The sequence below is a fragment of the Pseudomonas sp. GW458-11-26-14-LB4 genome, from assembly GCF_059423925.1.
In genome coordinates, this window is sequence record NZ_JBWKYU010000033.1 from 1 (window position 1) to 47,670 (window position 47,670).

The following is a 47,670-nucleotide window of genomic DNA, read 5'->3' on the forward strand; positions in this document are numbered from 1 at the left end:
GTGTAGCTCGGAAAACCAACTCGGTCAGTCCCCTCTCCCTCCGGGAGAGGGTTAGGGTGAGGGGGGCTCTTGAAGGCTACCGCCGAGGCAACTGAATCTCCACCTTCAACCCACCCCACTCGCTTTCGCCCAACACCAAAACCCCACCCCACGTCTCGACAATATCCCGCACAATCCCCAGCCCCAACCCATGCCCATGGGTCTGCTCATCCAGCCGCGTCCCACGGCTGAACACCTGAGCCCGCTGCGCCTCGGGAATCCCCGGCCCGTCATCCTCCACGCTCAGCACAAAACCTTCAGCCGTCTCGACCACGCTCAGCCGCACCTCGGCATCCGCCCACTTGCAGGCGTTGTCCAGCAGGTTGCCGAGCAGTTCCAGCAGATCCTCACGATCCCACGGCAATTGCAGGCCCCGCGGGGCCACATAACTCAGCTCCAGGTGCTCGCCATGGATCATATTCAACGTCGACAGCAGCCCCGGTAGCTCGGCGTCGCAATCGAACAGCGCTCCCGGCAACGCATCGCCAGAGAGCCGCGCACGGTTGAGCTCGCGGTTCAGCCGTTGCTGAACCTGCTCCAGTTGTTCCTTGAGAATCTTGCGCAGTTCCGGATGCGCGTCGAGCCTTTCACTCGACGCCAGACTGAGCAGCACCGCCAACGGGGTTTTCAGCGCGTGCCCGAGATTGCCCAGGGCATTGCGCGAGCGCTTGAGGCTGTCTTCGGTGTGCGCCAGCAAATGGTTGATCTGCGCCACCAGCGGCTCCAGTTCCGCCGGTACTTGTTCATCGAGTTGTGAACGCTGGCCCTGCTGCAACTGGGCGATCTGTTCACGAGCCTTTTCCAGCGGACGCAACGCGCGGCGCACGGTCAGGCGTTGCAGCAACAGAATCAGCAGCAACCCGGCCAGCCCGAGGCCGAGACCGATCTGGCGCATGCGCTGGAAGCTCTCGCGCACCGGCGTGTAATCCTGGGCCACGCTGATGGAAATCGACTGGCCGAGCCGTCGATAGTCCGAACGCAGCACCAGCAATTGCTGGCCGTCCGGCCCCAGTTGCAGGTTGCTGTGCAGGCCGGAGCGTTCGAGCAGCGGCAGATCCTGATCCCACAACGAGCGGGAGCGCCAATGGCTGTCGGCGAAATCGATGCGGAAGTAATGCCCGGAAAACGGTCGCTGGTAGGCCGGCGACAAGTGCCGCTCATCCAGCTGCAAGCCTTGCGGGCCGCGAACCAGCGCCACCAGCAGGCTCTCGCTGTCGTTACGCAAGCCGGCTTCGAGATAGCGCTGCAATCCGACTTCGAACAACCACAGACTGGTTTGCGCCAGCAGCACGCCGACGACCACCAGCACACTGATCAACCCCAGGCTCAAGCGGCGCTGGATCGATCTCACGAAGCCTGTCCGCCAAACAGATAACCCTGACCGCGGCGGGTTTCGATCACACTTTTGCCGAGCTTGCGCCGCAGGTGATTGACGTGAACTTCAAGCACGTTGGAATCGCGCTCGGTCTCGCCGTCATAGAGGTGTTCAGCGAGGTGGCTCTTGGAGAGGATCTGCTCCGGGTGCAGCATGAAGTAGCGCAACAGACGGAATTCGGCGGCGGTCAGCTGAATGTCGGCACCGTCGCGCACGACACACTGACGGCCCTCGTCCAGGTGCAGACCGGCGGCCTTGAGCGTCGGCTGGTTGGCCTGGCCCTTGGAACGGCGCAGCAGCGACTGGATGCGCAAATACAGTTCTTCCGGGTGGAAAGGTTTGGTCAGGTAATCGTCGGCACCGGCCTTCAGGCCTTCGATGCGCTCGGCCCAGGAATCACGGGCGGTAAGGATCAGCACCGGAATCGTCAGACCGCCGGCGCGCCATTGCGCCAGCACCTCAAGCCCCGGCACGCCGGGCAGACCGAGGTCGAGGACGATCAGGTCGTAGGGCTCGCTGCTGCCCTGATAGACCGCATCGCGCCCGTCCGCCAGCCAGTCCACCGCGTAGCCCTGACGTTGCAGGCCGGCGAGCAGTTCGTCAGCCAGCGGTACGTGGTCTTCCACCAGAAGCAAGCGCATCGGTCAATCTTCCTTGTCTTTCACGAGTTCACCGGTGTCGGCCTTCAGGTGCAGCTCGCGGGCCACACCTTCGACGGTCAGCAACTCGACTTCATAAATGTAGACGTCGTGTTTTTCTTCCAGCTCGACTTCCAGCAGTTTCGCGCCGGGATAACGATCCATCGCCTGCTGCAGCACTTGCTCCAGCGGCAGGATCACGCCCTGCTTGCGCAGATTGAGGGCTTCGTCGGGCCCCAGGTCGCGGGCCATCGCCGTCGAGCAAAACATCACCAGCGCCAATGCCGTACGGCGGGTGGCGCGAACATTAACCTTCATTACGTATCCTGATGATCCTTGAGCACTTGCCCGCTCACCGCATCCAGTTCCAGATCCCATTCCAGCCCCTGCGGATCACGCAGTTCGATCTGGTAGATGTACTTGCCGTACTGTTCTTCCAGCTCGGTGTCGGTGATCGTCGAACCCGGGTGTTTGGCCAGCGCGGTGGCGTTGAGCTTCTCGAAGGAGACGATAGTACCAGCGTCGCGCAGGCGCAGGGCTTCATCCGGGCCGAGATCGCGGGCGTGAACGGTGCTGGCGGCGAGGCCGATGATCGAGGCGAGGGTCAGGGCAGTCAGGGTTTTCATGGTGTCTCCGTATTTTTATGTGTCGCTACGGTCGGCACCTTAACGGTGCGAACTTAACTGAAACTGAATGGCCATCATTGGGCCTGCTCCTGCAGCCACGGCAACATGTGCTTATAATCTTTCGCTTGCTAACGATCGAGACCGGTATGACCGCCATTCACATCAAGTTCCCTGCCCTCACCCTCAAGGCCGGCCCCAGGGCCATGGCGCGTATTCGTGCCCAAGGCCTGAGCGCCGCCGACGTCGGCACCCTGCCCGGTGCTGCCGGCGGGCCAAAGGCGCTGGGGATTCAAGGGCTGGATCTGGCGTTGTTCGGCGAGTGGCTGCCGGCGGCGCCGCGCGAGCGTTCGCTGATCGGTGCGTCGGTGGGTTCCTGGCGCTTCGCCAGCGCTTGTCTGCCGGACGCCGCCGAAGGCATCCGCCGCCTCGGTCATCTGTACACCGAGCAGAACTTCAACAAAGGCGTGACCATCGGCGACGTCAGCCGCAGTTCGCAGCGAATGCTCGATGACCTGCTCGACGGCCGCGACACCAGCCTTCTGACCAACGCCCATTACCGCTTGAACATCATGGTGGTCAAAAGCCACGGCGGGCTGGCGGACGACCATCGCGGCCGGCTCGGGCTGGCGCTGGGCTCGGTGATCGCCGACAACCTGCGGGGTCGTGCGCGGCTGTCGCGGCACTTCGAACGGCTGATCATCCACGACCCGCGCCAGGCGCCGCCGGTGCATGCGCTGAATGACTTCCCGTCACGTTTCGTCGCCCTCGATGCCGGCAACCTGCGTCAGGCGCTGCTGGCGTCCGGTTCGATCCCGATGGTCATGGAAGGCGTGCGCGACCTGCCGGGCGCCGGTGCCGGCACGTTCCGCGACGGCGGTCTGCTGGACTATCACCTCGACCTGCCCTACAGCGGCGACGGCATCGTGCTGTATCCGCACTTCACCGACCGGGTGATTCCGGGCTGGTTCGACAAGACCCTGCCGTGGCGCAAAGCTTCGGTCGAGCGTTTGCAGGACGTGCTGTTGCTGGCGCCATCGAAGGAATACCTGGCGCGCCTGCCCTACGGCAAACTCCCCGACCGTAACGACTTCAAACGCTTCATGGGCGATGCGCCGAGCCGGCAGAAATACTGGCGCGCGGCGATGGACGAAAGTCGCCGATTGGGTGATGAGTTCCTTGAACTGACTGCCAATGGTCGCCTCGCCGAGCGCTTGCTGACCCTTTAGTCAGCACAGCCGGGAACAAGCTGATAAACTCGCCGCCTGCCCGAATTCGCTGCGGCGAACGCCATCTGAACAGAGCTGAAATCACTGTGGAAATCTTCAAGGAATTTACGTTCGAATCCGCCCACCGCCTGCCCCACGTACCGGACGGCCACAAGTGCGGACGCCTGCACGGTCACTCGTTCAAAGTGGCGATTCACCTGAGCGGCGACCTCGATCCGCACACCGGCTGGATCCGTGATTTCTCCGAGATCAAAGCGATTTTCAAGCCGTTGTACGAGCGTCTGGACCACAACTACCTCAACGACATTCCGGGCCTCGAGAACCCGACCAGCGAAGTGCTGGCCAAATTCATCTGGAATGAATTGAAGCCCCTGCTGCCGGAACTCAGTGCGATCCGCATCCACGAGACCTGCACCAGCGGTTGCATCTATCGCGGCGAGTAATTCCCGCGACACAAAAAAACCACCGAGACCGGTGGTTTTTTTACGCCTATGCTTTTTGGCTCGAACCCGCCAAGAGGACAGGCCCATGAGGGACTGGCTGCTGGATCAGATCTTTGATTTCAACGGGCGACAGATTCGCCACGGGGTGCGCGGCGACGGCCCGCCGCTGGTGTTCGTGCACGGCACGCCCTTCTCGTCTTACGTGTGGCACCGCATCGCGCCGCACTTTTTCGCCACGCATCGGGTGCATTACTTCGATCTGCTGGGCTACGGCCAATCCGAGCAACCGGACGCCGATGTCTCCCTCGGCGTGCAGAACGAATTGCTTGCGCAGTTGCTCGATCACTGGAATCTGCAACGCCCGGACGTGGTCGCCCACGACTTCGGCGGCGCCACCGTGCTGCGCGCGCACCTGCTCAACGGCAAGGATTACCGCAGCCTGACCCTGATCGACCCAGTCGCGCTGACACCCTGGGGTTCGCCGTTCGTGCAGCACGTGCGCCAGCATGAAGCGGCGTTCGGCGGCCTGCCGGATTACATCCAGCGCGCCATTGTGCCGACCTATATTCGCGGGGCGATCCAGCGGGATATTCCCGACGATGAACTGGCGCCCTACGTCCAGCCGTGGCTGGGCGATCCGGGGCAAGCGGCGTTCTACCGGCAGATCGCGCAGATGGATCAGCGCTACACGCTGGAGGCGCAGCCGCTTTACCCGACGATCCGTTGCCCGGTGCAGATTCTCTGGGGCGAAGAGGATCAGTGGATCCCCATCGAACGCGGGCGTGAGTTGCACAAGATGATTCCGGGATCGCAGTTTCATCCGGTCCCGAATGCCGGGCATCTGGTGCAGGAAGATGCGCCTGAAGCCATAGTCGCCGCGCTGCTGCGGTTCCTCTGATCCAATCCCGTGACCCTGTGGGAACAGCTGCTCCCACATGGTTCGGTGCGGCGCCCGATGCACTGCTTTCGCGCCGATCATCCGTACCTCGTCTATAAATACCCGCAACATTGCGTTTGGCACGACCGCTGCAACCACTTCGCGTCCTCCCCTTTCCAGCAAGGAACGCCCCATGACGCAAAACGATCCCGGCAACGATTACCCCCTCAGTGAAGTGCCGATGCACGCGCGCAAAGGCCTGGCCTCCACGGCGATGGTGCTGCTGGGCTTCACCTTCTTCACCGCAACCATGTTTGCCGGCGGCAAGCTCGGCGTGGCGTTCAACTTCGGCGAAATGCTCGCCGTCATCATCATCGGCAACCTGCTGCTCGGCGTGTACGCCGCAGGCCTGGGTTACATCGCCTTCAAAAGCGGGCTGAATTCGGTGCTGATGGGGCGCTTCTGTTTTGGCGAAGTCGGCAGCAAGCTCAGCGACCTGATCCTCGGGTTCACCCAGATCGGCTGGTACGCCTGGGGCACCGCGACGGCGGCGGTGGTGCTCGGCAAGTATTTCGATTTGAACGAAGCCACGGTGCTGGGGCTGATGGTGCTGTTCGGCCTGGTGTTCTGCGCCACGGCGTATGTCGGTTATCGCGGGCTGGAGATTCTGTCGTACATCGCGGTGCCGGCGATGATGTTGCTGCTGATGCTGTCGATGTGGGTCGCGACCGTGAAAGTCGGCGGCCTCGACGGTTTGCTCAGCGTCGTGCCCAGCGGTTCGCTGGACTGGTCGACCGCCATCACGCTGGTATTCGGTACCTTCGTCAGCGGCGCGACCCAGGCCACCAACTGGACGCGTTTTTCCCGTTCGGCACGGGTCGCGGTGCTGGCCAGTCTGATCGGTTTTTTCATCGGCAACGGCCTGATGGTGCTGATCGGTGCCTATGGTGCGATCGTCTATCAACAGCCCGACGTGGTCGAAGTGCTGCTGTTGCAGGGCTTCGCCATGGCGGCGATGGCGATGCTGTTGCTGAACATCTGGAGTACCCAGGACAACACCATCTACAACTTCGCCGTCGCCGGCTGCAACCTGCTGCGCACCGGTCGCCGCAAGACCGTGACCCTGGCCGGCGCCGTGATCGGCACCGCGCTCGCGTTGCTGGGCATGTACGACATGCTGGTGCCTTATCTGATCCTGCTCGGCACGGTGATCCCGCCGATTGGCGGCGTGATCATGGCGGACTTTTTCTACCGCTGGCGCGGGCGTTATCCGCGTCTGGCCGACGCACGGTTACCGGCGTTCAACTGGCCGGGGCTCGCGGCTTACGCGGCCGGTACCGTCGCGGCGTTCGGCTCGCCGTGGGTCGCGCCGCTGGTCGGCATCGCCGTTGCCGCGTTAACGTATATCGCAGTGACCGGCCTGCTCGGCGCCCGCAACGCGGCCGCCCCTCTACAAGATCTATAAAAGGATTCGCCCGATGCACATCATCAACGCCCGACTGCGCAACCAGGAAGGTCTGCACGAATTGCACCTCGAAGACGGCCTGATCCGCAGCATCGCGCGCCAGACCGAAGCGCCGACCCTGGGCCCCGACGACCTCGACGCCGGCGGCAACCTGGTGGTGCCGCCCTTCGTCGAGCCGCACATTCACCTCGACGCCACCCTGACCGCCGGCGAGCCGCGCTGGAACATGAGCGGTACGCTGTTCGAAGGCATCGAGTGCTGGGGCGAGCGCAAGGTCACCATCACCCAGGAAGACACCAAGACCCGGGCGAAGAAAACCATTCAGACCCTCGCCGCCCACGGCATTCAGCACGTGCGCACCCACGTCGACGTCACCGACCCGCAACTCACCGCGCTCAAGGCGATGCTCGAAGTGCGCGAGGAAAGCCGTCACCTGATCGACCTGCAGATCGTCGCGTTCCCCCAGGAAGGCATCGAATCGTTCCGCAATGGGCGCGAGCTGATGGAAGAAGCGATCCGTATGGGCGCTGACGTGGTCGGCGGGATCCCGCATTTCGAGTACACCCGCGACCAAGGTGTCAGCTCGGTGAAATTCCTGATGGACCTGGCCGAGCGCACCGGTTGTCTGGTGGATGTGCACTGCGACGAAACCGACGATCCGCATTCGCGCTTCCTCGAAGTGCTGGCCGAAGAGGCCCGCAGCCGCGACATGGGCGCCCTCGTGACCGCCAGCCACACCACGGCGATGGGCTCCTACGACAACGCCTACTGCGCCAAACTGTTCCGCCTGCTCGGGCATTCGGGGATCAGTTTTGTCTCCTGCCCGACCGAAAGCATTCACCTGCAAGGGCGCTTCGACAACTTCCCGAAACGCCGGGGCGTGACCCGCGTCAACGAGCTGCTCGAAGCCGGGATGAACGTCTGTTTCGGTCAGGATTCGATCGTCGATCCGTGGTATCCGCTGGGCAACGGCAACATCCTGCGGGTACTCGAAGCCGGCCTGCACATCTGCCACATGCTCGGTTATCGCAACCTGCAGAGCGCGCTGGATCTGGTCACCGACAACAGCGCCAAGGCCATGCACCTTGGCGAACGCTACGGTCTGGAACAGGGCCGCCCGGCCAACCTGCTGATCCTGTCGGCGGACAGCGACTACGAAGTGATCCGCAGCCAGGGCCTGCCGCTGTACTCGATCCGCAATGGCGAGGTGCTGATGAAGCGGCAGATGCCGGTGGTGGAGTTCGTGGAGGGTTGAGTGGCGGTTATTGCTCGCGCCGGTTTTATCGCGAATCGAAAGAGCCAGCCTGTCAGATCTGACAGGCGACAACCGCCTCGAACCGGCTCACAGTAAAGCCCAAGGGATCCATCGTTCCCGGGGGGACGATCATGAAAGGGACTTCACTTTTCTGTCGTGTGCGCCGTGCCGAACAGGCGCACTCGCAGCAGTTCTCCGTCGCGCTCCTCCAGCAGGATCGGCGCGGTTCCGCCGGGCATCACCACCTGCACTTCTCCCGCAGACACCCAGCCCACCCGCCACGCCGCGCTTGCCACTGCACTGGCGCTGGTGCCGGATGAGGCGGTCGGGCCTTCGCCCCGTTCGAATACCCGCGCCACAATGCGTTGATCGCCAGCACGTATCGCCCATTGCAGGTTTACCCCGGCCGGGCACGGCTGGCCGGCGCCGGTGGGCACGGCGAAGGCGATGGCGGTCAGACTGTCCGCCAGCGGCGACTCAAGCATCTGTTCGTTGCTCGGCAATGCCGCCTCGTCCTCCAGCAGCGTCACGCAGTGCGGATTGCCGATTCTCACGAACTGACTGTGTGCCCAGCCGGGATCGAGTTGCGCCAACGGTCGAACACGGCTGATTTCCACACCATTGAACGGCACCGGTTCAACGCCGAGCGCACTGACGGCTGCCGGGCCGAATCCGGGTTGCCCGAGATCCAGCCAGAAGCCCTGCACGCCCGCGACCTCAGCCGGCTTGACCGAGATCGGCACGGGCGACTGCGCATCCTGTTTGTCGTGATGCACCTGCAACGATGCGCCCTGCTCTGGCATCAGCCCCTGCTCAAGCAGTGCCTGAGAAAAAATCGTCAGACCGTTGCCGCTGCGTTCAGCCAGCGTGCCGTCGGTGTTGACGATCAGCAGATCAAAGGGTGCCAAGGACTGAAAAGGGCCGATCAGCAAGCCATCGCTGCGATGATGCCTGGCTCCGGCGGGCCGGATTGAATCAGGCCATTGGCAGAATGTCGCGATGGTCTGCTCGCTCCAGATGGCTCTGGATGACGCCGCCTCTTGTGCGTTGGCCGGCAGGTCGATGCCCGCCTCACGTACCTGTAGGGGTGAAACCACGCCGTAGATATTGCCGCGCGCATCGTAAAACGTTGCCATCTCGTTTCCTGCGTTCAGGTTGCTGTCTGCGCTCCACTGTATCGCCTGACGGTATCGACAATCACGTGGAAATATCAGCCAAAGTGATATCACTTTGCCAAGAAACATCTCGTAGCAACTTCGAACAGGCCTTATGAACCGCGGCTTTCAGGGCATGTGCGCAACTTTTTGCGCAACTTTAAGCCTTTATGATCCGACTCGGTTCTGGATCAGGCTTTCGCCGAGGTTAGAACTTTCAGGAGATTCAGTTTCACCTCAAGGAGCGTCAAATGTTCAGTCCAGCCAACGAAACGCACTTCAGCCTGACCGTTGAAGACTACGTGGGCGACCTGCAAGTCCTGTCGTTCACCGGCACCGAAGGCATCAGCCAGCCGTTTCGTTTCGACCTGGAACTGGTCAGCGAAAACCCGGATCTGGACCTGGAAAAACTCCTGCACAAACAGGCGTTCCTCGCCCTCGATCCACAAGGCTCCGGTATCCACGGCCAGATCTACCGCGTCGCCCAAGGTGATGCCGGCAAGCGCCTGACCCGCTACAAAGTCTCGCTGGTGCCGCAGCTGCAATACCTGCATCACCGCACCAACCAGCGCATCTACCAGCAGATGTCGGCGCCGAAAATCATCGCGCTGATCCTCGACGAGCACGGCATCAAGGGCAACGCCTACAGCTTCCAGCTCAGCCAGCCGTGCCCGGATCGCGACTACTGCGTGCAGTACGACGAAACCGACCTGCATTTCGTCCAGCGCCTGTGCGAAGAAGAAGGCATTCACTACCACTTCCAGCACAGCCAGAAAGGTCATCTGCTGGTGTTCGGCGATGACCAGACCGTGTTCCCGAATCTCGGCCAGCCGACGGCGTATGTGCAGGGCAGCGGCATGGTCGCCGAAGAACCGGTGATCAAAGGCTTCAAGCTGCGCCTGGAAACCCGCACCAGCCGCACCACCCGCCGCGACTACGACTTCGAAAAACCGCGCCTGCAAATGGAAGCGGCTTTTAAACCAGAGAGTAAGCCGGATGGCGAGAGCGCCGAACCGGATCTGGAAGACTACGACTACCCGGGCCGCTTCATCGACCGCGCGCGCGGCAAGTTCCTCAGCCAGCGCGCCCTCGAACGCCACCGCGCCGATTACCGTCAGGCCGAAGGTCGCGGCGATCAGACCAAACTCGTAAGCGGCCACTTCATGGAAATGTCCGATCACCCGCGCAGCGAGTGGAACGACCTGTGGCTGCTCACCGAAATCTTCCACGAAGGCAAACAGCCGCAAGTCCTCGAAGAATCGGTGACCAGCGACACCACCGACAACAAGGACGACTTCCACCAGGGCTACCGCAACACCTTCCTCGCCACCCCGTGGGACGTGTTCTACCGCCCCGCGCTGGAGCACCCGAAACCGCGCGTGCTCGGCAGCCAGACCGCCATGGTCACCGGTCCCAAAGGCGAAGAAATCCACTGCGACCAGTACGGCCGCATCAAGGTGCAATTCCACTGGGACCGCGAAGGCCTGGCCGACGACAAAACCAGCTGCTGGCTGCGCGTCTCCAGCTCCTGGGCCGGCGACCGCTACGGTGCCATCTCCATCCCGCGCATCGGCATGGAAGTCCTCGTCACCTTCCTCGAAGGCGACCCCGACCAACCCCTGGTGACCGGCTGCCTGTACCACAAGGAAAACCCGGTGCCGTACGCCCTGCCGGCGAACAAAACCCGCAGCGTCTTCAAAACCCTCAGCTCCCCGGGCGGCGGTGGCTACAACGAACTGCGCATCGAAGACAAAAAAGGCGCCGAACAAATCTTCATCCACGCCCAGCGCGACTGGGATGAAAACGTCGAACACGACCAGAAGATTCGGGTCGGGAATGAACGTCACGACACGGTGGTGAAGAACAGCTACGCCGAGCTGAAGGCTGAAGAACACCGCACCACGATTTCCGATCGCAAAGTGGAAGTGAAAGCCAGCGATCACCTGACCGTTAACCAGGACCAGCACATAAAACTCGGCACCGCTCAGTTGACCAGTGCAGGCAAGGAAATCCACCTCAAGGCCGGGGACAAAATGGTCATCGAGGCCGGCAGCGAACTGACCCTCCAGGCGGGTGGCAGCTTCATCAAACTCGATGGCGGCGGCATCACGGTGGTCGGGCCGGTGGTGAAGATCAACGCCGGGGGCTCGGCGGGAACAGGTTCCGGGATTGCGATCCTGATGCCGCTGCTGCCGATCCCTGCGCCGTCGGCCAAGGCCGGCAATCTCATGGCGCCCGCGCAACCGGGCGTATTGCCGACCAAGCCCGAGTCACGGGAATACTTCTTCGACATTACCCTGACCGATGTGCCCGGCGATGAAGGTTTCCCGCTGGCCCACACCCTCTGGCAGATCGTCCAGGACGGCGTGGATCAACCGTTGCTCGAAGGTCAGACCGACGAGAACGGACGCGTCAATATCGACGAACCGCAACGCCTGAAACTCTCCAAAGCTTATGCCGAAGCCGGCCCGTTGTGGCTGTGCTATCCGGGGCAACGCGTGCCCGTGGCCCTGCATGACGAACCGGCGGATGCGGACAAGGAGCGCTTCGCTCTCGCTGCCCTCGACTTTCATGACAGCACCCACCACCGCACCATCAACACCGCCAGCAACGAACGCAGCAAGCAGGACTTGCTCACCGACGGCGACTTGTACAGCCGCCTGCACAGCACGGACGAATGACCATGACGGATTCCGCTACCCCCTACAACGGCGTTCGCCACAAGGAAGTCAGCCAGATCAACACGGCCGCCGGCAAAGCGCTGCCCGCCGTCAACGCGCCGGACTTTTTCATACAGGACAAGTCCGCCTTCGCGCCGAAGCGCAGTGGCAACCAGGTACGTTTTTTCACCACTGGCGAGGATTACTACAAGGATCTGGCCAAGAAAATCGCCAAGGCCGAAACCTCGATTTTCATCACTGGCTGGCAGGTCAACTACGATGTGACCCTGGACGGCAAGCAGACCTTGTGGGAGTGCTTGTACAACTCCCTCCAGGCGCACCCGACACTGAAAGTCTTTGTCATGCCGTGGCTGAGCCCGGCGGCAAGTGTCGGCACTCATGACTTCGAAACCATGCTGGCGGTTTTCCAGCTCAACGCCGGACTGAAGGTGCCGCGTGCCTTCTGCACCCCGGCCATCCAGCAAAGCGACATGAAGGGTCTGGGCTCGACATTTTCCCATCACCAAAAGTGCGTGGTGATCGACAACAAGATCGGCTATGTCGGCGGTATCGACCTGGCCTACGGTCGTCGAGATGACAACAACTTCAGCCTCAGCGCCGTCGACCGTCAGGGTAACGATGCGTATAACCCGGGGATTCCGCACCTGGGCTGGATGGACATGAACAAGCACGTCAGTCGAGCGGGCCTGCTGCTGGGCACGCTGTTCGACCTGTCCAAACCGCTGGCCGAAACGACCATCGGCACAGAAAACACCAACATCAAACTGGCGTTGCCCCGTCGCGCCAGCGTGATCAACGCCATCGCGGCGATTCAGAACTTCTTCGCAAGTCCCCCACTGCCCGTTCTGGACCGGGCAATGAAGGCTGGCAAAAGTCTGAAGGAGTCCGTGTCCTCCATCGATCCTTTGGCCAGGCCCAGGGAATATCTGACCGACGCGGCCATCCGCAATATCACCGCGCTGATCAAACACAACTGGACGCGCCTGCCGCTGGCCGAACCGCTCAAAGGCCAGGCTCAAGTGTGGATTCGCGAAGTCGAAACCAGCGCCGGCAATTTGCAGGCTTCCGTGCGTCTGAAGAGTTACGAGCTGATCAACAACTGGACGAACTCGACCGATCTCGGCCGCCTTGTCGCGATGTTCTGCGACAAGGGTTACGACGCGATGCCCGCAGAGAAAATGGGTTGGCTGAACAACATCGGCCAATTGACAACTTCATTGCTCGGGCACTTTTACGCGTTGCTGCAAGACCGCGTGGCCAATCACCGGGAGCCCTTTGAATATCTCAAACACCAACCGCAGCCGCTGGCTTCGGCAGATTACAGCCGGCTGGACAAGGATCAGCCGCGCATGCCGTGGCAGGACGTTCATAGCCGCATCGAAGGGCCGTCGGTGTACGACCTGTCGCGCAACTTCATCGACCGCTGGAACGGCCAACAGGCTTACATCGCCGAGATCAAGAGCCTGGAAAAAACCACCGTCATCGTCGCCCTGATGGAGTGGGTCAACACGCTGGTCAGGGACGCCGGCCTGCCCCATCACCTGGATCTCAACAATCAGATCAACCTGAAGCTGCCCATGCCCAAACCGGTCTGGATCGATCAGGCCCCGACCCTGCCGACGCCACCGCAGACAGCGCAAGGCGGAGTCAGCGTGCAAGTGCTGCGCAGCGCTTCAGCCGCGATGACCACTCAGGAAGCCAAGGGTCGAGACATGGCCAGGGTCAACCTGCCGCTGCCCGAGGGTTTCAACGTGGGCGGGGTCCAGGACAACTGCCTGCGCGCCATGCTGCAGACCATTTCCAGTGCCCAGCACTTCATCTACATCGAGAACCAGTTCTTCCAGACCGACTTCGGTGACGAGGGCGAGCTGGCGGAAGGCCGGCCGCTGTCCGGCCCGATGGCCAGCCTGCGCGACCCGTCCACCTTGAACGAGAATTTCGTCGCCCGGATCAAACTGCGTGAAGCGATGGAAGACCAGGACTTCACCCAGATCGACTGGAAAGAAGTCAACGCCATCAGCAAGGAGCCCGGCGAAGAGGCCCGCACCTTTCTCAAAAGTTTTCTGACGATCTGGCAGACCAACGCACAGGGCTGGCTGACGCAGAAACTGGGGAAAGAACAGAAGCTCACCAACACGATTGGCAAGGCGCTGGCCGACCGCATCGGTCGGGCGATTGCCGAAAACCGTCCTTTTCACGTGTACCTGATTTTGCCGGTGCATCCGGAAGGTGCGCTGAACGTGCTGAACCTCATGCACCAGGTTCACCTGACCATGCAAAGTCTGGTGTTTGGCGAGCAGAGTCTGGTCAAACGCATTCAACGGCACATGGCGATGAAGGACATGATGGATCGCGGGGCGAGCAAGGAAGAGGCCGGGAAGATTATTGAGCGGGTGGATACCAACAAAAAGCCCGTCTACGCCCAACAGGACTGGTCAAAATATTTGACCCTGCTCAACCTGCGCACTTGGGATACGCTTGGCGATCGCGTGGTCACTGAACAGATCTACGTGCACAGCAAGTTGTTGATCGCGGATGATCGTGTAGCGATTCTCGGCAGCGCCAACATCAATGACCGCAGTCAATGCGGGACACGTGACTCTGAGCTGGCAGTCATTGTGCGCGATAGCGAATCGACTGACGCCAAGCTGGACGGCAAACACAACCAGAAGGTAGGGAAGACAATCAATAAATTGCGCAAGGATTTGTGGAAGAAGCACTTCGGGATGAGTCAGGCGAAGAAAGATGGCCCCGTAGCTCACTTCACTGTTTCGGACGAAGTTCTCGATCAGCCTGCTGCTGAAAAGACCTGGAGAGCCATTCAGGCTCAAGCCGCCAGCAACTCCAAGGCATATGAATACTCCTTTAACTTCATTCCGCGAAACTTCAATCAATCACAAGTAATCGAATCCTCAACTGCTCAGCAGTATCAAGATGGATTTCCTTCCCCAATCTGGCCAACCTGGACTTATCGCTCAACGTTGCATTTGAAACTAGGCGGCCAAATATCGGATCCATTGCCACATGAGCAAGGCTTCTGGGAAAGCAAAACTCTAGCTGGTGTGAAAACGTATCCTGCTCCCATTGGAGTTAGAGGTTTTATTACCGCTTTACCCATCTGTTGGACAAAGGGCGAGAACAATGAATCAGGGTTGAACCTGACAATCATTGCTCACAACCAAGACAAAAAAACTGACGTACACATCGCAAGTTTGAGCGAAGCGTCACATCGAAATGAGCACAGTTCATGACACGGATTATCATTACCTTCGCCTGCCTGCTGCTGGGAGCTCAATCAGTCTTTGCTGAACCTGCCTTGCAAGAATGCCTGGGACGCACCAGATTCGAGTCGCCAGAAGCATTCGAATGGGCAACGTTTGCTATTGAACGCAGCAACATGAAAGGAGCAGGAGGCCATGTATTTTCTAAAAGTGTTCATGCAGTAGGTGACTACGTCAGTTATGACTATGACGAAATGACCATCAGAATCAGCGACGTCACGACACGGGAAAGTTTTGACAGAGAACGCAACGCCATCGTTTACGAAACCGAGCACTATAAAAAAACTCTGCAGGACGATCTCAAGACCAACGAGTACCTGTTGGCATCTATCAAGGAGATGAAGTACTCAGACGACATCATCAAAACCCAGGAGAACCGAATCACTCAGCTGGAAGAGCGGATTAAAAAAACCAAAAAATACGAACACGACCTGGGAATCCCTGACTCTCACGTCTTGGGCAGCAAGGAAACGCCCTACGAATTCCTGCTCTGGCGCAACAACCGGGTGTTCTACTTCAACATGAACAAACCCGCCGAAAACTCCGCACAACGGATCAAGGACCTTGCCGCGCGCTTCGAAGCCCGCGACCTCTATCAAGTGCCCGAAGGCCCCGGCGTCTGTATGCCCTACGGATTTATCCATGACGACGGCAAAACCGGTTTCAACGTCAAGAACAGCCTGCGCTTCACCAGCACGCCCAACGTCATCATGAGCCTGATCAATGCCTCACTCGGCAACCATGCCAAACCCACCGACGGCACCTACGACACCGACTACCGCCCCGGTTACGACGCCGAAATCTGGAAAAAGTCGAAGATCATGGAGAAGTTCTACATTGGTGATCGCATGACCACCCTCGAAGGCTGGCGTCTGGACCCTCGCCCGGAAACTACGGAGCAGGATCGCGCCTGGTTCGCCATCGCCCATGTCGGTGGTCTCGCGAGCCCGATGATCGCAGCGCAGATGTTCACTTTCCAGAAAGGCACCGACGGCCTGAAAGATCTGGTGCCACCGCCCGAGGCGGTAGTACCGCGTTTTTTGAAGTTGACGCAAAGCATTCGCGAGCAGTGAGAGTCGGGTCGTGAACATGAAGCCCCATCGAAGTAAGCACAGTTCATGAACCGAATCTTCTTTTCCTTCGCAGTTCTGCTGCTGGGCAGTCAGTCAGCACTTGCGGAACCTGCCTTGCAAGAATGCCTGGGACGCACCAGATTCGAGTCACCAGAACCATTTGAATGGGCAACCTTCGCGGTTGAACGCAGCAAGATTGCATCAGCCGGAGGCCATGTTTTTTCGAAGAACGTTCACGCTGTTGGGGACTACGTCAGCTACAACTATGACGAAATGACGATCAGAGTCAGCGATGTCACTACACGCGAAAACTTTGATCGAGAACGGAACGCAATCATTCACGAAACCGAAGCCTATAAAAAAATCCTTCAGGACGACCTCAAAACCAACGAGCGTCTGCTGGAAACGATCAAGCGAATGAAATACAGCGCCGACATCATCAAAAACCAGGAAAACGAAATCACCAAACTGGAAGACCAGATACGACAGACCAAAACCTATGAACACGACCTGGGCATCCCCGATTCCCACGTTCTGGGCAGCAAGGAAACGCCCTACGAATTCCTGCTCTGGCGCAACAACCGGGTGTTCTACTTCAACATGAACAAACCCGCCGAAAACTCCGCACAACGGATCAAGGACCTTGCCGCGCGCTTCGAAGCCCGCGACCTCTATCAAGTGCCCGAAGGCCCCGGCGTCTGTATGCCTTACGGCTTTATCCATGACGACGGAAAAACCGGGTTCAACGTCAAGAACAGCCTGCGCTTCACCAGCACGCCCAACGTCATCATGAGCCTGATCAACGCCTCACTCGGCAACCACGCCAAACCCACCGACGGCACCTACGACACCGACTACCGCCCCGGTTACGACGCCGAAATCTGGAAAAAGTCGAAGATCACGGAGAAGTTCTACATCGGCGATCGCATGACCACCCTCGAAGGCTGGCGTCTGGATCCGCGCCCGGAAACCACCGAACAGGATCGCGCCTGGTTCGCCATCGCCCATGTCGGCGGTCTCGCGAGCCCGCTGATCGCAGCGCAGATGTTCACTTTTCAGAAAGGCACCGACGGACTGAAAGATCGGGTGCCACCGCCCGAGGCGGTCGTACCGCGCTTTTTGAAGTTGACGCAAAGCATCCGTGAGCAGTGAAACGCCGTCACCGATCAGCCGAATCGGGAACTCAAGGTCGCGGCCCATGGACTGATGTGCAACGATGTTGCCCTGCATCACGCCATTGACCGCAAGACCAAGGACGTTTCATGACTGCCATCAACACCCCGCCACCCCTCGCACCCGGACGTCTGCAACAGATGTCCACGCGTATAGCTTTTTTCATTGCCGGGCTCGGCATCGCCGCGTGGGCACCGTTGGTGCCGTACGCCAAGGCGCGGGCCGGGCTCGATGAAGGCACGTTGGGGTTGCTGTTGCTGTGCCTGGGCGTCGGTTCGATTCTGGCGATGCCGCTGGCGGGGATTCTGGCCACGCGATTTGGCTGCAGAAAAGTGGCTACCGGCGGCACGCTGCTGATCTGCGCGGCATTGCCGTTGCTGGCGACGATGTCGTCGATTCCGGCGCTGATCGCCACGTTGTTCATGTTCGGCGCCGGGCTGGGCACGGTGGATTCGACGGTGAACCTGCAAGCGGTGATCGTCGAGCGGGCCAGCGGCAAGAACATGATGTCGGGGTTTCACGGTCTGTTCAGCCTCGGCGGGATCGTCGGTGCAGCGGGCGTGAGCGCCCTGCTCGGTCTCGGGCTGTCGCCACTGGCGGCGATGCTGGTGGTGGTTGTAGTGCTGATTGCGGCGCTGTTCAAGGCGGTGCCGCACATGTTGCCTTACGGCAGTGAAAGCTCGGGCCCTGCGTTCGCAGTGCCCCACGGAATCGTGCTGTTCATCGGCGGCATGTGCTTCATCGTGTTCCTTACCGAAGGCGCGGCGCTGGACTGGAGCGCGGTGTTCCTGGCGCAGGAACGCGGGATCGACACCGCCTATGCCGGGCTGGGTTACGCAGCGTTCGCGTTGACCATGACGGCCGGCCGTTTGACCGGTGACCGGATCGTCCGCGCACTGGGCGCAACCCGGATCATTCTGTTTGGCGGACTACTGGCAGCGGCGGGATTGTTTCTGGCGACGTTCGCCCCGAGCTGGCAAGCCGCGCTGCTGGGCTATGCGCTGGTCGGTGCCGGCTGTTCGAATATCGTGCCGGTGCTGTACACGGCGGTGGGCAAACAGACGGTGATGCCGGAAAGCATCGCCGTGCCGGCAATTACCACGCTGGGTTATGCAGGGATTCTGGCAGGGCCGGCGGTGATCGGCTTTGTCGCCCATGCCAGCAGTTTGAGTTTCGCCTTCGGGCTGATGGCGACGTTGCTGGTGGCGGTGGCGATTGGCGGGAAAGCGCTGAAGGTCTGAGCTGGATCGTTCCCACGTCGAGACGCGGGAACGATCAGTACAGATCAGAAACCGACGCTGGCCTGCACGAAGAACGTCCGCGGCGTGCCCACGTAGATCCCCGAGTTGTTGTCGCTGGAGCGGGTGAAGTACTGCTTGTCGAAGATGTTTTTCACCCCGGCGCCGAGCTTCAGGTTCGACAACTGCGAACCGAAGTCATAGCCGCCGCGCACGTTCCAGGTCACGTAGCCCGGAATGTCGCCGTACTGCCCGTCCGCCGTGCCTTCGGTGATGTAATTGCCATTGAAGCTGCCGTCAGCATTCACGCCGGTGCCCGGCGAGCGCTGTTTGGACTGGGCGAAACCGTCGATGTTGTAGGTCCAGCGGTTGATGTCGTAACGCAGGCCGACGGTGGCCACCTGACGCGAGTAGAACGGCAGGTCGCGGCCCTTGAAGCCGGGGATCTCGCCTTCGTAGGTCGCGCGGGTGTAAGTGAAACCGGCGTTGGCGGTCAGGCCGTCGAGGCGTGGATCGAGCGCCGCCATGTCGTAATGCACCGACGCTTCGATCCCCTGGTGCTTGGTCGCGCCGAGGTTGGTCCAGCCCACGTCGTTGCTGATGTATTGCAGTTCATCATCGAAGTCGATGTAGAACAGCGTCACTTCACCGCCCCACACGTCATCGTTATAGCGCGTGCCGATTTCGTAAGTCTTGGCTTTCTCCGGTTCCAGGCCATTGGCGGTCTGGTCACCCGAGCCGCCCTGGCCGAGCTGGAAATATTGCAGGCTGCCGAACGACGTCTCGTAGTTGGCGAACAGTTTCCACGCATCGGACAGGTGATACATCACGCTCAGGGCCGGCAACGGCTCGTTGCTTTCGATGCTGCGGTTTTTCTCGGGGACGGGTTTGCCGGCGGTGTCGAGCACAGCGCGATCATGCCAGTCGGTGCTGATGTGTTCGAAGCGAATGCCCGGGGTCACGGTCCAGTTGCCGACGTCGATCTTGTTGTCGATGTAGACCGAGTTGGCCTCTGTGCCGCCGGTACGGTCCTGGAACACATGACCGTCGGAGGTCTTGGTGACCACCGGCTCGTTGTTGACCAGCGCCAGGCGGCTCGACTGCTCGTGCATCGCCTCTTTCAAGTAACGGTAACCGACGCTGACTTCCTGGGTGGTCGGGCCGACGTCAAACACACGCGAAACACGCGGCTCGATACCCAACGTGTAGTAGGAGCGCGGGAACGAGCTGAGGGTTTTCTGATCGCGGGCGGCGATGGTGCTGCCGCGAAAGCTGTCGGAATAGTAGGTCAGCACTTCTGCCTGGGTGCGCTCGTCGATCTGCCGGATCCACTTGAACGACACGTCCTTGCGGCGGCCGCTGAAGCCGTCGTAGTCGCGGTCGGACTGGAACGGTTTGTCGTCGTACTGCTTTTGCGTCAGGCCGCCGGGCATGTCGGCGCTGGCGTCGTAGTAGTGGAAGTTGAGGCTGAAATCGTCCTGATCGGTCGGTGCCCAGTGGGTCTTGAGGATCACGTCGTCGATGTTGTTGCCATTGTTGCGCTCGCGGTAACCGTTGCCGTTGACGCCCGAGTACAACAGCGCCATGCCGATGCCGTTGTCGGCGGTGCCGCCGAGGAACGCCGTATCGATGTGTTTCCAGCCACCGTGCTGCGAGGTTTCCAGGGTGGTGCCGATTTCACCGGTGGTTTTTTCCGGGATCGCGCGGGTCACGAAGTTGATCACGCCGCCGACGTTCTGCGGTCCGTAACGCACGGAGCCGGCACCACGGACCACGTCGATGCTGTCGAGGTTGCCGGAAGAAATCGGCGCCATCGACAGTTGTGGCTGACCGTACGGGGCGAACGCGGCCGGCACGCCATCAATCAATACGGTGGAGCGTGGCGACAGGCGCGACGTCAAACCCCGTACGCCGACGTTCAGCGAAATATCGCTGCCGCCGGTGCCGTTGGCTTCCTGCACCTGCACGCCCGGCACGCGGCGCAGCACGTCGCCGACGTTCATCGCGCCCTGCTCGACCATCGCTTCGCGACGGATCACCGTGCGCGCGCCGGGGTGGTTCTGCACCACGGCGGCGTCGGCGTCGCCGAGCCAGTCTCCGACCACTTTGATGTCGGTCACGCCTAGTTCCAGCGGGCCGTTGGCGGCGGAAGTCGGGGCTGGGGACAAGGTCACCGAACCTTCATTGATCTGATAATCCAGACCGCTGCCTTGCAGCAATTGGCGCAGGGCCTGCTCCGGAGAAAGATTGCCATCCACGGCCGGCGCTTGTTTGCCGGCGACCAGGTCCGGGCTGAAAAACACCTGCAACGAGGTTTGCTGGCCCAGTTCACTCAGGGCCTGACCCAACGGCTGTGCGCGGATGTGAATGGCTTCGGCGGCGAGGGCCATCGGTACGGGGGCGTTGACCGCCAGTGCGAGCGCCAGCGGTAACCAAGGGGATTTTTTGTTTTTGGCGGTGGAGGTTTTCACGTCGAACGGAGTCCTGTGGATCGCAAGAGTGTGCGGCTGTTAATGCAAACCAGTTGCAGTTGAACAGGAAGACGACGAACTCGAAAAAAACCTGAATTTTATTTTGAAATTATTTCCTGGCTGCCGTCGGCAAGAGTGCGCACGGCCACTGGAAGGATGCTCGGCAAGGCCCTGAGCAAGGCATCGGTATTGTCGGATTTGAACACGCTGGTCAGGCGCAAATTGGCCACGGCGGGGTTAGAGACCTTCAGCGGCTTGTCGCGATAACGCGACACTTCCTCGGCGACTTCGCTGAGGCTGGCGTTGTTGAACACCAGTTTGCCGCTGCGCCAGGCTGTCAGCTCCGCCGGGTTGACCGCGTAGGCCGGCGTTACTTTGCCCTGTGCATCGATCCGCGTGCCGAGGCCGGCAGTGAGGCTGATGAAATCGGCATCGGCCGCACCACGACCCTGCACCCTGACCGTGCCCTGCTCCACCGCGACCCGGGTCTGCGTCACATCGCGGCGCACATCGAAACGAGTGCCAGTCACCGTGACCTTGCCGCTGCCGGCCTCGACCACGAACGGGCGAGAAGTATCGTGCTCGACGCTGAACATCGCTTCGCCTTCAGTCAGCTCGATGAGCCGCCGATCCTTCTCGAAACGCACCTGCAAACGGCTGCGGCTGTTAAGGTCGATTACCGAACCGTCCGGCAGCGCGACATGCTTGCGCTCGCCCAGCGCGGTGGCGAATTCGGCGCTGTAACCTTGCGGGTGATTCAGACCGCTGAACAGACCGAGCCCGAGCGCCACCGAGACCACGCTGGCCGCTACGGCATAACGCAACAACGGACGGCGTTCGCGCCGCGCCGGCGGGGTTTCGCACAAAGCTTTGAGGCGTGGCGCCGGCAGCAGATCCGCCGCCGTCCACAAGCCCTGGAGCAACTGGAATTCGTCACGGTGCTGGGGATGTTCGTTCAGCCACGCGTCGAAGCGCTGCTGTTCGTCGACACTGACGGCCGGCTCCTGCAAACGCACAAACCAGCGTGCCGCGTCATCGCGCACCGTTGTTTGCCCGCACGCGCAATCACGAGTATCCATCATGGAATGTCCTGTTTGGCTGGGGATGAAAAGACGCCGCGGCTCATGATTGCGCCCCGTCCAGGCGATCACGCAGATGCCGCAGGGTGCGGATCATATACTTTTCCACCATGTTCTTGGACAGGCCCAGGCGCTCGGCGATTTCCGCCTGGGTCAGGCCCTCGATCTTCTGCCAGACGAAAATCCGTCGGCAGTTGACCGGAAGCTCCGTGAGCGCGCGTTCGATGGAATCGGCCAGCTGGATCGCATGCATGTAATGCTCCGGATCGCCGCTCGGCGACTCACTGAGATCGATCGCCTCCGACTCCATGGCGCCCCGCCGGTCCTCACGCCGATAGCCGTCCACCGCGATGTTGCGCGCGGTCTGATGCAAATACGCCCGGGGTTGCTGCACCGTCGACGAATCGGATTCGAGCACCCGCACAAAGGTGTCGTGCGCCAGATCCTCGGCCTGCGAGCGATTGCGCAGGCGACGGGTCCAGGTGCCGATCAACTCTTCGTAATGCTCGAGAAAGCCGGGTCTGCGGGGCAGCATGGGGATCATTGCGGCGTGCTGAAGAAAGGGGCGTGAATAGTAATGCTTCCTATTAAGCTGAAGCAATGGATTCCTCGGGAATGCCGACGAAGCTGTTTCCTTCTATCAATCCGGCGCTCTAACCCGCGGCAATCCCTGCCTTGCGCGGGCAGAACCACCCGTGCATCAGACCCGCCTGAAAGAACTGGACCGGCGCCTCGAACCCGGCCGACTCGATCAGACTGGCGACCTGCGGCACCGGCAGAATCGCCACATCCCGGGCATACGCCGTGCGCGCTCGTTCGAGCATTTGCGGCGGCACCTGGGCCGAAGCCATCAGCGTCATCCAGTGACGCAGCAATGCTTCATAGGCCGGGGATTGAGTATCCGAGGCCAGATCAGCATTCGCCAGAATCCCACCCGGTACCAGACGACGGGCAATCTCACGGAAAAAGTCGATACGCACCTGAGGGTCGAGCAAAAACTGCGACACCAGAAAACAGGTTGCGCCGTCGTAACCGGATTCATCCGTCAGCGTATCGAGGTAGCCTTCGTGAAAATGGCAGCGGGAGAGAAAACCGCCCTCTGTCGCTCGCTGACGGCACACGTCGAGCATGGCGCCCGAAGGGTCGACTGCGGTGAATTGCCAGCCGGGAAACTGCTGCGCCAGATGGGCCATTTCCACACCGGTGCCCACGCCGACGCAGAGTATCCGGGCATTCTCCGGCAGGCCCGCGAACACTGAATCCAGCAGCAGATACAGGGCATCACGAAGGGGCGCCATGCCGCTCCACTGTTTGTCATAGACGGCGGACTGCTGGTCGAACAAGGCCTTGAGTGCTTGATTGTCCATGGAAAACCTTCCTCTGCGTCATGATCGCGGTGAAGTTTCATTATCGCAGGGCTGTCAAGACCTCCCCGATACAGCCTGAGATTGATCATTCCACCCATCAACTGGTCGCAATCCATCAACCCCACCCTCGCGCCGCACCCTAGATTAGATCCCACAACAACACGCCGTGGAGATCGCCTCATGCACAGTTTCCAGACCCGCAAGCAGCACAGTCCGGTCGACGCCTGGGATCAGCAGGATCCGGAGCAGGCCTTCACCCTGCCCTCGCGTTATTTCTACGACGACAGCCTGTTCCGTGCCGAGCGCGACAACATTTTCATGAGGGCCTGGCATGTCGCCGGGCATGTCAGTGAGTTCGCCGAGCCGGGGCAGTTCGTCGTCACGGATCTGTTCGACCAGAGCGTGGTGGTGGCGAAGAATCGGCAGGGGCAGATCCATGGTTTTCACAACGTCTGCAAGCATCGCGGCAATCGCCTGCTCGAAGAACGCCGTGGCACTACCGGCGGCGTGGTGCGCTGCGCCTATCACTCGTGGTGCTATGAAATGGACGGCAGCCTGCGCGGTGCGCCGCGTTGCGAGCGGATGAAGAATTTCGAGCTGGCGCAGTTCAACATTCCCCAAGTGCGCACGGAAGAACTCGGCGGCTTCGTCTACTTCAACCTCGATCCGAATGCGCCGTCGCTGCGGGATCTGTTCCCCGGTGCCGACGAAGAAATGCGCCGGGTGTTTCCGGATCTCGCGGACATGCATCTGATCGAGGAACAAGACGTGATCGTGCCGGCCAACTGGAAAGTGATCATGGACAATTCCATCGAGGGCTATCACTTCAAGCTGTCCGGCCCGTGCCACATCGACCTCGCCCGGCTGATCGACTTCAAGGGTTACCAGTTGATCAAACGCGACAACTGGTGGACCTACGCCGCACCGGCCAATCTGTCGGCGACCGAGGCCTATGGCGTGCCGCTGAAAAGCGAGCCGAACCCGCAGGAATGCTTTTTCAACATCGGCATGTGGCCGAACAACACCTTCTACACCTTCCCGTTCTCCGAGTTTCTCGGCTCGTTCATCATGATTCCGCTGGACGCCGAGCGCTCGCTGCTGCGCTTCGGTTACTACTCCAGCAACCCCGAGACCGCCGCCGTAAGCACGGCATGCATGAAGTGGATGAACGGAGACCTCGGCCCCGAAGACATCGCCCTGAACATCTCGGTGCAAAAGGGCCTGCGCTCGCTCGGTTACGACCAGGGCCGCTACATGATCGACGCCCAGCGCAGCAATGAAAGCGAGCATCTGGTGCATCACTTTCATCGCCTGGTATTCAACGGCATTCACGGCCATTGCGTGGACTGATCCGCCCTTCCCTCGTCATTTGTCTGAACGGAGCAAACCATGGACGAAACCCGGTTTGATTACCTGATCGTGGGCGCCGGTTCGGCCGGTTGCGTGTTGGCCAATCGCTTGAGCGAAGACCCGAACGTGCGCATCCTGCTGCTGGAGGCCGGGCCCGAGGACAAGAGCTGGACGATCGACATGCCGTCCGCCGTGGGCCTTGTGGTGGGTGGGTCGGGCTATAACTGGAGTTATCAGTCGGAGCCCGAGCCGTACCTCGACGGCCGCCGAATCGGCACGCCGAGAGGCCGCACCCTCGGCGGTTCATCGTCGATCAACGGCATGGTCTACATCCGTGGCCATGCCCGGGATTACGACGGCTGGGCCGAGCAAGGCTGCGTTGGCTGGAGCTATCGCGAGGTGCTGCCGTACCTCAAGCGAGCGCAGACTCACGCCGGCGGTGGCGATGACTATCGCGGCGGCGACGGCCATTTGCACGTCACTCCCGGCGATGTAGAAACACCATTGTGCGCGGCGTTCATCGCGGCCGGGGCCGAGGCCGGTTATGGCGTCAGCGAGGACTTGAACGGCTATCGTCAGGAAGCCTTCGGCCCGGTGGATCGCACTACACGCAACGGTCGGCGCTGGAGCGCTTCGCGCGGTTATCTGAGCGAAGCACTGGCTCGGGGCAATGTGCGCGTGGTCACCGATGCGTTGGTGCTACGCATTCTGTTCGAGGGCCGGCGAGCGGTCGGGATTGATTATGAACAGAACGGCGAAACGAACACCGTCCGCGCTCGCCGGGAAGTGTTGCTGACGGCCGGGGCGATCAATTCGCCGCAGTTGCTGTTGCTCTCGGGCGTCGGCCCGGCGGCGGAACTGCGTGACCTCGGGATCGGCGTCGTGCACGACCTGCCCGGCGTCGGTAAACGCCTCAACGATCACCCGGACGCGGTGGTGCAATTTCGCTGCAAACAACCGGTGTCGCTGTATCGCTGGACCACCGCGCCGGATAAATGGTGGATTGGCGCGCGCTGGTTCGTCCGTCACGACGGCCTGGCGGCGAGCAATCACTTCGAGGCCGGTGCGTTCCTGCGTTCCCGAGCCGGCGTCGAACACCCGGACCTGCAACTGACCTTCATGCCGCTGGCGGTGCAACCGGGCAGCGTCGAGCTGGTGCCGACCCACGCGTTCCAGATCCACATCGACCTGATGCGCCCCACCAGCCTGGGCAGCGTGACCCTGCACAGCGCCGAACCGCGGCGGCCGCCGAGGATTCTGTTCAACTACCTGAAGACCGCGCAGGACCGTGCCGACATGCGCGCCGGCGCTCGGCTGGTGCGGGAAATCATCGAGCAACCGGCGATGGCGCCGTTCAAGGGCGAAGAGCTGGTGCCGGGCCGTTCGGTGCAGACCGACGCCGAACTCGATGCCTGGGCGCGGCAGGTCACGGAAACCGGCTACCATGCCAGCGGCACCTGCAAGATGGGGCCGGCGGGCGACCCTGAAGCGGTGGTCGATCCGCAACTGCGAGTGCATGGCCTCGACGGCTTGCGGGTGGTGGACGCGTCGATCATGCCGGCGATCGTCAGCGGCAACACTAACGCACCGACGGTGATGATCGCGGAAAAGGCCAGCGACCTGATCCGTAACCTCACGCCGTTGCCAGCCCTCGATGTACCGGTGTGGATCAACCCGCACTGGCAGACCGAACAACGATGAAGCAGAGATGGCGATGACCCGATCCGCTGAAGCTGTACCGCGCAATGAAGCACCGCTGCGAGTGGCGGTGCTGCTGCTGCCGGCGTTTTCCAATTTCGGTCTGGCGGCAGTGCTCGAACCGCTTGCCATCGCCAACTGGTTGAGCCAGCGCACGCTGTTCGAGTGGACGTTGCTGTCGTTGCAGCCGGGCCCGGTGACGGCCAGCAACGGTCAGGCGAGCATCGCCGAAGCTGGCTTGAACAACGAGCAGGCCTTCGACGCCTGCGTGGTACTGGCCAGTTTCGAGGTGCATCAACACAGCTGCAATCCGGCGCTCAAGAGTTGGCTGCGCAAGCAGGCGCTGTTCGGCGCGGTCTTGATCGGCGTGGAAACCGGCACCGAACTGCTGGCCGCCGCTGGTGTGCTCGACGGCTACGAAGCGTCGGTGCATTGGGACAACCTGCAGGGTTTTCAGGAGAGTTAGTCCGCGCCCGACCGCAGCTCTACACCCTCGAACGCCAGCGCCTGACCTGCGCCGGCGCGACCACCATTCTCGACATGCTGCTGGGCTGGATCGGCCAGCGCATCGATCCTGATCTGGCCCGGGAAATCGGCCTGTACCTGTTGATGGGCCAGATGCGCGCGCCGGCGGACAATCAGCTCGACGGCGGTCTGGGGAACAGCGGGATGTACGGCAACAAGATCCGCCGTGCCGTGCAACTGATGGAAAAGGCTCTGGAAGAACCGCTGGACTGCGAGGCGATTGCCAGCGAAGTCGGCCTGTCACGTCGTCAACTCGAGCGCCAGTTCAAGCATCAGAGCGGGCTCTCGCCGCTCAAGTACTACATCACCCTGCGCCTGGCCCGGGCGCACAACCTGTTGCAACAGACGCAGATGAGCGTGGCCCAGGTGGCGGCGTGTTCCGGGTTTGGCTCGCTGGAGCATTTCTCCCGCACTTACCGCGCACGCTTTGGTTGCCCGCCGAGTGAGGATCGGCGCCAGGCGTGGAGTGCGCCGGTGATGCGCCAGCCGTTGAGCAAGGCACCTTGAAACGAAGAGCGGCCATTCACCCGTGACGTTGCGCAAGCCTTGCTGGCAAAAAAATGCCTGCAACAGGCAGGCATTGTTGAAACTCGGACGTTCAGTTGTGCGTTCGGACCTCGTCGCACGATTGACCACTTGAATTCACTAACCGGACCACTACCGATGCAGTGTTCTCCACTACGCCATTGATCAGGTAGTTATAACGAACCGAGCCATTTCCAATGAGTTTGATTTTGTTCCATTCCTTAAAGCAATCAACGGAGCCATTCTCGATGTCAGCCCGTGTTACATTTCGGCTCAATGATGTCGAAGCGCCCTGGATGGGTACCTCACCTTCGGAATCACTGCATCCCTGAAATTCGCCGGTGAACTCGTCACCCACTTTCGCCTCATTTGACAACGCCCCCACTTTTACCGAAATGCCGTTAATTTGAGGTTTTGAGCTGCAGTTAATTACACCGTTAAACAAGTCTTGAAAATGAATATCAGCCATTTCTGTTGCTCCATGAATTGATTGGTTTGATGCTCGCACAGGTTAAATTGAAACCACGCGCCTCAAGCCAATCGTCGTCCCTTATCAGCTTTTTGCACACTGTCAGAACTGACAGTCATTCAATACCCATTCGCTATAACAATTTGTTCTTTCCAGCCAAACTCAATTTCACTGTGGCACGAATCCGCGCGGGTTCTGGATCAGCCATCCGAGAACCCATTGCTAATTCAGCTGGCGGTAGACCGGTTCCTCTTCGTCGAGGATGCCCATCAATGCATTGAAATGCTTATCCGCAAACCCCGGATAATCCAGCCATTGCCGACACGTCTTGCGCGCCACTTCATCGCTGGCCACGCGCAATTCCTGCCCGGTCGCCAGTGCGGTGATGTACACCTCGCACGCCCGCTCGAAGTAATACAGATCATCAAACGCCTGAGCCACGCTCGGCGCCGCGACCAGCAATCCATGATTGCCCATCAGCAGGATCGGCTTGTCACCGAGCAGCCTGCTCACCCGCTCCGCCTCTTCCCCAAGACCCATGCCATCGAATCCTTCGTCAATCGCCACCCGCTCGAAAAACCGCATGCTGTTCTGCTCGATCGGTGGCAGGCGCGAGTCCTTCAGGCATGCTAGCGTCGTCGCGTATCTGCTGTGGGTATGGAGGATGCAACGGGCCTGGGGCTGGTTGCGGTGCAAGGCGCTGTGCAAGGCCCACGCGGTTTTGTCCGGGGAGTCCGGGCAGTCGAGACTGGACGGATCGTCGGCATTGAGCAACAGCAGATCACTAGCACGGATCCGCGAGAAGTGTTTGCCGTAGGGGTTGATCAGAAACTCGCGACCGTCCTGCGAAGTGGCCACGCTGAAGTGATTGGCGATGGATTCGTGCAGGTTCAAACGCGCAGCCCAGCGCAGGGCGCAGGCCAGCTGGATTCTCAGGTGTTCGACGTTGTCGTGCATGGCGCGGCCTCCCGGTTTCACCCGAGTGTAGAGCGCATGCTTTCATCGACTTGACGGGAAACGACAGTGGCTGCCGTTTTGAGCCGGGTGTCCATCAGAAACGGGAGCGAGCAGGCTCGCCCCCGCCGGTTTCACTGACGGTCAATCAGCCTTTTTCGTCGATCCCGGCTTGCAGGGGCTGACTGTCCAGATGACCGCTCAGGGTCACCGGGCCGACTTTCAGGTTGCCGTTTTCAACGGACACCTTCGGTGCATTTTCTTCAGTTTTGTGCGGCAGATCCAGGCCGGCTTTTACGCCGTAGTCGAGGTTACTCAGGTCGGTGCTGCTGACCTTCGAACCACCCAGATCGACCTTGCCTTCGGTGGCGGAAATCCGCGCACCGGTCAGTTGGGTAGCGCCGCCGACGGTGAGGTTCACACCCTGACTAGCGCTGATACCGGAGGCCTGTTTCACGCTGTCCTTGTGCGCGTATTCGCCGTCGACTTTCAGCGTTGGTTTGTAGTCGGTGCCAGCCAGTTTGCCCTTGTCGTCGGCCGGGGTCTTCTTGGCGGTCAGGCCCAGATCCACGTCGACCTTGGCGTGAGTGCTGGAATCCTGACGGCTTTCGACCGACAGATCACCCGCCACGTTGCCGCTGACGTTGCGCGCATCAATCCGCGCGCCGCTCAGGCTCGCATCACCGCCACTGTTCAACACCACCGTGTCAGTCTTGATCTGGCTGTTCTGCTGGGTGGTGCCTTGCAGGTAATCCACGCCGACCTTGGCCCCGGCATTGAAGCCGTGATCGCTGCTGACTTTTTCATCGGCGGCGGTCGGTGTGCTTTTGCTCAGATTGCCGCCGGCGTTCAGCGCTACGTTCCAGTTGTTGCGGTTGTCGCTGGACTGCGCGGATTCCTGAACGAAACCGCCCTTCTGCGCATCGATGCTGACGTTCGGCGCGCCGACCTGAGTGCCTTGCAGGTGCACCGAATCGCCGCTCAAGGCGATGCCGTTCTGGCTGTTGAGCTGACCACCGCTGAGGGTCTGGGTGTTCTCGTTGACCCGACCGATGTTGAAGTTGCCGCTGAGGTTGCCGCCCTGATCGCGGCTCTTCTCGCTGCTGGTCTTGCTGCCGCCCGCCTTCAGGCCGCCGCCGAGATTGCTGCCGGTGGCGACGTGCGAGTCGGTGGCCGCTTGCAGGTCGAGTTTGCCGTCGGCTTTCAGGTCGATAGCACCAACGCTGTCGATCTTCGTGCCCTGCTGCACCTGATTGCCGCCGCTGCTCAATTGCACCGGGCCGTTGCCATTGATACTGGCTACGTGGGCCTGGGTGTCGGTGGTCTTGTTGCCTTTGTGATCGAGCTGGAATCCAGCGCCGAGATCGACGTTGGTGCCGTCGGTGCCCGGCAAGGTGCCTACCGTCAGCGAACCGTTGCCACGCAGGCTGGAGCTGTCGCTGCTCTGGCGGTCGTTGGCCTGATTCAGGGCCAGATCGCCGCCGGTCTTGATGCTGACACCGCCCTGCCCGCCATCGAAACGGCTGCCTTCGAACTGGGCATCGCCGCCGACATTGATGTTCACGCCCTGATTGCCAGCGTAACCGCCGACCACCGCGGTGGAGCTGTCCTTGCTCGACTGGCTGCTGCCACCCGCGCCGCTGCCGGCCACGTTCACGTCTTCACCAGTCTTGGTGTAGACGCGCACGTCGACCTTGGCATCCACTGATTTTTCGGTACTGTTGTGGGTGTTGTTCGCTGCATCGGCCACCAGTTTGTCGGCGCCGATGTTCACTTTGCCGGCGCTGGCGTTGTACTGGGTGCCCTGGTCGTGCAGCGTGCCGCCGACCTTCACGTCCACGGTCTGGCCGTCGAACCGGCTGACCACGGCGTTGCTGCCCTGCTCGGTTTTATCGGCGCTGGCATGACCGATTGCCACGTCGATCCCGACGTTCGGCTGGCCGAGATTGGCCAGTGCGTCCTTGTCCGGCACCTTGCCGTCGAGTACTTCTTTCACCGCACCGGCAATCGGCCGGGCAATGTCTTTGTACTCGACGTTGGCGCCTATGTCCGCCGACCAGTTGCTCTCCTTGTGAGTGCTGCTTTCGGTGTTGCTGGCGGCACGGTTGTCCACTTGGTTAGCGGCGACGTTCAGGCCGTTGCCGGCCTTCAGTTGCGCGCCCTCGGTGGCGAGTTTGTCAGCGTTGATGTTCAGGCTGCCGCTGCTCTGCACGCCGGTGGTTTGCGCGGTCCTTTTGCCGGTGGAGTCTTGCGAGGTGCTGTGCGAGAAGTCCACGCCGCTACCGGCGCGGTCGAGCCCGCCGGTGTAGTAGAACCCGCCGCCGGTGCTGCGGGTTTCGGTCGAGGTGCTGTGGCTGCCCTGCTCAGCCAGCAGCGAGACGTTCTTGCCGCTCAGTGTCGTGTCGCCGGCGGTAGATTTCACCTCGGCGCCCTTGAGCGTCACATCGCCGCCCGCCTTCACTTGCACAGTGCCGCCGCTGAGGCTGGAACCCTGCTGCGTGACGTCGTTGGCGGTGACGGTTTGCGCCTTGTCTTCGTAATGCACGCCGGCGCGATACTGCTCCGCCGATTGCTCCTTGGCGTAAGCGTCGAAACCACGAGTCTGCGTGCTGTTGCTGCTGTCGTGGGTGTTCTGCGTCGAATGCACATTCACATCACCCGCCGCATCCGCCGTCAGCGAACCGCCGGCCTTGACCGTAGAACCAGCGAGTTCGATGTCCTTGGCGCTCTTGAGCTTGAGGTTGCTGTCGGAAGCCAGCTCGCTGCGCACCGTGGTGCTGTCCTTGCTGTTCTGCCGGGACTCGTCCTTGGTGATGCCGAAGAACTTGCTGTCCTTGTCGTGGTTGTTGCTGTGCGAAGTGTCCTGCACGCCGTCGATGGTCAGCGAACCGTTGTCGCTGATCACGCTCGCGTCCTTGGCGCCGCGCACCTGGCTGCCGCTGATGCGTACGTCGTCAGCCTTGACCACCAGTTTGCCGGCCGCGTTGACCTTGCTGCCCTGATGCTGGGTCTGGCCCTTGTCGGCGTCGCCGGTCTTGCCGAAGAAACCGCCGCCGACCAGGTCACCGGAATAGCGGTTGTCGCTGCTGCGGTTGGTGCGGGTCGCGGCGGTGATTTCCACCTGTTTGCCGGCCAGTTGCAGATCGCCGGCGCTGTTCAATTCAGCGCCTTCGGAGCGCAACAGTGCGGCGGTTTGCAGGGCAATGTTGCCGGCCTTCAGCTGGCTGGTGATGCTGCGCTGCTCTTCGCTGCTGCTGTCCCAATCGGCTTTCCACAGGTGTTTGCGGTGCTTGCCCTGATCGGTCTGGGTGTGGCTTTCAGTGGCGGCGGTCAGGCGCAGATCGCCGCCGCTTTGCACGCTGAGGTTGTTCTTCGCGTCGACCTTGGCGGCTTTCAGTTCGGTGTCTTTACCGGACGACAGTTGCGCGTCGCGGCTGGCGACGATCTGGCTGCCGTGCTGGCGCGAATCGCTGTCGGTCTTGGTGCGCTCGTAAGTTTCCCAAGTGATGCCGATGGTGCTGTTGTTCCAGTTTTCGCGCTGCTCCTGGAGCTTGCGGCTTTCGACGGTGGTCAGGGTCAGATTGCGCTTGGCATCGACCTTCACGTCGCGACCGCTGACGTCGGCGGCGGCCAGCGTCAGGTCCTTGCCGCTGTGCAGGCCGACGTCGCCCTGGCTGCTGCGAATGCCGGCGCGGGTCACGTCGAGGCTGTCCGGGATCGCCTGACCGCTGACGCTCAAGTCGCCCGCCGAACGAATCTGCACGCCGTCACGCCCGGCGACTTGCACAGCCCCGACCTTCACGCCCGCGCCTTCAACGGTGCTGACGATGTTGATGCGCCCGGCCTGCATCGCGCCGAACAGGCTGGCGTCGATCCGTTGATCGGTGGTGTTGCCCGCCGGGTCCACGGCTTTCACCTGGCCGCTGGCGTAGTCGATCTGATTGCGCCCGACGGTGAGGTTCAGTTGATCGCGAGCGCTGATTGCGCCCTGGCTGTCGATGCGCGGCGCGATCAGGTTGATCGAGCCTTCACCGTTACGCAGCCCGCCGCCCTGGATCTGCAACTGACCGGTGGCGTCGCGGGTGCTCAGGGCTTGCAGCTTGCCGTCGTTCAGCTCGGGCCGGCCGACCACCAGATTGGCGTTCGGCGTGTTGATGAAGCTGCCGCCGTTCACCGAAATGCCGTTCGGGTTGGCGAGTACGTAGTCGGCAGCGCGACCGAAGATTTCCTGGGCGCCGTTGATGGCCGACGGGTTGCGGCTGATCACTTCGTTGAGGATCACGCTCGCGGCCTGGCCCTGCAATTGCGGGTTGGCCGCCAGTTGCCCGGCGAGCTGCGATTGCCCGGCCTGCAAGGCGTTGTTCAACACCAGGCCCTGTCGGTCGACGTTGTAGTCGAGGAATTGGTTATGCGAGAGCCCCGAGCCGTTGGGCGCGACGATGTTGACGATCGGGACGCCGCCCTGGGTCTGCAGTTGCGCGGTGCCGCCGGGGCCGGGCGCGACCACCACGCCGCCGGCCATGGCGCCCGGCAGGTGAGCGACCAGGAACAGGCTGGCGATGGCCCAACGCAGTTTCCCCCGTGGGGAAAGATGAAACGCAAAGGTATTCATTGGCATAAAAAACTCTCCATGTAGTGCGGCATCACGTTGCGCGTTGAGTTGAAGGCCACGGCTGTCGCGCTCAGGTCCGATGGCTGTTGTTCACTGACGTTCATATCTGTAATCCGACCCGCATCAGCCAGGTTTCAGGCTCGCGGTGCAGGCCGGTCGGGGTGTTCAGGCTGCGTTGGTAATCGACGTCCACTTGCAGGTTTTTCCAGCCCAGGTTGAGGCCGATGCTGGCGCCGCTCAGGCGTTGAACCGGGGCGCCGTGATCGGCCTTGATCCAGCCGTGGTCGAGGCCGACGCGCGGGGTGAGCTGCACCGGCAAATCGGTGCGCAACGGCAGGCGCAAGGTGTTGCGCCAGATCGCGCCGCTGGCACCGGACGCACTGCTGACCCGATAACCGCGCACAGCGGAATCGTCGGTGCCGAGCAATTGTTCGATGGCCGGCAGCGGGTCCGGGCTGTACTGCAAATTGAGCTGGCTCTGCCATTGCCAGGCTTGCGCGCCGAGCTGGCCGTTGCGCCATTGGCTGAGGCCAGCGCGGTACTTGCGAAACTGTGCCTTGGGCAGATTCTTGACCTGACGATCGGCATCGTCGTCGGCACCGAACCAGCGCAAGCCCTGGGCGTAATTGACGTCGAGGTTCCACACCGCGCGGTCGAGCCAGAACAGGTTGAGTCCGGCTTCGGCCACGGTCAGGATCGGGCTCTGGATGCCGAGGCGGACGTTTTCCAGATAGCTGTCGACGTCCTTGTGCGCCAGTTGCAGGTTGGCGCTGAGCTGATGACTCTGGTCGCGCCACAACACACGGTCGGCGCGCAGGCTGAGTTGATCGGTGATGCCGGTGCTGTGAAAGGTCAGCGTGCTGAGCTTGAACGGCGCGCGGTATTCGGCGTGGCTGGCGAAAGTGCTGAACGTCCAGTAACCGTAGGGAATCGCGTAATAGAGGCTGGCGTTGCGGCTGTAGCGGTCGCCCTGATTGAGGGTGTCGCTGGCGCTGAGGCTCAACAGGTCGTTGAGTTCGAGCGGGCTATCGAGGGTCAGGCTCAGTGTGTCGCGATCACGACCGGTACTGGCGCTGCCGAGGTTGTCCACGCCCAGGCCCAAGCTCCAGCGCGACTGCCCCGAGGTGCGCGATCGCAAGATGATTTTCGACGCACCGGGCTGGCTGCCGGGGGCGATGTCGGCGGTAAGATCGAGCGAGCGCAGGCGGTTCAACTGATCCAGACCCTGCTCCAGATCCCGCAGGTTCAGCGGCTTGCCGAGCATGCCCGGGAATGCACCGCCGAGGGACACCGGCAGGCTCTGGTCGGCCAGTTCGATGGACTCGATGTAGCCTTCGTCGATCAGGATATCCAGCGATTGCCCGGCTACCGGCGCGCTGCTCAGGTAAGGCCGACTGGCGATGTAGCCCTTCTCCACGTACAGCGCGGTAATGGTCGCCAGCAGATGGTTGATCTGGCCGACGCCCATGCACGGCGCCAGCAGCGGTTTGATCCGGGCGTTGAGTTTGTCTTTGTCGATCAGCGTGACACCACCGATACGCGTACCACTCAAGGGCCAGCAGCGCTCATCGGGTTTGATCGACCCAGGAATGGCCGGAGTGGCAGGCGTCGGGCCGAACGCGCCGCGCTCCAGTTGCCGCTTGCGCTGTTCGAGTTGCAGCTGTTGCAGATCGCGCTGTTGCAGTTGTTGCTGGCGCAGCACTTCCTGGCCAGGGGCTGGAGTTTCGGCGGCGAGAACGCTGGGCGCACACACACTCAACAACAAGGCCGACAACAGCGGGCGAGGCAGGGAACGACTACGAGAAACAGCGCAAAGCAAATACGGCACTCAACATCCTTGCAATCAACTGGCTTAATGCCACCCCATCAATAGCGGTGATAGTCAGAGCCTTCCTACACAAATGCAAGACGCTTCCTACGGCGCTTACATTTCTTAAACAAATGGTCAGCTTCTTCTTTCGACAGTCTTCATCTGACGATCGGCGACAAAAATCAATTGCCACAAAATATTACTCGCGTCATATTACGGTCGTAATAGCCATTCCGCTTCTTCAGGTATTACGCCATGACCAGCATGCCCACCGTAGAACCCGATCTCGCCGTTCCGGTCAGCGCCCCCAAACCTCCCCTGCTCAAACGCCTGCTGTTGCCGACTGCGGGTCTGGCCGCGCTGGTGTTCGCCGGGCTGTACGCCGTGCATTGGTGGGGCACGGGGCGATTTCTCGAGGAAACCGACGATGCCTACATCGGCGGCGACGTCACGGTGATCGGGCCGAAAGTCGCCGGTTACATCGAGGAAGTGCTGGTCAGCGACAACCAAAGGGTGAAGGCCGGCGACGTGTTGATCCGCCTCGATGCCCGCGACTACCGCGCCAATCTGGCCAAGGCTGAAGGCGCGGTCGCCGCCGAAGAGGCGCTGCTGGCCAACCTCGACGCCACCGAACAACTGCAGCAAGCGGTGATCGGTCAGGCCCGCGCCGGCATTGATGCCGCCAGTGCCGAAACCGCCCGTTCGCGAGATGACAACGCACGCTACAAACGCCTGGTGACCACCAATGCAGTCTCGGTGGAAAGTGCACAACGGGCCGACGCCACCTTCAAGACCGCGCAAGCCTTGAGCGCCAAAGCCCAAGCCGAACTGCTGGCCGCGCAACGCCAGCTCACCGTGATCGAAACCCAGAAACAACAGGCCCGCGCCGCCCTCCAGCAAGCCCGGGCTGAGCGTGATCTGGCGCAACTCAACCTCGGCTACACCGAACTGCGCGCCCCGGTCGACGGCGTGATCGGCAACCGCCGCGCGCGGGTCGGCGCTTATGCGCAGGCCGGTTCGCAGCAGTTGTCGGTGGTGCCGGCCAGTGGTCTGTGGGTCGATGCCAACTTCAAGGAAGATCAACTGGCGCGGATGAAACCCGGCCAGCGCGTGAGCATCCGTGCTGACGTGTTGTCCGGCCAGGAGTTCCACGGTCGCCTCGACAGCCTCGCCCCGGCCACCGGTTCGCAATTCAGTGTGCTGCCGCCGGAAAACGCCACCGGCAACTTCACCAAAATCGTCCAGCGCGTGCCGGTGCGGATTCTGCTCGACCCGGCCGACGGCGTGCTCGGCCACCTGCGTCCGGGCCTGTCGGTGACGGCTGAAGTCGACACCCGTGCCCAACCTGAAACCACCGCCGTGGCCAGCGCGCCATGAGCACCGCCCTCACCGCCTCCGCGCAGCCATTCAATGCCGCCGACATGGCGACGGCGACCAAAGTGTTCGCCTTCGCCACCATGTGCATCGGCATGTTCATCGCGCTGCTGGACATCCAGATCGTCTCGGCCTCGCTGCGCGATATCGGCGGCGGGTTGTCCGCCGGCACCGATGAAACGGCGTGGGTGCAGACCAGTTACCTGATCGCAGAAATCATCGTGATCCCGTTGTCGGGCTGGCTGTCGCGGGTGTTTTCGACGCGCTGGCTGTTCTGCGCCTCGGCGGTCGGCTTCACCCTCGCCAGCCTGCTCTGCGGCATCGCCTGGAACATCCAGAGCATGATCGCCTTTCGCGCGCTGCAAGGGTTTCTCGGCGGGTCGATGATTCCGCTGGTGTTCACCACGGCGTTCTTTTTCTTCACCGGCAAACAGCGGGTAATCGCCGCTGCCACCATCGGCGCCGTGGCTTCGCTGGCGCCAACATTAGGCCCAGTGATCGGCGGCTGGATCACCGACATTTCCTCCTGGCACTGGCTGTTCTACATCAATCTGGTGCCGGGAATTTTCGTCGCCGTGGCGGTGCCGATGCTGGTCAGGATCGATCAGCCGGAGTTGTCGCTGCTCAAGGGCGCGGACTATTTGAGCATGGTGTTTCTGGCGCTGTTTCTCGGCTGCCTGGAATACACCCTCGAAGAGGGCCCGCGCTGGAACTGGTTCAGCGATCAGACCATCCTGACCACCGCGTGGATCAGTGGACTCGCAGGGCTGGCCTTCATCGGCCGCACGCTGCACGTGGCCAATCCGATCGTCGACCTGCGCGCGCTCAAGGATCGCAACTTCGCCCTCGGCTGCTTCTTTTCCTTCGTCACCGGGATCGGCCTGTTCGCGACGATTTACCTGACGCCGCTGTTTCTCGGCCGGGTTCGCGGCTACGGTGCGCTGGACATTGGTCTGGCGGTTTTTTCCACCGGGGTGTTCCAGATCATGGCGATTCCGCTGTACGCCTTTCTCGCCAATCGCATCGATCTGCGCTGGATCATGATGGCGGGCCTGGCGTTGTTCGCGTTGTCGATGTGGGAATTCAGTCCGATCACCCACGACTGGGGCGCCGGAGAATTGCTGCTGCCGCAGGCGCTGCGCGGGATTGCCCAGCAACTAGCGGTGCCGCCGGCGGTGACATTGACGTTGGGTGGCCTGGCACCGGCGCGGCTCAAGCATGCGTCGGGCCTGTTCAACCTGATGCGAAACCTGGGCGGTGCAATCGGGATTGCGGCGTGCGCGACCATTCTCAACGACCGCACCAACCTGCACTTCACCCGGTTGGCGGAGCATCTGAACAGCAGCAACGAAGCAGTGAATCAATGGCTGGCCCAGGTCGGCGGCAACTTTGCCGCGCTGGGTCAGAGCGGCGATGTCGGCCTCACCGCCAGCCTGCGTCAGCTATGGCTGCTGACCTACCGTGAAGCGCAAACGCAAACCTACGGCGACACGTTCCTGATGATCATGGTGTGCTTCGGCATCGCCACGGCGATGGTGCCCTTGATGCGCAAGGTGCAACCACCGGCCGCGCCGAGTGCCGATGCACATTGATCGATCAGGCTTGCGGAGTTTTACGGAAGCCCACAGCCAGGCGGTTCCAGCTGTTGATGGTGCTGATCGCCAAGCTCAGGTCGACCATTTCCTTGGGTGAGAACTGGGCAGCGACGGCTTCGTAATCTTCGTCCGGGGCGTGGGTCAGGCTCAGTTGGGTCAGGGATTCGGTCCACAGCAGCGCGGCGCGTTCACGCTCGGTGAAGAACGGCGCTTCACGCCACGCGGTCACGGCGAACAACCGGCGCGGGGTTTCGCCGCCCTTGATCGCGTCGGCGGTGTGCATGTCGATGCAGAACGCGCAGCCGTTGATCTGCGAAGCGCGCAGCTTGACCAGTTCGATCAGGGTCTTTTCCAGCGGCAGTTTCGAGACGGCGGTTTCCAGGGCAATCATCGCTTTCAGGGCATCGGGGGACGCGGTGTAGAAATCGATACGAGGTTTCATCGGGGATCTCCGGGGCAAGTGAATGTGGGGCTACGTTAGTCCCGGCGCCCGGACCGGCAAATAGCCAATCTCCCGGAAGATGGGTAGGCCTGCGTCGGTGTCAGAAAAGAAAGTGTGAAAGGACAATTGCCATCACTCGTTGCGCGCCACTAGAATGCGATCAATTCTTAATTGCACCCTAATCGCACTCTCGATTGCATCTCTGGCAACGGACGCCCGAAACGAGTACCTGCCCTCCATGTCGTCCCTCGATCAGCCGTTGAATCAGCAAGTCCAGACGCTCTACAGCGAACACCACGGGTGGCTGCAGGGCTGGCTTCAACGCAAGCTGGGCAACCGCTGCGATGCGGCCGACCTGGCGCACGACACATTTTTGCGCCTGCTCACCCGTCAGGTGATCAAGCCGTTGGGCAGCGAGCCCCGGGCGCTGTTGACGCACATCGCCAAAGGTCTGGTGATCGACCGCTGGCGGCGCCAGGACCTGGAGCGCGCGTATCTCGAAACCATCGCGCACCTGCCCGCCGCCGAAGTGCCGTCGCCGGAAACCCGCTACCTGATTCTCGAAACCCTGTGGCGCATCGAAGCGCTGCTGCGCGAACTGCCGGAACAGACCCGCGAGACCTTCCTGCTGTCGCAGATCGAAGGCCTGACCTACGCGCAGATCGCCACGCGCCTGAATGTTTCGCTGATTACCGTCAAACGGCACATGCGTGCCGCGTTCATTGCCTGCCTGAGTGTCGCCTGATGAGTTCGTCGATGATCAATCCGCAGATTCTCGGTGAGGCCGCCGACTGGCTGGTGCAACTGCATTCCGGCACTGCCACCCCGTCCGACCATCAGGCCATCGCCCAATGGCGCAGCCGCAGCGCCGAGCACGCCATGGCCTGGCAACGGGCCGAAGCGCTGCTGGGGGATTTGCGCAGCGTGCCGGCCAACGTCGCGATCCAGACCTTGAAACGCGCGTCCCGCAAAGAAGGCCTGAGCCGTCGCCAGACCCTCACCCGCCTCGGCTTGCTGTTGATGGCCGGGCCACTGGGCATGGCCTCGCAACATGTGCCGTGGCAGCAATGGACCGCCGACCAGCGCACCGCTGTCGGCGAGCAGAAGAACCTGCAATTGCCGGACGGCACTCAACTGGTGCTCAACACCGACAGCGCCGTGGACATCACTTTCAGCCCGGTGGAGCGTCGCGTCCTGCTGCTCAACGGCGAAGTGCTGATCAACACCGCCGCAGACGCCAGCGCCCGTCCGTTCATTGTCGAAACCCCGCAGGGTGTGGCCCGCGCGCTGGGCACGCGATTCTGCGTGCGCACCGAGGGTTCGCGCAGTCAGGTGTCGGTGCTTGAAGGCCAGGTTCAGATCACCCCGCAACTGCTCAAGCACAGTGCGATTCTCCAGGCCGGTGAGCGTCAGCGCTTCAAACTCAACAGCTTCGACAGCGCCGAAACCTTCGACACCGCCTCCCTGGCCTGGGACAAAGGCATGCTGCTGGCCAGCAACATGCGTCTGGACGAATTGCTCGGAGAGCTGAGCCGCTATCGCCGGGGCGTGCTGCGCTGTCATCCGGACGTCGCGGCGATGCGCGTGTCCGGGGCGTTTTCCCTGCGCGACACCGACGCCAGCCTGCGTCTGCTCAGCGACACGTTGCCGCTGAACATCAACAGCCTGACCCGCTATTGGCTGTCGGTAGAGCCCCGTGTCTAAGCCCTCGGAAAATATTTTCGATATTTGCTGATACCTTTTCGCGACTCGTCCGGTGAGTGGATAGACCTTTCAATTCCACGCCCCCGACAGGAACACCGAATGACCGCAATGCCATCGCCCCGCCCCGCCACGTTTGCGCTCAAGGCCCTGAACCTGAGCCTGGCCCTGGCCTTCAGCGCACTGCTGCCGAGCGCCGCCCAGGCCGCCGACAGCGTCAGTGAAAGCGCCAGCCGCAGCGTCAACATCGGCCCCGGTCTGCTCAGCCATGTGCTGGCGCAATTTGCGGTCAGCGTCGGCGTGCCGCTGTCGTTCGATCCGGCGCAACTGGGCAATCGCCAGAGTCCCGGCCTGCAAGGCAGCTACACCGCGCAGAGCGGTTTTGCGCGGTTGCTGGAAGGCAGCGGTTTCGAGCTGATCAGCACTGGCCACAACGGCTACACCGTGGCCCCGAAAGTCGCGGCGGACGGCGCGCTGGAACTGGGCGCCACCAACGTCAGCGCCCTTCGCGACGACAGCGGCGATACCTACGGCGGCGAACAGGTCGCGCGCCGCGCGCAGATCGGCATGCTCGGCAACCAGGAGGTCAACGACCTGCCTTTCAGCGTCACCAGCTACACCGCCAAGACCATGGCCGACCAACAGGCCCAGACCGTCGGCGATGTGTTGCTCAACGATGCCTCGGTGCGCCAGTCCAATGGCTTCGGCAACTTCTCGCAGATGTTCATGATCCGTGGCCTGCCGCTGGCCTCCGACGACATTTCCTATAACGGCCTCTATGGCGTGCTGCCCCGGCAGATCATCGCCGTCGAAGCGCTGGATCGAGTGGAGCTGTTCAAGGGCCCGAACGCTTTCGTCAACGGCGTGACCCCGAGCGGCAGCGGCATCGGTGGCGGGATCAACCTGCAACCCAAACGCGCCATGGACACGCCGACCCGCAGTGTCACCCTCGATTACAGCGCCGACGGTCGGGTCGGCGGGCATCTGGATCTGGGCCAGCGCTTTGGCGAGGACAACCGCTTCGGCGCGCGGGTCAACCTGATGCAGCGCGAAGGCGACACCGCGGTCGATGACGAAGATCAGCGCTCGTCGCTGTTCAGCGTCGGCCTGGACTATCGCGGCGATCGCCTGCGGGTCTCGACCGATTTCGGCTATCAGAAGCAGGTCATCAACCAGGGCCGCTCGGTGGTCTATGTCGATTCGAGCCTGACAAAAGCCCCCAAGGTGCCGCACGCCAACGCCAGCTACGCCCAGAGCTGGAGCTATTCGCAACTCGAAGACACCTTCGGCATGGCCCGCGCCGAATATGACCTGAACGACAACTGGACCGCCTATGTGTCCGGCGGCGCCAAGCACACCCGCGAGAACGGGGTTTATTCGTCGCTGACCGTTACCGACCTCAACGGCAACGCCCGTGGCGGCATGCTCTATTCACCCCACGACGAGGACAACCAGAGCGCCATGGCCGGGCTCAACGGCCGCTTCGACACCGGCCCCGTCACGCACCAGTTGAACCTCGGCTGGGCGGGCATCTGGGGCGAACAGCGCTCGGCGTTTGAAACCATCAGCACCGCCGGGCGCTACAGCACCAACCTGTACAACGTCACCGACAAGCCGCGCCCGGCGCCAACCTCGTTTGCCAGCGACATCAACGACCCGCGCATCACCGGCAAGAACATCCTGCGCAGCGAGGCGATTTCCGACACCCTCGGCTTCGTCGATGACCGCATCCTGCTGACCCTCGGCGTGCGTCGCCAGGCACTGAAAGTCGACGGCTGGAGCACCGCCACCGGCGCCCGCACTTCGAGCTATGAAGAGTCGATCACCACCCCGGTCTACGGCCTGGTGATCAAGCCGTGGGAACACGTGTCGTTCTACGCCAACCGCATCGAAGGCCTGGCCAAGGGCCCGACGCCGCCGACCACGGCGGTCAACCGCGACGAAACCTTCGCCCCGGTGCGCAGCAAGCAGATCGAGGCCGGCGTGCGCCTGGACATGGGCAGCTACGGCGCCAACCTCGGCGTCTATCGCATCGAGCAACCGTCGAGCTACACCCAGGACGGAATCTTCCGGGTCGACGGCCAGCAGACCAACAAAGGCGTGGAACTCAACGTCTACGGCGAACCGCTCGACGGCCTGCGCCTGCTCAGCGGCGCAACCGTGATGAAGACTGAACTGGAAGGCAGCAGCAACGGCGTGAATGACGGCAACCGCGCCGTCGGGGTGCCGCGCTTCCAGTTCAACCTCGGCGCCGACTGGGACATTCCGGGGCTCGAAGGCGCCGCCCTCAGCGCGCGGATGTTGCGCACCGGCGGCCAGTACCTGAACGCCGCGAACACCCAGAGCATTCCGGCGTGGAACCGCTTCGATCTGGGCTCGCGTTATGCCTTCAAGCTGGATGAAAAGCAGATCACGCTGCGGGCCAATCTGGAGAACGTCGCCAACGAAGCCTATTGGGCCTCGGCCAACGGCGGTTACCTGACCCAGGGCACGCCGCGTACGCTGAAGGTTTCGGCCACCGTGGACTTCTGACCGCTCGTCATCCGGCCGGCACCAAGGGTTCGGCGCGTCTGACCAATATCAGGTAAATCCCCTTTCCGGAGACAGACCATGATGACGCGCAAACTCACCTCGCTGTTGTTGATCGGCCTGCTGGCCACAGGCTCAGCCGCGACATTCGCCGCCAACGACGGCGCCGATGCCACGGGCACCAAATCCGGCTCCACCAGTGGTTCACAAATGCCGCCCGACAACACGCCGGGCTCGCCGTCCGGCGGCAGCGGCGCGGGGGGCGGCACCGGCACCAACGGCGGCGCCAGCGGTTCGGGTTCGGGAGCGGGAGGTGGCACCGGTTCGGCCGGTGGCGGCACGGGCGGTGCCGGCGGTGGCACTGGCGGCTGAACGAACAAGAGCAGGCCGTGGTAAACGCCATGGCCTGTGTCTGAACCCTACCGTTTTTTGTCAGCGATCCGAACGTAGCAATTCGCCGAAACCGACGTCCATCGACAACACGGCCGCGCGATTGCGGCCGGCGTTCTTGGCCTGATACAGCGCTGCATCCGCGCGCTGGATGAACAGCTCCGGGCTGTCGTTGCCCAGCGGAATAAATGCATAGCAACCCAGGCTCACCGTCAGATAACCGGTGGGCGAGCCGCTGTGGGTGATGTGTTTGTCCATGACGCTGCGGCGGATCTGCCCGGCAATCGCCAGCGCGCCGTTGATGTCGGTGTCCGGCAGCAACACCGCGAATTCCTCACCGCCATAGCGCACCGCCAGATCGGACTTGCGCTGGCAGCAGTTCTTCACCACCTGCGCGACCTGCGTCAGGCAATGGTCGCCGGCCACGTGGCCGTAGGCATCGTTGTAGCTTTTGAAGAAATCGATATCGAGCATGATCAGGCTGACCGGGCTCGACTGCCGCGCGCCCCGGGCAAACTCCACCTCCAGCGAGCGCTCGAACAGACGCCGGTTGGCCAGCCCGGTCAGACTGTCGTGGGTGGCGATCTGCTCCAGCGTCCGCTGGGCCTTGCGCAGGTTTTTCTCGATCCGCTCGCCATCGCGCACCTGATGAATGAACACCCAGCCAAACAGCCCCACGCCGAGCATCACCAGCGCCACGATCACGCTGGACTGGAACGCCCGGTCATACCAGCCCTGGAGGATCGTGTCCCGGGACGAAGACGCCGCGACCACCAACGGGTAGCTTTCCAGCTGTCGGTAACCATAAAGACGCGTCACACCATCGACCACCGAATCGATCATCGCAGTGCCGGCGGACGCATTGGGCAGCAACTTCTGGTAGATCTCGCCCTTGGCCAGCGAGGTGCCGATAAGGGCCTCGTCGAACGGTCGCCGAGCGAGCAAGGTGCCGTCGGTCAGGCCGAGGAACATGGTGCCGTTGTCGTCCAGGCTGAAGCTTTTGAAGAACCGGTCGAAGTAGGACATCTTGATCCCGGCCAGCAGCACACCCTGAAAATTGCCGGCGTGGTCGTTGACCCGTTTCGAGATCGGGATGATCCACTCACCATTCTCACGGCTGCGGATCGCCGGGCCGATGTGCGCCACGGCCGAGACGTTCTGCTGGTGAAACTTGAAGTACTCGCGATCCGCCACGCCATTGCCGCGCGGCAGATCCGCGAATGAGGTAATCACCCACTGCCCTTCGCGGTCGAACAGAAACATGCCGTGCAACTGCTCCAGTTGCTGCACCCGCCGCGCGAGGGTTTTCTGCAAACGTGGCTTCTGCGCCGCGCCATAACCATCGTCCTGAACCCAGTCGACCAGGCTGGTCAGCACCAGATCCGCTGCCAGAAAAGTGTCTTCAGCCTGCTGTGCCATGGCCCGGGTCAGGTTGGCCGACGACACCTGTGCGTTGGCCAGATCCTGGCGCCGCGACTGTTCGATCTGCAAATACAGCAGACCGGACAGGCACAGACACACAGCAACGATGAACAACACCGCCGCCTTGCGCAGGGGCAAACGCTTGAGGGTGCCGCCGGGGGCCTGATGCGGATCGTGAATGGGGATAGGCAAAAGCGTGTCCTGGGCAGGTACGACAGGGGCAAAAGCCCGAAACCCTTGTTCTTGTGAGCGTAGCCCACCGGGTTGTGTGGGGCAACCAAGTGCCCTCGCTACGATCCCGACCCAGTTGCTATCGGCGCGCAGGGCAATTGGATGACCTGCGGCGCGAATTATTTTTGCCTGCCCGTTTTCCTCGCTTTTACCCCCGGCTCGACAACCGCCGCATTGCACTGTGCAGATGCGCCCGCGCACTTTCCGGATCGCCCTCGCGCATCTGCTCGTACGCCCGTTGCGCAACCGCGTGCGGTACCGGTTTCAACACCCGTTGCGTGGCCATCGCCAGCAGTTGCACCTGCGCGGCACGCTCCAGGTAATACAGATCGTCCCATGCCTCGGCGATGGTCGGGGCGGCGACAATCACACCGTGGTTCTTCAAAAACAGAATGTCGGCCTCGCCCATCACCTCGGCAATCCGGTCGCCTTCGCGCTCATCCAGCGCCAGCCCGTTGTAATGCTCGTCCACCTTCGTGCGCCCGTAGAACTTCAGTGCGGTCTGGCTCAGCCACAACAGCGGCGGCCCCTCCAGCAGGCACAACGCCGTCGCGTTCGGCATATGGGTGTGGAACGCGACTTTTACTCGGGGCAGTCGCTGATGCAGGCGCGCATGAATATAGAAAGCAGTCGCTTCCGGCTGGCCCTCGCCGTCCACCACGTTGCCGTCGAAGTCGCAGACCAGCAGGTTGTGCGCCGTCACTTCGGAAAACGCATAGCCGTACGGATTGACCAGAAACAGGTCAGCATGACCCGGCAACATCGCCGAAAAGTGATTGCAGATCCCCTCTTCCAGCCCGTGCAGCGCCGCCAGTTGAAAGCACGCCGCCAGCTCTTTGCGAGCGGTGATGACGGCTTCGCTGTCGAGGTGCAACGAGGCGTAACGCGCGGGTCGGGCGCTGCCGGTCAGGGTATGGGCCATGGCGAAACTCCTTTATGACCAGCCAAGGGATGAGAACAACGGAAGGACTTCGTCCAGCGTGTTGAGGATCGCGTCGGGCCGATAGTCCGGCAGCAACTGACGACCGGTCCCGCGGTCGATCCATACGCAGCGAAAATGCATGTCGCGGGCCGCCGTGTGGTCGAGCATCGGGCTGGCGCAGATGTGCACCACCTGATCGCGGCTGACGCCCAATTGCTCATGAGCGTAGTCGAACAGCCGCGGCGCCGGTTTGTAGGCGCCGGCCTGTTGCGCGGTGATTACCCGGTCGATATGGCCGCCGAGTTGAGCGACGTTGCCGGCGATGATGTCGTCATCGGTGTTGGAGACGATGCACAGCTTGAAACCCTTGGCCTTAAGCTGCGCGAGGGTCTCGACGACTTCGGGAAACGGCGGCATCTGCGGGATCGCAGCGGCCAGGCGTTGGCTGTCTTCGCTGGCACTCGCCAGGCCCAGTTCTTCCAGGGCCAGTTGCAGGCCGAGAGTGCTCAGCTCGCGAAACGAGCGGTGCGGCGGCGTTTGTTCCAGGCGATGTTCGTGGCGGTCGTAGACCTCGATCAGGCGCCCGGCGTCGACCCGGTGCTCGCCCTTCTCGCTGAGGATCCGCTCGGCCACGGCGCGCAGGCCTTCGTCCCATTGAATCAAGGTGCCGTAACAATCGAAGGTCAGCCATTGCGGGCGCGGTGTGTTGATCAAGGTCATGGGAATTCCTCTGCAAGTGAGGGCTTCAGCTTATGAACTCGGGGTGATAGTGTGAAATTAAATAAATAGCCGACCGTCAGTTGCCAAACAAATATCGAGGCCGCCGCCATGCTGGACCTGGAACTGCTGAAAACCTTCGTCTGCGTGGTCGATGAAGGCAGCTTCACCCGCGCCGCCGAACGCGTCCACCGCACCCAATCCACGGTCAGCCAACACGTACGCAAACTCGAAGACCTGGTCGGCCACGCCCTGCTGTTGCGCGACCGCACCGGGTTGAACGTCAGCGTCACCGAGCACGGCGAACTGCTGATCCACTACGCCCGTCGATTACTGGCCTTGTCGGCCGAGGCCAGCGAAGCCCTGGCCAGCGACCTGGATCTGGAAATCCTGCGCATCGGCATGCCGGAAGACTTCGACGCCCGACGCATGGCGCTGATCCTCGCCGGCTTCACCCGCAGCCACCCGCAAGCGCGACTGGAAACCGTCAGCGGCATGAGCCTCGACCTGCGCCAACGCCTCGACAGCGGCGAAATCGACATCGCCCTGATCAAACGCGAACCCGACAGCGGCCCCGCCTGGGCGACCTGGCCGGAAAGACTGGTGTGGGTCAAAGGCGTGGAGTTCGATTCTTCCGGCGGCGTGTTGCCGCTGGCGCTGTTTCCCCAAGGCTGCCTGTACCGGCAACGGGCGATTCGCCTGCTCGACGTGGCGCAACGCCCCTGGCGGGTGGCCTTCGGCAGCCACAGTCTGACCGGCATTCAAGCGGCGGTGGCCTCAGGGCTCGGCGTTTCGGTGCTGCCGGCGTCGGCGGTGTTGCCGGAGCATCGGGTGTGCACGGACTTGCCGCCATTGCCGCCGACGGAGCTGGCGCTGGTCAGCCGCGAAGGGGTGTTGAGTGGATTGCAGCGGGGTTTGGTGGAGTTTCTGCGGGGGGAATTGG

At 61.9% G+C, this 47,670-nt stretch carries 38 protein-coding genes; 21 read left to right on the forward strand and 17 right to left on the reverse strand.

From position 1 onward, the window contains the following. Nucleotides 1–76 precede the first annotated feature (76 nt). Genes AC07XZ_RS28415 through AC07XZ_RS28430 form a run of 4 tightly spaced genes read right to left on the reverse strand, consistent with a single transcriptional unit; the run spans nucleotide 77 to nucleotide 2,678 of the window. Entirely contained in the window at nucleotides 77–1,390 is a 1,314-nt protein-coding gene (locus AC07XZ_RS28415; protein WP_085745870.1) for a sensor histidine kinase, read from the reverse strand. Further along, nucleotides 1,387–2,055 carry a response regulator transcription factor gene (locus tag AC07XZ_RS28420; protein WP_011335105.1) on the reverse strand — a complete coding sequence of 223 codons (669 nt, stop codon included), beginning with the start codon at nucleotides 2,053–2,055 and terminating at the stop codon, nucleotides 1,387–1,389. The genes AC07XZ_RS28415 and AC07XZ_RS28420 overlap by 4 nt, the downstream gene beginning before the upstream one ends. A gap of 3 nt (nucleotides 2,056–2,058) precedes the next feature. Next, nucleotides 2,059–2,370, reverse strand: coding sequence for a PepSY domain-containing protein (locus AC07XZ_RS28425; protein ID WP_039770259.1), 312 nt, complete (start codon nucleotides 2,368–2,370; stop codon nucleotides 2,059–2,061). Next, nucleotides 2,370–2,678, reverse strand: a complete 309-nt coding sequence (locus AC07XZ_RS28430; protein ID WP_011335107.1) for a PepSY domain-containing protein — start codon at nucleotides 2,676–2,678, stop codon at nucleotides 2,370–2,372. The genes AC07XZ_RS28425 and AC07XZ_RS28430 overlap by 1 nt, the downstream gene beginning before the upstream one ends. A 146-nt stretch (nucleotides 2,679–2,824) precedes the next feature. On the opposite strand from AC07XZ_RS28430, the gene AC07XZ_RS28435 reads away from it, so the two are divergent. The 5 genes from AC07XZ_RS28435 (at nucleotide 2,825) to codA (ending at nucleotide 7,944) form a co-directional block, all read left to right on the forward strand. Next, on the forward strand, nucleotides 2,825–3,904 hold the full coding sequence (locus AC07XZ_RS28435) for a hypothetical protein (protein ID WP_102688666.1): 1,080 nt from the start codon (nucleotides 2,825–2,827) through the stop codon (nucleotides 3,902–3,904). An 86-nt stretch (nucleotides 3,905–3,990) separates the two neighbouring features. Beyond that, nucleotides 3,991–4,347, forward strand: coding sequence for a 6-carboxytetrahydropterin synthase QueD (gene queD, locus AC07XZ_RS28440; protein ID WP_007955941.1), 357 nt, complete (start codon nucleotides 3,991–3,993; stop codon nucleotides 4,345–4,347). Nucleotides 4,348–4,432: 85 nt separating this feature from the next. Next, entirely contained in the window at nucleotides 4,433–5,245 is an 813-nt protein-coding gene (locus AC07XZ_RS28445) for an alpha/beta fold hydrolase (protein ID WP_102688665.1), read from the forward strand. 172 nt (nucleotides 5,246–5,417) lie between these two features. Continuing rightward, the gene (gene codB / locus AC07XZ_RS28450) at nucleotides 5,418–6,689 is read left to right on the forward strand and encodes a cytosine permease (RefSeq protein WP_102688664.1); all 1,272 of its coding nucleotides are present in this window, start codon (nucleotides 5,418–5,420) and stop codon (nucleotides 6,687–6,689) included. 13 nt (nucleotides 6,690–6,702) lie between these two features. Further along, a complete protein-coding gene (gene codA, locus AC07XZ_RS28455) occupies nucleotides 6,703–7,944 on the forward strand; it encodes a cytosine deaminase (protein ID WP_102688663.1) in 1,242 nt (413 codons plus the stop codon). Nucleotides 7,945–8,087: 143 nt separating this feature from the next. On the opposite strand, the gene AC07XZ_RS28460 is transcribed toward codA, so the two are convergent. Then, entirely contained in the window at nucleotides 8,088–9,080 is a 993-nt protein-coding gene (locus tag AC07XZ_RS28460; protein WP_102688662.1) for a diaminopimelate epimerase, read from the reverse strand. A gap of 269 nt (nucleotides 9,081–9,349) precedes the next feature. Here AC07XZ_RS28460 and AC07XZ_RS28465 point away from each other — a divergent pair, with 269 nt between their 5' ends. From AC07XZ_RS28465 to AC07XZ_RS28485, 5 genes are all read left to right on the forward strand, one after another. After that, the gene (locus tag AC07XZ_RS28465) at nucleotides 9,350–11,779 is read left to right on the forward strand and encodes a type VI secretion system Vgr family protein (protein WP_102719565.1); all 2,430 of its coding nucleotides are present in this window, start codon (nucleotides 9,350–9,352) and stop codon (nucleotides 11,777–11,779) included. A 2-nt stretch (nucleotides 11,780–11,781) separates the two neighbouring features. Beyond that, nucleotides 11,782–15,030, forward strand: a complete 3,249-nt coding sequence (locus AC07XZ_RS28470; protein WP_305887956.1) for a phospholipase D-like domain-containing protein — start codon at nucleotides 11,782–11,784, stop codon at nucleotides 15,028–15,030. Next, a complete protein-coding gene (locus AC07XZ_RS28475) occupies nucleotides 15,027–16,133 on the forward strand; it encodes a hypothetical protein (protein WP_102688592.1) in 1,107 nt (368 codons plus the stop codon). Before AC07XZ_RS28470 ends, AC07XZ_RS28475 begins: the two co-directional genes overlap by 4 nt. 273 nt (nucleotides 16,134–16,406) lie before the next feature. Then, complete coding sequence (locus tag AC07XZ_RS28480) at nucleotides 16,407–17,285, forward strand: hypothetical protein (protein WP_256590595.1); 879 nt, start codon at nucleotides 16,407–16,409, stop codon at nucleotides 17,283–17,285. Nucleotides 17,286–17,395: 110 nt separating this feature from the next. Then, the gene (locus tag AC07XZ_RS28485; RefSeq protein WP_102688590.1) at nucleotides 17,396–18,547 is read left to right on the forward strand and encodes an MFS transporter; all 1,152 of its coding nucleotides are present in this window, start codon (nucleotides 17,396–17,398) and stop codon (nucleotides 18,545–18,547) included. 44 nt (nucleotides 18,548–18,591) lie between these two features. Here AC07XZ_RS28485 and AC07XZ_RS28490 read toward each other — a convergent pair whose 3' ends face one another. From AC07XZ_RS28490 to AC07XZ_RS28505, 4 genes are all read right to left on the reverse strand, one after another. After that, entirely contained in the window at nucleotides 18,592–21,015 is a 2,424-nt protein-coding gene (locus AC07XZ_RS28490) for a TonB-dependent siderophore receptor (protein ID WP_102688589.1), read from the reverse strand. Nucleotides 21,016–21,113: 98 nt separating this feature from the next. Further along, nucleotides 21,114–22,097: a FecR family protein gene (locus tag AC07XZ_RS28495; RefSeq protein ID WP_102688588.1), complete on the reverse strand. Its 984-nt coding sequence runs from the start codon at nucleotides 22,095–22,097 to the stop codon at nucleotides 21,114–21,116. A gap of 40 nt (nucleotides 22,098–22,137) precedes the next feature. Next, nucleotides 22,138–22,638 (reverse strand): sigma-70 family RNA polymerase sigma factor, encoded by a 501-nt coding sequence (locus tag AC07XZ_RS28500; protein WP_102688587.1) that lies wholly within the window; start codon nucleotides 22,636–22,638, stop codon nucleotides 22,138–22,140. Nucleotides 22,639–22,747: 109 nt separating this feature from the next. Beyond that, nucleotides 22,748–23,461 (reverse strand): class I SAM-dependent methyltransferase, encoded by a 714-nt coding sequence (locus AC07XZ_RS28505; RefSeq protein ID WP_102688586.1) that lies wholly within the window; start codon nucleotides 23,459–23,461, stop codon nucleotides 22,748–22,750. A gap of 180 nt (nucleotides 23,462–23,641) precedes the next feature. Here AC07XZ_RS28505 and AC07XZ_RS28510 point away from each other — a divergent pair, with 180 nt between their 5' ends. From AC07XZ_RS28510 to AC07XZ_RS28525, 4 genes are read left to right on the forward strand one after another with little or no spacing between them, the layout of a single operon-like run. Then, nucleotides 23,642–24,811, forward strand: a complete 1,170-nt coding sequence (locus tag AC07XZ_RS28510) for an aromatic ring-hydroxylating oxygenase subunit alpha (protein WP_102688585.1) — start codon at nucleotides 23,642–23,644, stop codon at nucleotides 24,809–24,811. Nucleotides 24,812–24,850: 39 nt separating this feature from the next. Next, nucleotides 24,851–26,512 carry a choline dehydrogenase gene (locus tag AC07XZ_RS28515; protein ID WP_102688584.1) on the forward strand — a complete coding sequence of 554 codons (1,662 nt, stop codon included), beginning with the start codon at nucleotides 24,851–24,853 and terminating at the stop codon, nucleotides 26,510–26,512. A 13-nt stretch (nucleotides 26,513–26,525) separates the two neighbouring features. Then, nucleotides 26,526–26,975 (forward strand): AraC family transcriptional regulator, encoded by a 450-nt coding sequence (locus AC07XZ_RS28520; RefSeq protein ID WP_256590594.1) that lies wholly within the window; start codon nucleotides 26,526–26,528, stop codon nucleotides 26,973–26,975. Next, entirely contained in the window at nucleotides 26,942–27,541 is a 600-nt protein-coding gene (locus tag AC07XZ_RS28525) for a GlxA family transcriptional regulator (RefSeq protein ID WP_256590593.1), read from the forward strand. The genes AC07XZ_RS28520 and AC07XZ_RS28525 overlap by 34 nt, the downstream gene beginning before the upstream one ends. 91 nt (nucleotides 27,542–27,632) lie before the next feature. Here AC07XZ_RS28525 and AC07XZ_RS28530 read toward each other — a convergent pair whose 3' ends face one another. The 4 genes from AC07XZ_RS28530 to AC07XZ_RS28545 all read right to left on the reverse strand — a co-directional run bounded on the left by AC07XZ_RS28530 (nucleotide 27,633) and on the right by AC07XZ_RS28545 (nucleotide 35,422). Next, nucleotides 27,633–28,028 (reverse strand): hypothetical protein, encoded by a 396-nt coding sequence (locus tag AC07XZ_RS28530; protein WP_102688583.1) that lies wholly within the window; start codon nucleotides 28,026–28,028, stop codon nucleotides 27,633–27,635. 222 nt (nucleotides 28,029–28,250) lie between these two features. Continuing rightward, on the reverse strand, nucleotides 28,251–28,985 hold the full coding sequence (locus AC07XZ_RS28535) for a class II aldolase and adducin N-terminal domain-containing protein (protein ID WP_085748558.1): 735 nt from the start codon (nucleotides 28,983–28,985) through the stop codon (nucleotides 28,251–28,253). Nucleotides 28,986–29,130: 145 nt separating this feature from the next. Further along, a complete protein-coding gene (locus AC07XZ_RS28540) occupies nucleotides 29,131–33,600 on the reverse strand; it encodes a hemagglutinin repeat-containing protein (RefSeq protein WP_102688582.1) in 4,470 nt (1,489 codons plus the stop codon). Nucleotides 33,601–33,694: 94 nt separating this feature from the next. Beyond that, a complete protein-coding gene (locus tag AC07XZ_RS28545) occupies nucleotides 33,695–35,422 on the reverse strand; it encodes a ShlB/FhaC/HecB family hemolysin secretion/activation protein (RefSeq protein ID WP_102688581.1) in 1,728 nt (575 codons plus the stop codon). 237 nt (nucleotides 35,423–35,659) lie between these two features. On the opposite strand from AC07XZ_RS28545, the gene AC07XZ_RS28550 reads away from it, so the two are divergent. Both AC07XZ_RS28550 and AC07XZ_RS28555 read left to right on the forward strand, forming a co-directional pair. Then, the gene (locus AC07XZ_RS28550; protein WP_102688580.1) at nucleotides 35,660–36,781 is read left to right on the forward strand and encodes an HlyD family secretion protein; all 1,122 of its coding nucleotides are present in this window, start codon (nucleotides 35,660–35,662) and stop codon (nucleotides 36,779–36,781) included. Further along, on the forward strand, nucleotides 36,778–38,370 hold the full coding sequence (locus tag AC07XZ_RS28555; protein ID WP_102688579.1) for a DHA2 family efflux MFS transporter permease subunit: 1,593 nt from the start codon (nucleotides 36,778–36,780) through the stop codon (nucleotides 38,368–38,370). Before AC07XZ_RS28550 ends, AC07XZ_RS28555 begins: the two co-directional genes overlap by 4 nt. Nucleotides 38,371–38,374: 4 nt before the next feature. Here the strand turns inward: AC07XZ_RS28555 and AC07XZ_RS28560 are convergent, their stop codons facing one another. Beyond that, nucleotides 38,375–38,815, reverse strand: coding sequence for a carboxymuconolactone decarboxylase family protein (locus tag AC07XZ_RS28560; protein WP_102688578.1), 441 nt, complete (start codon nucleotides 38,813–38,815; stop codon nucleotides 38,375–38,377). Nucleotides 38,816–39,053: 238 nt separating this feature from the next. On the opposite strand from AC07XZ_RS28560, the gene AC07XZ_RS28565 reads away from it, so the two are divergent. The 4 genes from AC07XZ_RS28565 to AC07XZ_RS28580 all read left to right on the forward strand — a co-directional run bounded on the left by AC07XZ_RS28565 (nucleotide 39,054) and on the right by AC07XZ_RS28580 (nucleotide 43,417). Further along, nucleotides 39,054–39,560, forward strand: a complete 507-nt coding sequence (locus AC07XZ_RS28565) for a sigma-70 family RNA polymerase sigma factor (RefSeq protein ID WP_102688577.1) — start codon at nucleotides 39,054–39,056, stop codon at nucleotides 39,558–39,560. After that, entirely contained in the window at nucleotides 39,560–40,519 is a 960-nt protein-coding gene (locus AC07XZ_RS28570; RefSeq protein WP_102688576.1) for a FecR domain-containing protein, read from the forward strand. Before AC07XZ_RS28565 ends, AC07XZ_RS28570 begins: the two co-directional genes overlap by 1 nt. Nucleotides 40,520–40,618: 99 nt before the next feature. Then, the gene (locus AC07XZ_RS28575) at nucleotides 40,619–43,048 is read left to right on the forward strand and encodes a TonB-dependent receptor (RefSeq protein WP_102688575.1); all 2,430 of its coding nucleotides are present in this window, start codon (nucleotides 40,619–40,621) and stop codon (nucleotides 43,046–43,048) included. 78 nt (nucleotides 43,049–43,126) lie between these two features. Further along, nucleotides 43,127–43,417 carry a hypothetical protein gene (locus tag AC07XZ_RS28580; RefSeq protein ID WP_102688574.1) on the forward strand — a complete coding sequence of 97 codons (291 nt, stop codon included), beginning with the start codon at nucleotides 43,127–43,129 and terminating at the stop codon, nucleotides 43,415–43,417. A 60-nt stretch (nucleotides 43,418–43,477) separates the two neighbouring features. Here the strand turns inward: AC07XZ_RS28580 and AC07XZ_RS28585 are convergent, their stop codons facing one another. The 3 genes from AC07XZ_RS28585 to AC07XZ_RS28595 form a co-directional block, all read right to left on the reverse strand. After that, on the reverse strand, nucleotides 43,478–45,049 hold the full coding sequence (locus AC07XZ_RS28585) for a sensor domain-containing diguanylate cyclase (RefSeq protein WP_102688573.1): 1,572 nt from the start codon (nucleotides 45,047–45,049) through the stop codon (nucleotides 43,478–43,480). 187 nt (nucleotides 45,050–45,236) lie between these two features. After that, nucleotides 45,237–46,010 (reverse strand): aldolase, encoded by a 774-nt coding sequence (locus tag AC07XZ_RS28590; protein ID WP_102688572.1) that lies wholly within the window; start codon nucleotides 46,008–46,010, stop codon nucleotides 45,237–45,239. Between the two features lie 12 nt (nucleotides 46,011–46,022). Further along, complete coding sequence (locus tag AC07XZ_RS28595) at nucleotides 46,023–46,730, reverse strand: haloacid dehalogenase type II (protein ID WP_085648172.1); 708 nt, start codon at nucleotides 46,728–46,730, stop codon at nucleotides 46,023–46,025. 108 nt (nucleotides 46,731–46,838) lie between these two features. On the opposite strand from AC07XZ_RS28595, the gene AC07XZ_RS28600 reads away from it, so the two are divergent. Beyond that, nucleotides 46,839–47,670, forward strand: an 832-nt coding sequence (locus AC07XZ_RS28600; RefSeq protein WP_102688571.1) for a LysR substrate-binding domain-containing protein, incomplete at its 3' end; no start/stop codon positions are given.

What these genes read in the sequence shown, in the direction of transcription:
- AC07XZ_RS28445 (WP_102688665.1), top strand. Translation starts at nt 4,433, where the DNA reads ATGAGGGACTGGCTGCTGGATCAGATCTTTGATTTCAACGGGCGACAG.
- codB (WP_102688664.1), top strand. Translation starts at nt 5,418, where the DNA reads ATGACGCAAAACGATCCCGGCAACGATTACCCCCTCAGTGAAGTGCCG.
- AC07XZ_RS28475 (WP_102688592.1), top strand. Translation starts at nt 15,027, where the DNA reads ATGACACGGATTATCATTACCTTCGCCTGCCTGCTGCTGGGAGCTCAA.
- AC07XZ_RS28550 (WP_102688580.1), top strand. Translation starts at nt 35,660, where the DNA reads ATGACCAGCATGCCCACCGTAGAACCCGATCTCGCCGTTCCGGTCAGC.
- codA (WP_102688663.1), top strand. Translation starts at nt 6,703, where the DNA reads ATGCACATCATCAACGCCCGACTGCGCAACCAGGAAGGTCTGCACGAA.
- AC07XZ_RS28510 (WP_102688585.1), top strand. Translation starts at nt 23,642, where the DNA reads ATGCACAGTTTCCAGACCCGCAAGCAGCACAGTCCGGTCGACGCCTGG.
- AC07XZ_RS28505 (WP_102688586.1), bottom strand. Translation starts at nt 23,461, where the DNA reads ATGGACAATCAAGCACTCAAGGCCTTGTTCGACCAGCAGTCCGCCGTC.
- AC07XZ_RS28565 (WP_102688577.1), top strand. Translation starts at nt 39,054, where the DNA reads ATGTCGTCCCTCGATCAGCCGTTGAATCAGCAAGTCCAGACGCTCTAC.
- AC07XZ_RS28560 (WP_102688578.1), bottom strand. Translation starts at nt 38,815, where the DNA reads ATGAAACCTCGTATCGATTTCTACACCGCGTCCCCCGATGCCCTGAAA.
- AC07XZ_RS28515 (WP_102688584.1), top strand. Translation starts at nt 24,851, where the DNA reads ATGGACGAAACCCGGTTTGATTACCTGATCGTGGGCGCCGGTTCGGCC.
- AC07XZ_RS28460 (WP_102688662.1), bottom strand. Translation starts at nt 9,080, where the DNA reads ATGGCAACGTTTTACGATGCGCGCGGCAATATCTACGGCGTGGTTTCA.
- AC07XZ_RS28590 (WP_102688572.1), bottom strand. Translation starts at nt 46,010, where the DNA reads ATGGCCCATACCCTGACCGGCAGCGCCCGACCCGCGCGTTACGCCTCG.
- AC07XZ_RS28520 (WP_256590594.1), top strand. Translation starts at nt 26,526, where the DNA reads ATGACCCGATCCGCTGAAGCTGTACCGCGCAATGAAGCACCGCTGCGA.
- AC07XZ_RS28465 (WP_102719565.1), top strand. Translation starts at nt 9,350, where the DNA reads ATGTTCAGTCCAGCCAACGAAACGCACTTCAGCCTGACCGTTGAAGAC.
- AC07XZ_RS28485 (WP_102688590.1), top strand. Translation starts at nt 17,396, where the DNA reads ATGACTGCCATCAACACCCCGCCACCCCTCGCACCCGGACGTCTGCAA.
- AC07XZ_RS28480 (WP_256590595.1), top strand. Translation starts at nt 16,407, where the DNA reads ATGACGATCAGAGTCAGCGATGTCACTACACGCGAAAACTTTGATCGA.
- AC07XZ_RS28500 (WP_102688587.1), bottom strand. Translation starts at nt 22,638, where the DNA reads ATGATCCCCATGCTGCCCCGCAGACCCGGCTTTCTCGAGCATTACGAA.
- AC07XZ_RS28425 (WP_039770259.1), bottom strand. Translation starts at nt 2,370, where the DNA reads ATGAAGGTTAATGTTCGCGCCACCCGCCGTACGGCATTGGCGCTGGTG.
- AC07XZ_RS28470 (WP_305887956.1), top strand. Translation starts at nt 11,782, where the DNA reads ATGACGGATTCCGCTACCCCCTACAACGGCGTTCGCCACAAGGAAGTC.
- AC07XZ_RS28495 (WP_102688588.1), bottom strand. Translation starts at nt 22,097, where the DNA reads ATGATGGATACTCGTGATTGCGCGTGCGGGCAAACAACGGTGCGCGAT.
- AC07XZ_RS28435 (WP_102688666.1), top strand. Translation starts at nt 2,825, where the DNA reads ATGACCGCCATTCACATCAAGTTCCCTGCCCTCACCCTCAAGGCCGGC.
- AC07XZ_RS28595 (WP_085648172.1), bottom strand. Translation starts at nt 46,730, where the DNA reads ATGACCTTGATCAACACACCGCGCCCGCAATGGCTGACCTTCGATTGT.
- AC07XZ_RS28430 (WP_011335107.1), bottom strand. Translation starts at nt 2,678, where the DNA reads ATGAAAACCCTGACTGCCCTGACCCTCGCCTCGATCATCGGCCTCGCC.
- AC07XZ_RS28530 (WP_102688583.1), bottom strand. Translation starts at nt 28,028, where the DNA reads ATGGCTGATATTCATTTTCAAGACTTGTTTAACGGTGTAATTAACTGC.
- AC07XZ_RS28420 (WP_011335105.1), bottom strand. Translation starts at nt 2,055, where the DNA reads ATGCGCTTGCTTCTGGTGGAAGACCACGTACCGCTGGCTGACGAACTG.
- AC07XZ_RS28570 (WP_102688576.1), top strand. Translation starts at nt 39,560, where the DNA reads ATGAGTTCGTCGATGATCAATCCGCAGATTCTCGGTGAGGCCGCCGAC.
- AC07XZ_RS28555 (WP_102688579.1), top strand. Translation starts at nt 36,778, where the DNA reads ATGAGCACCGCCCTCACCGCCTCCGCGCAGCCATTCAATGCCGCCGAC.
- AC07XZ_RS28575 (WP_102688575.1), top strand. Translation starts at nt 40,619, where the DNA reads ATGACCGCAATGCCATCGCCCCGCCCCGCCACGTTTGCGCTCAAGGCC.
- AC07XZ_RS28535 (WP_085748558.1), bottom strand. Translation starts at nt 28,985, where the DNA reads ATGCACGACAACGTCGAACACCTGAGAATCCAGCTGGCCTGCGCCCTG.
- AC07XZ_RS28540 (WP_102688582.1), bottom strand. Translation starts at nt 33,600, where the DNA reads ATGCCAATGAATACCTTTGCGTTTCATCTTTCCCCACGGGGGAAACTG.
- AC07XZ_RS28580 (WP_102688574.1), top strand. Translation starts at nt 43,127, where the DNA reads ATGATGACGCGCAAACTCACCTCGCTGTTGTTGATCGGCCTGCTGGCC.